The following is a 56,342-nucleotide window of genomic DNA, read 5'->3' as shown; positions in this document are numbered from 1 at the left end:
GCAATGCCCTGCCCTGCCGTCTGGTTCTTCATGACGGCGGTACTTTCACCGCCGCCGCCACAGGCTGCCAAAGCCATGCCGACGCCGACCATGGCGGCGGCGTTGATCAGAGTGCGCCCCAACTCCCTCATTTTCTTCTTCTCCACCGATCGTTTCCTGAGGAGGCACTCATAGTGCTTCCTAGAATAAAAAAACCCGCCGACACTCGCATATCAGGCGGGCAAACGGAAAACCAGATAATCCTTAACCTGATGTTGAGCATCATAGGAAGTCTGCTCCTCCTATTCCCCCTCGAACTGTCGAGGAATTGTCTGCAATTTGTAAGCTGGCGGAGCCAGTAGGAAGATTCCTAAGAAACCTTTGCTCCTATACAATGCTGCCAAGGAGATACTATGTGTTTGGCAGCGTTTCGTAACAAGCGGTTATGCAGGATGGGCACGTGAACCGGATATTCTTCCGTTTCTTCGTGCTGGTCATGCTGTCGATCACGGCGGCCACCTTCGTGATCTATTTCGCCTTCAGCCGGCTGTTCGGGGACCCGCTCGAGGACATCGCACGCCGCCAGGCGGCGGCCCAGATCTTCCTGCTGGAACAATACATCGACCAGGCCCCGGCCGACGAATGGCTGGCGCGCCTGAACAACGTGCGCATCGTATCAAGCGTGCGCTACGACCTGATTCCGCTGGCGCAGGCGCGCAGCGCCCTGCCCGCCGGCCGGCGCGCGCTGCTCGACCGCGGCGAACTGGTGCTCGATCCCGCCAATCGCAGCTTCTACCGCCGCGTCGACCTCGAGGGCGAACGCTACATCGGCAGCAACGAGGAAGTGCTGCACGCGCGGGAACTGCCGGTGGACATCGGGCAGGCGCTCAAGATGGAAGCGCTGCGCTACGTGATCGTGGCGATCGCGCTCCTGGTGCCGATCGCGCTGTGGTCGCGTTCGCACTGGCAGGGACTGCAGTCGCTGTCGCGCATGGCCGACGAATTCGGTAGCGGCAAGCTCAGCGCGCGTTCGCAGATGAAGCCCTCGGCCTCGATCTATCCGCTGGCCGAGCGCATCAACCACATGGCCGACCGCATCGAAGACTTGCTGGAAGCGCAGAAAAGCCTGCTGCACTCGGTGTCGCACGAACTGCGCACGCCGATCGCGCGGCTCGAATTCGGCCTGGAGTTGCTGGACGCGCGCGCCCGCGACCCCGACCTCGGCAAGCGCATCCGGGCGATGGAAGGCGACCTGCGCGAACTGAATTCCCTGGTCAATGAACTGCTCGACATGAGCAAGCTCGACAGCACACGCCAGCTCCAGCGCGCGCCGGTCCGGCTCGACACGGTACTGCGCGAATGCCTCGAAATGCTGCCGCCCTCGCCGCACACGCTCGACTGCCTGCTCGCCGAGGACCTGGGCGAGCTCGCGCTCGACCGCCGCCTGCTGGCGCGCGCCGTCTGCAACCTGTTGACCAATGCGCAGAAGTATGCGGCCAGCCGCATCCTGCTGTCGGCGGCGCGCAGCGGCGACGCCGTCGAGATCACGGTCGACGACGACGGGCCCGGCATTCCGCTCGATGAGCGCGACAAGATTTTCGACCCGTTCTACCGGCTCGACCGCAGTCGCGACCGCGCCACCGGCGGCTTCGGCCTCGGCCTGTCGATCGCGCGCAAGGCGGTGGCGCTGCACGGCGGCAGCCTGCGCGCGGACAGCGCGCCGCTTGGCGGGGCGCGCTTCGTGATTAGCCTGCCCGCTTGAACACGGGAACAGGAACAAGCGTGGAGAAGCCTTGATCCCGGCCGCCGCGCATGCCACCATGCCGCAAGGAGGTGTGAGATGACGATCGCTCTACGCTGCCGCTGCGGCAAGCTGCGCGGCCAGGTCGACGGCAAGCGCGTGGCCGCGCGCGCCGTCTGCTATTGCAAGGATTGCCAGGCCTTTGGCCGCTTCCTGGGGACGGGCGTGCTCGACCCGCTCGGCGGCACCGAGGTGGCCGCCACCCTGCCCGCCGCCGTGCGCTTCGACGCGGGCCTCGAGCACCTGGCCTGCATGTCGCTCGGCCCCCAGGGGCTGTACCGCTGGTATGCGGGTTGCTGCCGCACGCCGATCGGCAACACGCCGCGCGACCCGCGTACTTCCTACCTGGGCCTGGTGCGGGCCTGCCTGGACGCGCCGGATGCGGAACTCGACCGGCAACTGGGGCTGCTCCGCTGCCGGGTCGAGACGCGTTCGGCCGCGGGACCGGTGAAGACGAGCCCGCTTTCCACGGCCTGGGCGGTGTGCAGGATCGGAACCATGCTGTTGAAGGCGCGCCTGGGCGGCGCTTATCGGGACAATCCCTTCTTCCGGGCGGGCACGAGCGAGCCGCTCAAGCCGCCGCAGGTGCTGTCCCTGCAGGAGCGCAAGGCGCTGAGCCCCTAGGGTTCAGCGTTCGGTCGTGCGCCGGGGGGAATAACGCGGGGCGGGCTCGTCGTACTGTCCGCGCACGTGCGTGATCCCGACCCACAGGTGTTCCCACCAGTGGTCGCGCGAACGCACGGTCACGAGACAGGCCTTGTCGATGCCGCCCTTGAAGAGCGGATCGGGGCACTTGTTGGTCATCAGCGCGTAGCGCTGGTTCTCGGCATTGACGAGGGCAATGGCGAGCCAGACGGCGATGCCCGCGAAGAGCACCGCCAGCGCCCACGCAACATGGTTCACATGGCTGGTCTCAAACAGGTCGTCCTCGTTGGGCCTGGACCCATCGTACATCTTGAGGACTTCGCGTTCGACGTCTTTACTCATTTGGTCTTGGCTGCCCGTGCGACGAGGTTGTCCATGACCTGGGTGGTTGCCTGCATCAGCTGGCCGACGTCCTGGATCTTGTTGGCCTCACCCACCTGCCCCGGCGACACCACGTACTTGCCGTCGATGACGATGGTCGGAGTGCCGCTGACCTTGTAGGCGCTTGCGGTCTGCTGCAGGCGGCGCAGCTTGGTGGTCACGCCGAAGGAGTTCCAGGTTTCCATGAACTTGGCCTTGTCGAGGCCGTTCTTCACCGCCCACTCGATGATCTGGTCATCCTTCATCAGGCGCTGGCGCTGGACGTGCACGGCCTGGAACACGCGATCGTGGTACTGGTCGAGCTTGCCCATCGCTTCGAGGGTCAGGAACAGGCGTGCTTCCGGATCGGTCGCGCCCTGGAAAGGCAGCGGGATGCGGCGCATGACGATGTTGTCGCCCTGCTTCTTGACCCACTGCTTGAGGGTCGGTTCAATCATGTTGCAAGCCGGGCAGTGGTACGCGAAGAATTCGATGACCTCGACCTTCTTGCCCGTCGCCTGCACCGGTTGCGGCGCGGCCAGGGTCTGGTAGTCGACACCGTTCTTCGGGTCGGCTGGCGACGCGATCGCGGTGCTGGCGACCATGGTGGCGGCGATGAGGGCAAAACGCAGAGAACGCATAGGTTTCCTTCCACAATAGATTGAGCAAACGCCGGGAGATTACCACTTTTTCGGCCCGTCATTCTGAGGAAGGGCTGAATTTTGCATTTGCTTACCGAATTAACCTGGGCGATACGGAGAGATTATTACTTCGGCCGGCGCTGCCGGACCGCGTCCAGCGCCTCGCATAGCTGGGCGGCGCCGTCGATCACCCGCGGTCCCGGCCGGGTCAGCAGCTCGCCCTCCACGGTGAGCAGATTACCCCGCTTTACCGCCGTCATGCTCTTGTACGGCTCCCACAGCCTCAAGCCCGGGTTGGCGGGATCGTAACGCTTGCCCGCCATGATCGCCTCCGGATCGGCCTGCAGCACCGCTTCGATGCCCACTTCCGGCGCCACCGCCCTCAAGGAGCCGAACACGTTGCGCCCGCCGCAGAGCCGGATCGCGTCGCTGGCGATCTGGGTGTCGTTGAGGGTGTACAGCGGCTGGTCCCAGATCTGGTAGAACACCGTCACCGGCGAGCGCCGGGCGTAGCGCGCTTCCAGCCCTTTCAGCCTGGCGCGCAGGGCCGCGGCGGCGGCTTCGGCGGCCGGCCCGGTGCCCAGCAGCCGGCCCAGGCGCTCGACGTTGTCGGCTACCTGTTCGAGCGTGCGCGGCTCGCTGTGGAAGACCGGCACGCCCAGCGATTCGAGCTGGGCGATCTGGCGCGCCGTGTTCCCGCTGTGCCAGACCACGATCAGGTCAGGTCGCAAGGCCAGCACCCGCTCCATGTCGATCACGCTGTTGCTGCCCACCAGCGGGATCTTCTTCGCCGCTTCCGGATAATCGCTGTAGTTCATCGCCCCGACCACGCGCGCGCCGCCGCCGGCCGCGAACAGCAGCTCGGTGGCATGCGGCGCCATCGAGATGACGCGCCGCGCCGCTTGCTCCACGGTGACGCGGCGGCCGGCGTCGTCGACCACGCTCACCGCGGCCTGGGCGCCGGCCGCCGCCCAGAGCAGCAGCGCGGCGATCAAGAGTCGGGGCGCGCGCATCAGAAGTCGTAGCGCAGCGACAGCTTCAGCTGGCGGCCGTCGCTCGGGTAGATGCCCGAGCGGCAGCCGAAGGCATTGCTGTAGTACTGGCGGTCGGCCAGGTTGAGCGCGCTGACGGCCGCTTCCCAGCTGCCCATGCGGTAGGCGTAGCGCGCGTCGACGGTGGTATAGGACGGAATGCGGGCGCCGCAACCGTTGCTGAAGTCGCTGCCGTAGCGCTGGCTGTCGACCCACTGGGCGCCGACGTCGGCGCTGTGGCGGCTGAGCGCTCCTCCGGGAGTCCAGGCGGCGCGCACGGTGACGACGTTCTTCGGCACCAGGACCATCTCGCGGCCGGCGTTCGGGCCGCCGGTGAACTCGGCGTCCACGCGCTGCCACTTGGCGGAGAGGCGCAGGTCCCGGGGCAGGGCCTGCTGGCCCTCGAGCTCGAAGCCCTGGCGGCGGGTCGGGTCGAGATTGGTGTTGGCGCCCCAGCCGATGGTCGGGTCGTAGAAGATCTCGTCCTTCAGGCGGTGGCGGAACAGGCGCGCGGTCAGCTGGCGATCGGCGCCGCCGGCGGTCACGCCCAGCTCCAGGTCGCGCGAGGTCTGCGGCGCCAGCACCTCGAGGCCCGCGCGCTGGCTGTTCTCGTCGACGTTGGCGATCCGGTAGCTGCGGCCCAGCTTGGCGAATACGGTCACCTGCGGCATCGGATCGACGCTGCCTTCCAGCGACCAGGCATTGATCGACTGCCTGCGGTGCTCGTTCAGCACCGGCGGGAAGGCCAGCGGGTCCGAATAGTCCTTGGTGAAGCGTTCGTGGCGGGCGCCGATGGCAAGGCGGGCGTTGTGCAGCACGCCTTGCGCGGCGTTCCACAGCAGCTCGTTGCGCAGGTAGATGGCCTTCGAATCCTGTTCGGCGTCGCCTTGGGAGAAGCTGGACGTGGTCTGGCGTTCCCAGCGCGCCAGGTCGACGCCCACCACCAGTTCGTTGCGCTTGTCGCCCAGCGCGGCCGTGTGGCGCAGGCGCGGCGAGAACTGGGTCTGGCTGGCGTCATAGGCGACGCGGGTGACGCCGCCGGTATAGAAGTAACTGGCTGCGACCTCGCGCTCGCGGTGCGAGAGTTCGGCGGCCAGTTCGACGCTGCCGATGCGGTGCTCGACGAAGGCGCTGAAGCGGTCGGTATCGAGCGTGCCGAAGTCGTCCGGCGTGGACGCATGGCGCGGATCGGCCAGGTACTGCGCCTCGGTGAGCGACCCCGGGAAGCGCGCGTCCTGCTCCGAACGCTCGAAGCGCAGGCCGGCGCGGCCGGCGCCATAGGCGTACTGGACGCCGCCGCTGGCGGTCTTCTGCTTGAACCCGCTGTTGGCGCGGTAGTTGTCGGTGCCGCGGTCGGCCAGCGCCAGGTCGAAGGACAGCGGGCCGGCGCCGTGGGTCAGCGAGGCGCGCAGGTCGTGGGTGTCGAAGCGGCCTGTTTCGGCGAAGACCGAACCGTGGGTGCCGCTCCCGGCGGGGCGGCGCGTGATGATGTTGATCACGCCGCCGGTCGCGCCTTCGCCGTACAGCACGCTGCTGGCGCCGCGCTGGATCTCGATGCGCTCGACGGTATCGACCGGGATGCTCGACAGGACCGCATTGGTCAGCTCGTTCTCGTTCAGGCGCACGCCGTCGACCAGGATCACCAGGTTCTGGGCGCTGTTCGCGCCGAAGCCGCGCAGGTCGAGCGCGAAGTCGGGCGAGGCGTCCAGGCTCTGGCGCCCGTAGACGCCGCCGACCTTGCGGATCGCGGCGTTGACGTCGGCGGCGCCGGAACGGCGGATGTCCTCACGGGTGATCACGGTGGCGCCGATCGGCGCGCTGGCGGCCTGCGCCGGGAAGCGCGCGCCGGTGATGACGATCGAAGGCAGGGAATCCTGGGCAAGGGCGGCGCCGGCAAGGACGGACAGCGACAGGGCGCAAGCCAGCGCGAGCGGCTTCACGGCCGGCGCGCTGCGTGGTACGACAGCAGATTTCATGTTCGGATGTTCTCGGTAATGGCACCGGCCTGCGTCCCCGCACGCCGGAGTTCAACGGAAGCTGCCGCCATGCTGCTCGCATGCGGTCGCTTCCACCTGTCTGGCCGGTATCCGGGCTTGCAAGACCGACTGCCCCACCTTCCTATGCCTGTCGGCACAGTGGTTATTGAAGCAGCCTGCCACCCGCGCCTGACAGGCCCCGAGAGCAAGGCGCATTCGTCGAAGACAGTACGTGAGTACGGCGAGACGAATGCAACGCAGCTATCGGGGTTCTGTCAGGCGCGGGGGCGCTTGTTGACCGTTGCGGGGGCAGCACATCTTGGCGGGGGCGCGCTGCGCCTTTGCCTCGTGTTTCCCGTTTAACTGCGCATGAGCGGAAGCATGCGCGGGCACCAGAACGGCGAGATTATAACCTGACAAGCTTTCCGGCATTGCGTCGCTGTTTTTGAGCATCCATTCACCCGGCATGGCAAAGCGCCCGGGTTCTGGATATAGTCGCGCTCATATAAATACGACAACGAGGGAGCCCTGCATGCCAATCCAATCGAAGCGCACGCTCTGGCGCGCCCTGCTCGGCGCCGGCCTGCTGGCGCTGGGCGGCCTGGGAAGCTGGCTGGCCCAGGCCGACCCGCCCCCGCCCGCCGCCGCGCCGTCGCTCGACGGCATCGCGCTGGCCGCAGCCGATGCCGCCGCCGTCCAGGTGCCCAGCACAGCCCAAGCATGGGGCGGCATCCGCGACGGCGCGCACCCGACCCTGTCCGACCGGGTGGCCAACTACCGCATCGAGGCCACGCTCGACCCGGTCAAGCACGTGGTCACCGGCCGCCAGCAGCTCAGCTGGCGCAACCGCAGCGCGGTCCCGGTGCGCAGCGTCTACGTCCACCTCTACATGAACGCCTTCGAAGGCGAAGGCAGCACCTTCTTCACCGAGCAGCGCCTGCGCGGTGCGGCCTTTCGCAGCGGGGTCGAGATCGGCGACGGCGACTGGGGCCATATCGCCCTGCGCAGCGTGAGCCAGGGCGGCGCGGCGGTGCCGTGGCGCTTCGTCCAGCCGGACAATGGCCCCGCCACCGACCACACGGTCGCGCGCCTCGACCTGCCGCAAGCCGTCGCGCCGGGCGCCTCCACCACGCTCGACATGGCCTTCACCACCCAGCTGCCGCGGGTGATCGCGCGCACCGGCTACTACGGCAGCTTCCACATGGTGGCGCAGTGGTTCCCGAAGATCGCGGTGCTGGAATTGCCGGGCGAGCGCGGCGCGCTGGCGCCGCGCTGGAATGCCCACGAATTCCATGCGGAGTCCGAGTTCTATGCGGACTTCGGCAGCTACGACGTGAGCCTGACGGTCCCGAAGGGCTATACCGTCGGCGCCACCGGCGAGCTGCAGGGCAGGCCCGTCGAGAAGAACGGCATGCTCACGCATCGCTACGTGCAGCACGACGTGCACGACTTCGCCTGGACCGCCGACAATCGCAGCGCCCCCGCGCTGGTGGAAACCTGGACCGGCCCGGGCAGCCCGACCGTGACGGTGCGGGTGCTGTATCCGCCCGAATACGCGGCCAGCGCCAGGGCCGCGATGAAGGCCGCCAAGGACTCGCTCGGCTACTTCTCGCGCAAGCTCGGCCCCTACCCCTACCGCACGCTGACCGTGGTGATTCCGCCTTACGGCGCGGAGGAAGCCGGCGCCATGGAATACCCGACCTTGTTCACCGCTTCCGGCCATGCCAGCGTGGCGCCCAGGACCTATGCGGCGTACGAGCTCGACGCGGTGACGATCCACGAATTCGGCCATGGCTACTTCTACGGCATCCTGGCCAGCAACGAGTTCGAGGAACCGCTGCTCGACGAAGGCTTGAACAGCTACTGGGAGAACCGCATGATGCGCGAGCGCGGCCAACTGGTCTATCCGGCGCCCGGCTGGCTGAAGCGGATCGGCATCGACCCCGGTTTCGACAGCTTCGCCGCGAATCGCCTGTTCATGCCGCGCGAGCGCCCGCTCGATGCGCTCGGCCAGAACGCCTGGAACCGCCTGCAGGGCATCGGCCCGGTGTACAGCCGCGGCACGATCGTGATGCGCGACCTGGAGGCGCGCATCGGCCGCGCGGCGATGGAGCGCGGATTCCGCGAGTATTACCGGCGCTGGAAATTCCGCCACCCGAGCACCGCCGACCTGCGCGAGGCGCTGGCCGACGGCAGCGGCGAGCGTGCCGCCGTCGAAGAGGTGTTCGCGCAGCAGGTGTACGCAGCCGCGCGCGTCGACGACAAGGTGACCGAGCTGAGCACGGAGGAAGAGCTGCCGCTTGCCGGCACCCGCCTGGTGGACGGCAAGCGCGTCGAGGAGAGCCGTGCCGAGGTGGAAGCGCGCATCGCCAGGCTGCGTGCCGAGTGGCACAAGGCCAATCCGAATGCCAGGCCGGGCAGCGGTCCCTTCCCCTGGCGCACGCGCGTCACCGTACGCCGTGACGGCGCCCCCGTGCCGCAGACCCTGATGGTCCGTTTCGTGGACGGCAGCAGCGAGACGGTGGCCTGGAACGCCGCCTCGCCCGACGAGAAGTGGCGCAGCTTCACCTGGGTCAGGCCGGTGCGCGCGGTGTCGGCCGAGCTCGACCCGCGCCGCAGCCATTACCTCGACGTGAACAAGCTCGACGACAGCCGCACGAGCGTACCCAACCGCCGTGCATCGACCCGCTGGACCAGCGACGTCGCGCTGGTGTTCCAGCTCATCCTCTCCTTCATCGCCACCGTATGATGACCACCATCGCATCCCAGGCGCCGCAACGGGCGCCACACACCCTGGCTCCGGCAGGCCCTGCCGGCCTGCGCGGCTTCGCCGCCGCCCTGCGACCGGCCCTGCAATGGCGCCTGATGCTGCTGTGGCTGCTGGCCCTGCTGCTGCCGACCCTGGTCGCCACGCTGCCGGTCTGGACCATGTTGCGCGGCGCCCTCGACCGTTCGCTCTGGGCGGGGGCCATGGCCAGGCGCCTCGACCTGGTGGCGATCGCCGACCTGGCGGGCCTGCTCACCCAGCACGGCGCGGCGATCGCCGGTGGAGGCGGCGTCGCGCTCGTGATGACGCTGCTGCTGTCGCCGCTCCTGACCGGCGCCGCCATCAGCGCCGCGCGCGCCCCTGCGCCGCTCGGCTTCGCGGCCCTGGCCGCCGGCGGCGTGCGCGAATACGGGCGCCTGCTGCGCATGCTGCTGTGGGCCATCGTGCCGCTCGGTGGCGCGGCTTTCCTGGGCGGACTGGCAGCGGCCGTCGCCGAGCAGCCCGGCGCCGTGCTGGAGTCCAGCGTCAGCGATGCGGCCCTGGCCGCCGCGCTCGTCACCGCCCTGCTCCTGCTGCTGGCCCATGCGACGCTCGACACCGGGCGCGCGGTGCTGGCGCTGGACCGCCGCCGCAAATCGGCGGTGCTGGCCTGGTGCGACGGACTGGGAGTGATCGCGCGCCGGCCGTTCGCCGTGTTCGGCGTGTATGCGGGTATCAGCGCTCTCGGACTGCTTCTGGCGGGCGCGCTGGCGGTGGCGCGCCTGAACCTGCCGGCGCTGGGCCCGGGCAGCTTCCTCGGCGGGCTACTGCTGGCCCAGCTGGCGGTGCTGGCGCTGGCGTGGACGCGCTGCGCGCGCCTGTTCGGGCTGATGGAAGTGGCCAGGCACGCCGGGCGCCACCGGACCTGAGGTGTATCTCAGCGACTTCCCGTAAGGTGGTCGGCAAGACGACGAACCAAGTCAGATAGACCCTAGGTGCCGCGCTTGCCGCGCATCGCTTCTTCCGCCTTCAGCGCCGCATTTTCCTCGGCGATGCGGGCCTTCTCCGCCACTTCTTCCGCATGGCGCGCCAGCGCCGCGGCACGGGATTGCGGCGTCTCGAGGCTGATGCGTCCCAGCGCCCCGCTGCGGTAGTCGTGCAGCAGCACGTGCGCCGCCTTTTCGTAGTCGAACTCGCCGCCGCGCACGCGGAAACCGCGGCGCTGGGCCACGTGCTCGATCACGGCGATGCCGTCCAGCCCCTCGGTCTTGAAACCGTACCTGGCCGTGAGCAGCTGCGGATAGCGCTCGAGCAGCAGGTTGGCCAGGTATTCCGCGACCTCCTCCTCGATCAGCGCATTCGAGCCGACCGCGTGGCTGGCGGCCAGCATCATGCCGTCGCTCGCCATGGCGATCTTCGGCCACAGCATGCCCGGCGTGTCGACCAGCACGATGTGCTTGCCGAGGTAGAGCTTCTGCTGGGTCTTGGTGACGGCCGGTTCGTCGCCCACCTTGGCCACCCGCTTCTTGAGCAGCGCGTTCATCAGGGTCGACTTGCCGACGTTCGGAATGCCCATGATCATGATGCGCAGCGGCTTGGTCGGCACGCCGCGATGCGGCGCCAGCGACTGGCAGATGTCGGGGATGCGCGCCACCTCGTTCGGCCGCTTGGTCGTCATCGGGTAGGCGGTCACGCCCTCCTGCGCATCATAGAAGGCCTTCCAGGCCGCGGTCGCGACCGGATCGGCCAGGTCGGTCTTGTTCAAAATCTTGAGGCAGGGACGCTGGCGGAACTTGCGCAGCTCTTCCACCAGCGGATTGCAGCTCGCCTCGGGCAGGCGGGCGTCGAGGACTTCGATCACCAGGTCGGTGTTCTCCATCTGCTCGGCGGCTTCCTTCTTGGCCGCATTCATGTGCCCCGGGAACCATTGTATCGACATGCTCTACTTTCCAAATCTTCAGTCAGGACGCTATTTTACGCTGGCGGCCGGCTTGGGAAACAACAGCACACCTGAACGCACAATCCATTGATCACTAGCAATGCACCGCTTCGGGGCCGGCGCACACTCCAGGTTCCGCCCGCCGGGCCGCATTTCTGGAGAATCATCATGCGTCATGTGCCGAGGAATTCGCCGCCGCGCTGGGCCGCGGTCGAGCTTCCGCCGAAGAAATCGCTGGGTCGCTGGTGCGCCTTCGGCGTCCTGTGCGCCATGGTCGGCGCCGCCTGCCTGGTCGACCGCTTCCCCCTCCTGATGGGTTGATTCCACCGCTTTACCTGGCCGCCGGGACGCAGGCGCTCGGCGGCAGCGGCTGGCTTGGGTCGAAGGCCGCCAGCCGTTCGCGGGCGGCGTTGCGGTCCTTCGCGTACTCGAGCAGGTAGCGCGCGCGCTCCTCGCTCTGCCACTCGGCATCCGACACGCCGTTCATGTTCCGGGTGCGGCTGGCAAACACCTGCCCTTCCAGGCGCGGCACCAGGAGGCGGTCGGGGTCCACGTTCTCGCGCAGCAGGTAGCCGTCGACGTCGCGCAGCCGCAGCGGCAGCGCCGGGCGCTCGTCCGTCATCAGCTTGCCGAACACGGTCAGCTTCACTTCGCGCGTGCCGACGGCCAGCACCTCGTTGAAGGTGGCCAGGGCGAACGGCTGGCCGCGCGCATCGTCGACCCGGCCGGTGACGATGTAGCGCCCCGGCTGGCGCACCTCGAGGCCGAGGTAGAAGCTGAGCGAGCCGTTCTCGACCGCTTCGCGCACCTGGCCGGTCCAGCTGGCCGGCAGCACCGGCGTGTAGATCACGTCGAACAGGGCGAAGCCATTGCGTCCGCCCGCGTTGTAGCGGACCTCGGTGCGGATGGTGCCGTGAAAGCCCGCCAGGCCGGTCTGGCTCGGCGCCAGGACGGCGGCGTAGGCATTGTCGCCGGCCACCGGGTCGGCTCCGCCGCCGTCGTCGGCGAACGACAGGGCCACCTGCGGGGTCGGGCGGCTGCCGCCATAGGTCATGCCCTGGGCCAGCGCGCGCGTGATCACGATCGGCACGGTGGCGCCCTGCGCATCCACCGCGCGCAGCGAGAAGGCGGCGGCTTCGCCGGCGGCCAGGTAGACGCGCGACTGCGAGGTCTGCAGGAACACATTGGATTGGTTGCCGCCGCCCTCGAGTCGCATCGGGTGCATCTCGGTGACGGGCTGGTTCGGGTGCAGCTGGTCCGGATTCTGCGCGGCCGGGCGCGATTCCATTGGGTAGCGGCTGCCCTCCAGGTAGCTGCAATAGGTGTGGTCGGTCAGCTCGACCTGCTCGACCAGCTGGCGGCGCCGTTCGGCGCGCCCGCCGGGAATCGCCGGGCCGCTCTCCGGCACCGGGCTGAAGAAGCGCGGGCCGGTAGGCGGCGGGCTGGCGACGGCCCGCGGCGCGGCCTCCGGCTCGCCGCGCCCGAGCCACAGGCCGAGCGCGGCGGCCAGCGCCACGCCCAGTCCGATGAGCGCCTTGGCCGGCCTAGAGAGCACTGTTCACCACGGCGCTGCGCACGACGCCCACGATCCCGCCCCAGTTGCCATTGGCGTAGTGGTTGTAGGCTTCGCTGTCGTCACGGAAGACCACCGAGTGGTAGCTCCACTTGGCGCTGCCGCCCTCGTTGGCGGCGCTGCCGAGCGTCAGGTCGTTGCAGAACCAGTCGCTCGGGTTGCAGTAGGAGCCGCCGGAACTGCCGGCCACGCCGCCGGTGCTGTGGTAGGCGACGGCTTCGTCGTCCTGGCCCGGCAGGATGCCCGAGTAGGCGGTGCCCTTGGCGGCCGCATACATGTAGAACCACACGTTGCGGGTGGTGTTGTGGTTGTACATGGCGCGCGCGGTGGTGGTCTTGAGGTCCTGCACCAGGGGCTCCGAGGTGGTCCAGGAACCGGCGTCCGACAGTTCCGAGCCGCCGGCCGCGCCGGAGGCGGCGCGCACCCACTTGATGTTCCATCCGGTCTGCGACGTGCCGTCGCTGTTGCCGCACACGCCGTTGCTGGCAGGGCTGGCGTTCTTCTTCAGGCGCGCCGAGCCGCCGTAGTTGGCCAGCGTGTAACCCATCATCAGGTCGCCGGCGCTGTGGGTGACGATGTAGCACCAGTTGGTGCCGGTGCAGAAGCAGTCGAGCGCATTGCGCACCGTGCCGCTCTGGGAAGCGATGCTGCTGCGGCCGTCCCAGTTGACCGCCTTCTTGTTGACCCCGGCCGCGGTGGAGGACGGGCCCCAGTAGGTGAAGTCGTTGTAGTTGCCGATCGCCCCGCCGCCGGTGCGCCCGTTGATCCAGAGGGTGTAGTTCGCGGCGGTAGCCCAGCTCGTTACCAACATCAGGCACAGCGCGCACAACATGCGTATTTGTCTCACTGTCTTCTCCTTATGGTAGTTGTGACCGTAGGTTCTACGGTTGAGTTCGACAGTACGCTCGGCATACAGACGTGTCAATTTGCACGATTGAGATGTTGCGGACGCGTCGGGGCGCCAAGTTTTTTGCTGGAAATATGCGCGCGCGCAGGATCGATGCCGATGGCATGGGCCCGCGGCGCGCGCGGGCGCAAGACGCTACTGCGCCGTATTCACCACGCCCTCGCGCACGACGCCCGCGACGCCGCCCCAGTTGCCGCCCAGGTAATGGTTGTAGTCCTCGCCGTCGTCGCGGAACATCACCGAGTGGTAGCTCCACTTGGCGCTACCGCCCTGGTTGTTGGCGCTGCCGAGCGTGAGGTCGTTGCAGAACCAGTCGCCGGGATTGCACAGGGAGCGCCCGGAACTGCCGGCCACCCCGCCGCTGCTGTGATAGGCGACGACCTCGTCGTCCTGGCCCGGCAGCAGGCCCGAATAGAGCGTGCCCCTGGCGCCGGCATACATGTAGAACCAGATGTTGCGCGTGTCGTTGTGGTTGTACATGGCGCGCGCCGTGGCGGTCTTGAGGTCTTGCACCAGCGGCTCCGAGGTGGTCCAGGATCCGGCGTCGGACAGCTCGGAGCCGCCGGCCGCGCCGGCCGCGGCGCGCACCCACTTGATGTTCCAGCCGGTCTGGGCGCCGCCGGCGCTGTTGCCACCGCTGTTGCCACAGACTCCGCTCGCGTTCGGAACCGCGTTCTTCTTCAGCCGCGCCGTGCCGCCGTAGTTGGCCAGCGTATAGCCCAGCATCAGGTCGCCGGCGCTGTAGGTGACGATGTAGCACCAGTTGCCGCCGGTGCAGAAGCAGTCGAGCGCGTCGCGTACCCTGCCGCTCTGGGAAGCGATGCTGCTGCGGCCGTCCCAGTTGACCGCCTTCTTGTTGACGCCGGCCGGGGTGGAGGACGGTCCCCAGTAGCTGAAGTCCTCGTAGTTGCCGGCCGCGCCCACGGCGCCGCCGGCGCGGCCGTTGATCCAGAGCGTGTAGTTGGTGGCGGCCGCCAGGCCGGATGCCGAGAACAGGAACAGCGCGCAGCAGGTACGGATCGGTCTCATCTTCTTCTCCTTGTCGGTCGCTTCGCCGTGGTCGCGAAGTCGTGAAGGATTAGATGATGGGCCGCGGGCGACGTTCCGCGCCGGGCCCGCCAGCGCGGCGCTTGATCGGGCGTAGCGCTTAATCGAGCTCGGCGAGCACCTTCAGGTGCGCCACCACGCTGCGGCCCAGCGCCGACAGCGCATAGCCGCCCTCCAGGCAGCTGACGATGCGCCCGCGCGCGTACTGCTGCGCCACCTGCATGATCTGGCGCGTGATCCAGGCGTAATCGGCCTCCACCAGCCCGATGCCGCCCATGTCGTCCTCGCGGTGGCCGTCGAAGCCGGCCGAGACGAAGATCATCTGCGGCTGGAAGCGGTGCAGCGCCGGCAGCCAATGCTCCTGCACCAGCTTGCGCACCGTGTCGCCGTCGCTGAGCGCCGGCACCGGGATGTTGACGCTGGTGGCGGTGATCGGTTCCGGGTCGCAGTAGGGATAGAACGGGTGCTGGAACAGGCCCGCCATCAGCACCCGCGGGTCATTGCGGAAGGCCTCGGCGGTGCCGTTGCCGTGGTGGACGTCGAAGTCGACGATGGCCACCCGCTCCAGCCCGTGCACCTCGAGCGCGTGGCGCGCCGCGATGGCGACGTTATTGAAGAGGCAGAACCCCATCGGCTCGGTCGGCGTCGCATGGTGCCCCGGCGGGCGCACCGAGCAGAAGGCATTGTCCACCTCGCCCGCGATCACGGCATCGGTCGCGGCCACCGCGGCGCCGGCCGCGCGCAACGCCGCCCGGTAGCTGTGGTGGCACAGGATGGTGTCGCCGTCGAGCGGATAATGGTCGCCCTCGGCCGGCACGTTGTCGCGCACCAGCGCGACCGCGCCGGGCGTGTGGTTGCGCAGGACGTCGGACAGGTCGGCCAGCGGCGCGCTGCGCTGCTCGATCAGCCCGTCCAGGCGAGCCAGGATCAGCTGGTCGTCGATCGCCTGCAGCCGCGCCGGCGCCTCGGGGTGCCAGTCGCCCATGTCGTGCCGCAGGCAGTCGGGATGGCTGTAGATTGCTGTGCTCATTCTGCTCGTTCTCTGTCCCTGCTCATCCATGGCACACCTTCGCGGCCGTTCTCGCATAGAATCGACCCCAAGGCTTGTTGCCGATGGTGTATGAAGATTGCCAATGGCGCTAATCTACCATGGGACACTCCACCCGCACCGAACAGTTCACTGGAACCCAAGCATGTTCAATCAATTACACGTCGCCGCGCGCCAGGTCGGCCAGGTCGTGGTCGGCAAGGACCAGCAGGTGCGCCTGGCCCTGACCTGCCTGCTGGCCGGCGGCCACCTGCTGCTCGAAGACCTGCCCGGCGTGGGCAAGACCACGCTGGCGCATGCGCTGGCGATCTCGCTCGGCCTGAGGTTCAACCGGGTCCAGTTCACCAGCGACCTGCTGCCCGCCGACGTGGCCGGCATCTCGGTGTACGAACGCGAGAAGAACGATTTCGTGTTCCACCCCGGCCCGATCTTCACCCAGGTGCTGCTGGCCGACGAGATCAACCGCGCCACGCCCAAGACCCAGTCCGGCCTGCTCGAAGCCATGGAAGAGCGCCAGGTGAGCGCCGACGGCGTCACCCGGCCCCTGCCCGAGCCCTTCTTCGTGATCGCCACCCAGAACCCGGCCAACCAGGTCGGCACCTTCCCGCTGCCCGAATCCCAGCTCGACCGCTTCCTGATGTGCCTCTCGCTGGGCTATCCCGACGCGGCCGCCGAGCGCGCCCTCCTGATGGGCGAAGACCGGCGCGCCATGCTGCGCCAGCTAGCGCCGGCGATGCAGCCGGAGCAGCTGGCCCAGGCTCAGCGCGCCCTGAAGGAAATCCACGCCTCGCCCGCGCTGGTCACCTACGTGCAGGCGCTGGCCCAGGCCTCGCGCCAGAACGGCCTGTTCGCCGAGGGCCTGTCGCCGCGCGCCGCCATCGCCCTGCTGCAGGCCGGCCGTGCCTGGGCCGCGCTGGAAGGACGCGACCACGTGATCCCCGAAGACATCCAGGCCGTGCTGGTGCCGGTCTGCGCGCACCGCCTGCGCCCGCTCAAGGCGGCGCACGGCCAGGCGCTGGCCAGCCGCGACCTCGTGCTGCAGCTGCAGAAATCGGTCCCGGTGTAGATGGACGCGGCAGCAGGAGGCCTGCGCGGCTGGATGCGGCGCACCACCGGCAAGTGGCTGCCGCGCCGGGGCGCGCTGGACGCCGGCGAAGTCGTGCTGAGCCAGCGCCGCGTGTTCATCCTGCCGACCCGCGCCGGCATCGGCTTCGCCGTCCTGCTGCTGGTGCTCCTGATCGGCTCGATCAACTACAGCCTCGGCCTGGGCTTCGCGCTGACCTTCCTGGCGCTGTCCTGCGCGCTGGTGGACATGGTCTTCACCTACCGTAACCTGGCCCACCTGGCGCTGCAGCAGGGCCGGGCACCAAGCGTCTTCGCCGGCCAGGAAGCCCAGTTCGAGCTGCACGTCGCCAATCGCAGCGCGCTGGCGCGCTACGGCGTATGGATCGATTTTTACGATGCGTCCAAAAAAGGCGAGCCGCGCCACGTCGCCGACATCGCCGCACACGGCAGCGCCAGCGTGCTGCTGGGCGTGCCGACGACGACGCGCGGCTGGCTGCTGCCGGCGCGCGTGGTGCTGTCCACCCGCTTCCCGCTCGGCCTGTTCCGCGCCTGGAGCTATTGGCGCCCCGCCGCGCGCGCCCTGGTCTACCCGCGCCCGGAAGAAGGCGCGCCGCCGCTGCCGGTGAACGATCAGGCGGTCGACGGCGGCCGCGCCTCATTGTCGTCCACGCGCAATGACGATTTCGCGGGCGTGCGCAGCTACCAGGCCGGCGACTCGCCGCGCCAGCTGGCCTGGCGCCAGATCGCCCGCCTCGACCCGGCGCTCGGCGGCCAGCTCGTCACCAAGCACTTCGAAGGCGGCGTGGGCGACGAGCTCATGCTCGACTTCGCGCAGCTGCCCGCAGGGCTCGAGCTCGAGCTGCGCCTGTCGCGCATGACGCGCTGGGTGCTCGAAGCCGAGCAGCGCGCCCTGCCCTACGCCTTCCGGCTCGGCGCCGTCCACTACGACGCCGGCAACGGCGCCGCCCACCAGGCGGCCTGCCTGCGCGCGCTGGCGCTGTACGGCAGCGGGGAGGCGCCGTGAAGGCCTTGAACTCCCTTCCACGCCTGCCGAGAGACAAGGCCGACACCCTGCTGCTGCTCGGCAGCGCCCTCCTGGTGCTGGCGCCGCATGCGGCGCACCTGCCGCTGTGGGTGTCGCTGCTGTGCGCGGCCACGCTGGCCTGGCGCGGCGCGATCACGCTGCGCGGCAAGCGCATGCCCTCCACCCTGGTGCTCCTGCCCATCGCCGTGGGCGCGATGGCCGGCATCCAGTTCAGCTACAAGACCCTGCTCGGGCGCGACGCCGGCGTGGCCATGCTGGTGCTGCTGGTCGCCTTCAAGATGCTCGAGATGCACGCGCGCCGCGACCTGTACGTGGTGATCTTCCTGTGTTTCTTCCTGGTGCTGACCAACTTCTTCTACGCCCAGGGGATCGGCACCGCCCTGTTGATGGTGGCGGCGGTGCTGGCCCTGCTCACCACCCAGCTTTCGTTCCAGTTCACGGGAAAGGTACCGCCATTGCGCGCGCGCCTGGCGATGGGGGCGAAGATGCTGCTGTTCGCCGCGCCGATCGCGGTGCTGCTGTTCTTCGTGTTCCCGCGCCTGGGCGGCCCGCTGTGGAGCATGCCGGGCGGCGGCGGCAACGGCAGCGCCAAGTCCGGCCTGTCCGAACGCATGGCGCCGGGGCAGCTGTCGAACCTGGCGATGTCGGACGAACCGGCCTTCCGGGTGCGCTTCGAGGGCCCGGCGCCGCCCAAGGCCCAGCTGTACTGGCGCGGCCTGGTGCTGGACGCCTTCGACGGCACCGCCTGGACCCGCGGCGGCTCGATCGCGACCCGTTCCGGCACCTCGCTGCGGGTGCGCGGCCAGGCCCAGCGCTACGAGGTGACGCTGGAGCCGTCCGACACGCGCTGGCTGTTCACGCTCGAGATGGCCGGCCACATGCCGGAGGTGCCGGGCTACCAGATCCAGGTCTCGCACCAGCTCGAACTGAGCACGGACCGGCCGCTGGGCGAACGGGTGCGCTATCCGATGATCTCCTACCCCGACTATGCGCTCGATGGGCGCGAGGCGCTCGACGATCCCAACCAGTGGCTGCTGCTCCCCTACGGCTACAACCCGCGCGCGCTGGCCGCGGGCCTGGCGCTGCGCAAGATCGGCGAGCCGGCGCAGCGCATCGAGCAGGTGCTACGCCAGTTCCGCGAGCAGCCCTACAGCTACACGCTGGAGCCGCCGCTGCTGGGCCGCCATTCGGTGGACGAATTCCTGTACGGTACCCGCGCGGGTTTCTGCGAACACTATTCGGGCGCCTTCGTGTTCCTGATGCGCGCGGCCGGCATTCCGGCGCGCGTGGTCACCGGCTACCAGGGCGGCGAAGCCAATCCGATCGACGGCTACGTGACGGTGCGCCAGTCCGATGCCCACGCCTGGGCCGAGGTCTGGCTGCGCGGGCGCGGCTGGGTGCGGGTGGACCCGACCGCCGCGGTGGCGCCGGAACGGGTGCGGCGCAACCTCGCCGCCGCGGTCGAGCGGCCGGCGCCGTTCGGCATCGACGCGCTGCGCGGGCTGTCGATGTTCGGCGCAGACGGCGATTCGCTGCTGGGACGCCTGCGCAATGCGCTGGGCGCCGCCAACAACGGCTGGAACCAGTGGGTGCTGAACTACACGCCGGAACGCCAGCGCGGCTTCCTGCAGAGCGTGGGCGAGAGCCTGGCCGGCTGGCGCGTTGCCGGCTTGATCATGCTGGGAGCCGGAGTGTTGCTCTTGGGAAGAATTTTGTACCTCCGCAGGGAACACGATCCGATCGAGGCGGTATACTCTTCCCTATGCAAGCGCCTTGCCCACCTGGGCCTGGCACGTGCAGCGGACGAAGGGCCCACCGCCTACGCGGCCCGGATCGCGGCCTCGGAGCAGCTGGCGCCGCCATCACGAGACGCCGCCGCCGAATTCTTGCGCCGCTATAGCGCCTGGCGCTATGCGCCGCCCCAGCCCGCGCCGTCGCGCCAGCTGGCCGCTACCTTGAAGAGATTATTGTCGCAAGTTAGATGAAATCGATCGTTCCCCTGTTTGCCGCGCTGGCAATCGCCCTTGCCCCGGCCGGGCTGGCGCAAGCCGGCGCGAAGGATCCGCAGGCCCAGACCAAGACCGCCAAGGCCAAGGCCGCCAAAACCAATGCCAAGAGCAAGAAAGACAAGGCTGCCGGCAAGCGCGTCTCGCTGCGCTCCAGCAAGGTGCTGAAGGCCGCCCCGGCGGCGGCGGCGATCGACGTCGCCGGCGAGCGCCACAACTTCCTGGAATGGCAGGCGGTGCGCGAGTTCGTGGACGAGATGGCGAGCCAGCACGGCTTCGAGCGCGCCTACCTCGAATCGCTGTTCGGCCAGGCGCGCTTCATCGATTCGGCGGTACAGCTGGTCAAGCCCGCCCCGCCGGGCAAGCCGAAGAACTGGCAGGTCTACCGCGACCGCTTCATCGAGCCGATCCGCATCGCCGCCGGCGTGCGCTTCTGGAACGAGAACGCCGACACGCTGGCACGTGCGGAAGCGGCTTATGGCGTGCCGGCCGAGATCATCGTCGGCATCATCGGCATCGAGACCATCTACGGCCGCGACACCGGCAAGTTCCGCGTGCTCGACACCCTGGCCACGCTCGCTTTTGCCTATCCCGAAACGCCGAACCGGGCCGCGCGCATGGCCTTCTTCCGCAGCGAATTGGCCAACACCCTGATCTTCTCGCGCGAGCACGGCGTGGAACCCTTCTCGCTGCTGGGCTCGTTTGCCGGCGCGGTCGGCATGCCGCAGTTCATGCCGGGAAGTATCCTGAAGTACGGCGTCGATTTCAACAAGGACGGCCACATCGACCTGCGCCAATCGACCGAGGATGCGATCGGCAGCGTGGCCAACTTCCTGATCCAGCACGGCTGGAATCCGGAACACCGCGGCAGTCCGGTCACGCCGGCCGACGTGTCGCCGAACCATGCCTGGGAGCCCCTGCTCGAGCGCGGCCTGAAGGCGACCCTGCGCCCCGAAGAGCTGCGCGCCGCCGGCGTCACGCCGGCCAACGCACTACGTGCCGAGCGCCTGTACGGGCTGGTCGACCTGCAGAACGGCGCGGAGCCGACCGAGTACTGGGTGGCCGACGATAACTTCTTTGCCATCACCAAGTACAACCGCAGTTATTTCTATGCCATGTCGGTGATCGAACTCGGCCGCGCGGTGCGCGCTTCACGCGGCGGTTGAGCATTGCAAGGCGGGAAACTTTGTATCGATTTGTAACGACGCTCCCGCCTTTTCTTTCCTGATCGTCCATCTTCCTGCTCCCATACTCCCCGGGGGTATGCGCCCCTTTTCTTCAGATTCTCTGTAGAAACACCCTTGCCGGGGTCATACTCCCGCTTTTCTTAGCACTCTGTCAGTCATTTTCATACCGTGCGGCATCAAAGCCCGGTAGGCACTACACTCATGATTAACCAAAAAACAATTATTATTTCCGTGAGTTTGTGAGAGAATTGCATTGCGGCTATTGTTGCGGCAAGACAACAATACTGAATAAATCAATCTGATCGTTATTGCTACTGAGTATCAGATTAGAAATTAGTTGTACAATTGAATAGATAATTACGAAATAACGTCGCCTGGAGCCGAGCGCCGCATGGGGCTCCGTCCAACCCAAAATAGGATATTGAATCATGACAAACCAAGTCGGCATTGATATGAATAGCGATTCGGAGTCCGATGAGCTCCTGCAGTACAACCCGAACCGCCTGCTCGACACCCTGATCGAGAACCTGCGCCTGAAGAACGACGCCGCCCTGTCGCGCGCGCTCGAAGTCGCCCCACCGGTGATCTCGAAGATCCGCCACCACCGCCTGCCGGTCGGCGCTTCGCTCCTGATCCGCATGCATGAAGTGAGCGACCTGTCGATCCGCGACCTGCGCTACCTCATGGGCGACCGCCGCGCCAAGTTCCGCATCAGCGACAAGCAGTTCAAGCCGAAAGAAGGCGCCGCTCCGAAAGAGGCGTAAGCGCGCCGCGGCAGCGTGGCAGGCCTCGGCCTGCCCTGCGCCGCCCGTCCTTGCCGCTTGCTTGCGAACGCGGGACCGCCGCGGGCGAACCATCCGGACGTGCAGGAAGTTGCACAAAATAAAAAGCCATCCGTCAGGATGGCTTTTTTTCGTTATGCGGAACCGGACGCTTCAAGCCGGGAACACGCCCGTCGACAGGTAGCGATCGCCCCGGTCGCACACCACGAACACGATGGTCGCGTTCTCCACCGTCTGGGAAATGCGCAGCGCCACTTCGCAGGCGCCCGCCGCCGAGATGCCGCAGAAGATGCCCTCTTCCGCCGCCAACCGGCGCGCCATCTGCTCGGCCGCAGCCTGGCTCACGGGCTCCACCTGGTCCACGCGCGCCTTGTCGTAGATTTTCGGCAGGTAGGCTTCCGGCCACTTGCGGATGCCCGGGATCGACGAGCCTTCTTCCGGCTGGGCGCCGATGATGCGCACCGCCGGGTTCTGCTCCTTCAGGTAGCGCGACACGCCCATGATGGTGCCAGTGGTGCCCATGGCGCTGACGAAATGGGTGACGCGGCCTTCGGTGTCGCGCCAGATTTCCGGGCCGGTGCTCTCGTAATGGGCGCGCGGATTGTCCTGGTTGCCGAACTGGTCGAGGATGATGCCCTCGCCGTTCTTCTGCATCTGTTCGGCCATGTCGCGCGCGTATTCCATGCCGCCCGACTTCGGGGTGAGGATGATCCTGGCGCCGTAGGCGGCCATGCTCTGGCGCCGCTCGACCGACAGGTTGTCCGGCATCAGGAGCACCATCTTGTAGCCGCGGATGGCGGCGGCCATCGCCAGTGCGATGCCGGTGTTGCCGCTGGTCGCTTCGATCAGGGTGTCGCCCGGCTTGATTTGCCCGCGCTCTTCCGCGCCGCGCAGCATCGACATGGCGGCGCGGTCCTTCACCGAACCGGCCGGGTTGTTGCCTTCGAGCTTGCCGAGGATGATGTTGTTGCGCGCGGCGGCGTCGGCGCCGGGCAGGCGCACCAGCTGCACCAGCGGGGTGTTGCCGATCGTGTCTTCGATGGTCTTGTAAGCCATTCCTTGCTCTCTCGCGATTTCCTAAACCGCTATTTTAATCCGGACGGCAAGGTGGCGTATCGGGCCGCACCGGACCGGCCCCGCAGGGCCGGCCCAGTGCCGCGCTGCGCCGGATTAGCGCTGCGGCAGCGGATAGGTGGCGACGCTCACGTTGCCGTCCTTGTCGACCGCCTGCACGCCGAAGAACACATTGTCCTTCGACAGGTCGATCGTCGCTTCCAGCACGTTGCCGACCCACTTCGCGCCCTGCCAGTCGGCCGCGGTGGTGTCGCGCCAGACGATGCGGTAGCCCGCCACGTCCGGCTCGGCATTCGCCTGCCACACCAGGGTCGAATCGTTGGTCAGCTTGTCGGTGCGCAGCTTGACGTTCTGCGGCGCCGCCGGGGCCAGCGCCAGCGAGGCCAGCGTCGCGGCGTTCACCTTGGTCACCTTGGCGATGTAGTCGTAATCATTAAACTCGATCAGGTCGCCGTAGACCTTGCCGTTTTCGGTACGCAGGTCCTGGTGCTGGTGCGCGAAGTCCTCGGCCGGCTCGGTGAAACGCAGCGCGGCATAACCCTGCTCCAGGAAGGGCATGTGGTCGCCGCCACGCAGGTAGCGGTCGGCGCGGTGGATCACCGACACCTTGAAGCCCTTCACGTAGCGCTCGCCCATCTCCTTGGTGTGGCGGCCCAGCTGGCGCGAGAGCGAATCGCTGTCGCCGCCGGTGGCCACCAGCTGGCGCACGGTCTCGCTCATTTCCTTGGTGGCCGGGATGCTCTGCGAGAACAGGCGCACCTGCTTGTTGTCCACCTTGCCATTGTCGGCGCGCGAGCTGCCGATGATGTCGTTGGTGAACATGCCGGCGATGTTCAGGTTCTTCTGGCGCGCCTGGGTGGCCCAGTGGCGCGCGCCCAGCAGGCCCTGCTCCTCGGCGGCCACCGCCATGAACACGATGGTGGCGTCGAACTTGTGCCTGGCCATGACGCAGGCCAGTTCCATGGTGGCCGCGGTGCCGGAGGCGTCGTCGTTGGCGCCCGGGGCGTCGGCGGTGTAGTTCATCACGTCGCTGACGCGCGAATCATAGTGCCCGCTGACCACGTAGATGCGGTCCTTCGAGGCTTCCTGGGTGCCGGGCAGCGTGGCGACCACGTTGACGATCTCGGTCGGGCGCGAGATGCGCGGCCCGACCGGGGCGATGTGGCTGTCGAAAGCGACCTGCAGGGGCGTGCCGGCGCCGCAGCGCTCCAGCTCGGCCTTGATCCAGCGGCGCGCGGCGCCGATGCCGCGCGTGTCCGATTCGGTTTCCGACATCGTGTGGCGGGTGCCGAAGCTCACCAGCTTGGCGACATAGGCTTCCATGCGCTTGGCCGAGATCTCGGAGAGGATCTTGTTGATCTGGGGCTGCTGGCGCTTGACGTCGGGCGCTGCCGGGTTGGCCGGTGCGGCGGCGGCGGTGCCGGCGCCGATCGCGAGCAATGCGGCCAGCAGGGAGGAAGAGATGCGGGCGTGAGGCATGAATACCTTTCTGGTTTGTGGAGTGCGGTGACGGGCACATCTTCTCATGCGGTTCGATCGGTGTCAGTCAATACATGCGGCACGCGCGCAGCGCGGATCAACGGCGGGCGATCGCCAGCAGCGCCGGCCGCGTCCCGTCGTTCGCCGCCTCCAGGCGGAACACGCTCACCACCTGCGCCAGGCGCTCCGCCTCTTCTTCCAGCGCCGCCGCTGCGGCGGTGGCCTGCTGCACCAGCGCGGCGTTCTGGCGGGTGGCCTCGTCCATCTGGCCGATGGCCGCGTTGACCTGGCCGATGCCGGCGCTCTGCTCGGCGCTGGCGCGGGTGATCTCGGCCATGATGTCGGTAACGCGGCGCACCGAGGCGACGATGTCGTTCATCGTGCTGCCGGCCTCGTCCACCAGGCGGGCGCCGGCGTCGACCCGCTCGACCGAGCTGCCGATGAGAAGCTTGATCTCCCTGGCCGCGCTGGCCGAGCGCTGCGCCAGGCTGCGCACTTCGGTCGCCACCACGGCGAAGCCGCGCCCCTGCTCGCCGGCGCGCGCCGCTTCCACGGCCGCGTTCAGCGCCAGGATATTGGTCTGGAAGGCGATGCCGTCGATGACACCGATGATGTCGACGATCCGCTTCGACGATTCGTTGATCGAGGCCATGGTCTCGACCACCTGGGACACCACGGCGCCGCCGCGCAGGGCCACTTCGGACGCCGACTCCGCCAGCGCATTGGCCTGGCGCGCATGGTCGGCGTTCTGGCGCACGGTGGCGGTGAGCTGCTCGACCGAGGCGGTGGTGGCTTCCAGGGTGCCGGCCTGGCGTTCGGTACGCTGCGACAGGTCGCGGTTGCCGTCCGCGATCTCGGTCGAGACGCTGGCCATGTTCAGGGTGCCGTGGCGTACCTGCCCGACGATGTCGACCAGGCTGTCGCGCATGCCCTGCATGGCGTACAGCAGGCTGGCGCGGTCGCCGGGCACGGTCTCGATCTGCACGCCGAGGTCGCCGGCGGCGATGGCGCCGGCGATCGAGGCGGCGTAGTCCGGCTGGCCGCCGAGCTGGCGCAGCAGGCCGCGCGTGATGATCCAGGCGCCGGCCGCGCCGGCGGCGATCGCGCCCAGGCACAGCAGGGTCATCCAGCCGAAGAAGCCCGATGCCATCTGGCGCGCACCCAGGGCTTGTTCATTGTTCAATTTCTCCTGCATGTCGATGAAGGCGTTGATGCTGGCCAGCCAGTCCACGAAGGCCGGCGCCGCTCCCTGCGACAGCAGCGCGGCGGCTTGCTGGGCCTCGCCGGCGGCGTGCAGGGCGATCACGCGCTCGATCAGCGGCTCGGTACGGCGCTCCTGTTCCTTGATCGCGGCCAGCGCTTCCTTCTCGGCCGGGAGGGTGTCCGGCAGCTCCCGGAACAGCTTGTCCATGGGCTCGGCCGAGCGCGTATAGTTCTCGTCCAGGACCCGGATGAGCTTGATCGGAGCCCCGGCTGCGGCCGGATCGGCTGCCAGCACCACGTCGCGCAGCGCAATGGCGCGATCGTGCACGCTGCCGCGGAAATTAATCGCATAGCGCTGCTTGACGTTGTTGACCTCGTTGATATGGTTGAGGATGCTGTCGATGTGGCCGACGCGGCTGACGGCCAGGGCGGTCAGGATGATCATCAGGAAGAACACGGCGCCATAGCCGACTGCCAGGCGCATGCCGATGGTGAGGGACTTTTTTTTCATGGAATGATGCGATCTGAGAAACCTGCTGATTAAACAACGAATATTTCTGCGGGGAAATATAGCATGAGTGCTGCGTACACACTCAAATTCGTCAGTTAGTTCACGCAAACATGCGGGTCAAACCATGAACAAGCGCGAGTCAGGCCGGGCGGTCTCACGGCGTAGTCCGGCGCCCTGTAACATTCGATCACACAGTCGCAGCGGAACACCGGCCGGGCTCGTCTAGTATGGAGCCAGGCACACAAGGAGTTCCATCATGAAGAAAACCGCCACCTCACTGTTGTTGCTTGCGCTCGTATCGGTGTCGTCCGCCGCCATGGCGGATCCGTGGAAAGGCGGCCGTCACGGCCGCGAATACAAGCAGACCTACTGGGACGGACACTGCAAGGTCGAGCAGAAATGGAAGAAAGGCGAATACAAGGAAAAGCGCAAATGCAAGCGCCCCGACCGCTACCATGCGCGGCGCCATGACGATCGGCGCTACCGCGAGCGCTACGATGCGCGCCCGGTTGTCTATCAGGGCTATTACCCTGCTAACAGCAATTACTACCCGGACTACGGTCGGCGCGCCCCGCGGGTAGACATCGACATCCGCATTCGCCAGTAAGCCGGCGTTCGCGCCAGGATCGAAAAAAAACCCGCGTCGCCGCGGGTGTTCTGCTTCTTACATCGCCTTCTGCCCGGCCGGCTTGGCCTCGGCCTTGGCCGAGGTTTTCTCGGCCTTGGCCGGCTTGGCGGCACCAGCCTCCATCGGCTTGCCGTTGACGACCAGGCCCGCCTCGGACAGCTTCATCGCCTTCTTGTCGCCCACGCCCTTGACGCGCTGCTGGAAGTCGGCCCAGTCCTTGAATTCGCCCTTGGCGCGCTCGTCGAGGATCATCTTCGACATGCTTGGGCCCACGCCCTTGATGCCGTCCAGCGCGGCCGCATCGGCCTTGTTGACGTCGACCTGGGCAAAGGCGATGCCGGTCGAGGCGACCAGCGCGGCAATAGCGAATATCAGTTTCTTGATCATTGAATGTTCTCCGTAGATTGTCGGTCGATGGACGGCGACGCCATCCATCCACGCACTAACGGAGCTGCCGGGCAGCCGTTGACGCCCCCGGCTTGAGCGAACTCAAGCGCGCGACTCAGCCCGCGAAAAGTTCTTCGCGAGTAACGGTCGCCGTACCCAGCTTGCCGACCACGATGCCGCCGGCGCGGTTGGCGGTGGCCAACGCTTCGGCCAGCGGCGCGCCCGCGCCCAGCATCGCGGCGAGCGTCGCGATGACGGTGTCGCCGGCGCCCGAGACGTCGAACACTTCGCGCGCATCGGCATGTACGTGCAGCACCTCACCGGCCGTGTACAGGCTCATGCCCTCTTCCGAACGCGTCAGCAGCAGTGCGTCCAGCTCCAGCTCGGCGCGCAGGCGCTGCGCCTTCTCGGTCAATTGCTCTTCGGTCTTCCAGGTGCCGACCACGCGCTGCAGTTCCGAGCGGTTCGGCGTCAGCATGCTGGCGCCGCGGTAAGGGCTGAAGTCGTCGCCCTTCGGGTCGACCAGCACGATCTTGCCGGAGGCGCGGGCTTCCCTGACCATTTCGGCCACGTTCGCCAGCGCGCCCTTGTTGTAGTCGGACAGGATCACGACGTCGTAGTCGGGCAGCAGCGCACGGAACTGGTCGAGCTTCTCGACCAGCACGGTTTCGGTCGGCGCATCCTCGAAATCGATGCGCACCATCTGCTGCTGGCGGCCGATGACGCGCAGCTTGATGATGGTGGAGATCGCGTCGTCGCGCTTGAGGTAGCTATGGATGGACGCTTCGCGCAGCAGCTTTTCGACCTCGTCGCCGGCCTCGTCGTTGCCGGTCACGCCCAAGAGGCCCGTGTGCGCGCCCAGCGCGGCGGCGTTGCGCGCCACGTTGGCGGCGCCGCCCAGGCGCTCCTCGCGGCGCTCGATGCGCACCACCGGCACCGGGGCTTCCGGCGAGATGCGCGAGACGTCGCCGAACCAGTAGCGGTCGAGCATGACGTCGCCCACGACGAGCAGGCGCACGCGGGAAAGTTCGGGGGCCGCCTCGCGGCGGAAGCTGTCTGCCGCCAGCAGGCGGCTCGGAATCGGATCGGTCATGGGCGTGCTGCGTCAGTTCATCACATTGAGTTCTTCGGTACGGCGCGGCGGATAGGTTTCCCAGCGGCTGCAGCCCGGGCACTGCCAGTAGAACTGGCGCGCCTTGAAGCCGCAGTGGCTGCACTGGTAGCGCGCCAGCTTCTGGGTGTAGCGCTGCACCAGGTTCTTGACCATCGACAGCTCTTCCCATACTTCGGTGCGGGCATCCATCAGGTGCGCTTCCAGCAGCTTGTCCAGCCCCAGCAGGGTCGGGCTGCGGCGCAGCTCTTCGACCACCAGCTGTTTGGCCGCTTCCACGCCGTCGAGTTCGATCACGGCCTTGAACACCACCTCGATCAGGTCAATGGAAGACGCTTCCGCCAGGTAGGACCGCAGCAGGTTGACGCCTTCCTGCGGCCTGCCGACTTTGCGGTAGCCGTCCATCAGGCGTTGCGCCACCAGGGCCACGTGCGGCACGCTCTGCTGCTCGACGCGGCGCCAGGTGACCAGGGCCGCCTCGGTGTCGCCCTGGGCCAGCTGGGCGTCGCCGATCAGGATGGTGGCGCGCACGCTGGAGCGGTCGGCCTGCAAAGCCTTGTCGAGCAGCTGCATGGCGTCGCTCGGCTGCAGGTGCACCAGGGCGTCCTGGGCCAGCTCGCAGTAGAACTGCGCGATTTCCTTCTGGCGCGCACCGGCGCCAGACTCCTGCAGGCCGTTGGCCACGTCGATCGCGCGGCGCCATTCCTTTTCGCGCTGGTAAATTTCCAGAAGCGCGCGCCGCGCCTGCACCTCGAAGGGGGTGTCGACCAGCAGGTTGAAGGTTTCCTCGGCGCGGTCGAGCAGGCCGGCTTTCAGGTAGTCCATGCCGAGTTCGTACTGGGCGTGGGCCTTCTGCTCGCCGGGCAGGTCGGGACGCGCCAGCAGGTTCTGGTGGACGCGGATGGCGCGCTCGGTCTCGCCGCGGCGGCGGAACAGGTTACCGAGGGCAAAGTGCATGTCGGCCGATTCGGGGTCGAGCTTGACGATCTCGATGAAGGAATCGATGGCTTTGTCGGGCTGGTCGTTGAGCAGGTGGTTCAGGCCCTTGAAGTAGCCGCGCGGCAGGGTGCGCGATTCGAAGACCAGCGAGCTGATGTCGACGCGGGCGGCAATCCAGCCGAGGCCGAAGAAGAATGGGATGCCAAGCAGCATCCAGAGTTCGAATTCCATATGTTCTTGTTCTGTGTTGGCGCGCGGCGGCTTATTGGGCCAGCTTCTGCGCCGGGTTCACGGCATCCGGTGCCGGCTGCGCGTTGCCGGTGCCGGCGGCGCTTTGCAGGGCCTGGATGGTGTTCTTGTGCTGCGAGGTCTGGCGGCGCTGGCGGAACACGGTCGGTGTCAGCGCCAGGATGCCGAGTGCGGCGCCGGCAACGAAGAAGGCCAGCAGCATCAGCACGAGCGGGCCGCGCAGCTCGTAGTCGAGGAAGAAATGCAGGTCGACTTCCTGGGTGTTCTTCAGGGCGAAGCCGAAGAACAGGACGAACAGGATGAGGCCAACAATGGTCGAGACAAATTTCATCAGCAGTGTCCGCTGTTTGGGTGCGCAAAGGCGAAGTGTCGCATATCCGACATGATATTTCAAAAGGCGTCGGGGTGCTCGGCGGTACTTGGTACGAGGATGGGCTGACACTACACGGCGCATTGTGGGGACCGTTAGCTCAACACGAAAAAAAACGGCATCCCCGAAGGGACGCCGTTTTTGTCTGCCTGCGGCAGACTCCGTCCAGCTAGCAGACGACTCAGTCTTCCATGATCGGTTGCCCGACCATCGCGTCCACCCGCTCGCGCAACTGCTTGCCCGGCTTGAAGTGGGGCACCCGTTTTTCGGGCACCATCACCTTGTCGCCGGACTTCGGGTTGCGGCCGATGCGTGGCGGCCGGCTGTTCAGCGCAAAGCTGCCGAAACCACGGATCTCGATGCGCTGGCCGCTCGCGAGAGCATTCGTCATCGCATCGAGGATGGTCTTGACGGCAAACTCCGCATCTTTCGCCACCAGCTGAGAGTAGCGCTCAGCCAGGCGGTTGATCAGCTCGGACTTGGTCATCTGGTCGCCTCGGAAAGGAATTAACCTTTGTTGTCGAACTTGGCCTTCAGCAGTGCGCCCAGGCTGGTGGTGCCCGAAGCGGCGCTGTTGTCGGCTGCCAGCTTGCTCATTGCTTCCTGGGTCTCGACATTGTCTTTCGCCTTGATCGACAGCTGGATGCTGCGAGCCTTGCGATCGATGTTGATGACCAGGGCTTCGACCTTGTCGCCCACTTTCAGGTGGGTGCCGGCGTCTTCCACGCGGTCACGCGAGATTTCCGAAGCGCGCAGGTAGCCTTCGACTTCGTCGTTCAGCGCGATCACGGCGCCCTTCGGCTCAACCGATTTCACGGTGCCGGTGACCAGGGTGCCCTTGTCGTTCAGCGAAGCGAAGTTGTTGAACGGGTCGCCTTCCAGCTGCTTGACGCCCAGCGAGACACGCTCGCGCTCGACGTCGATTGCCAGCACGACTGCTTCCAGCTCGTCGCCCTTCTTGAACTTGCGCACGGCTTCTTCGCCGGCTTCGGTCCAGGACAGGTCCGACAGGTGCACCAGGCCGTCGATGTTGCCCGGCAGGCCGATGAACACGCCGAAGTCGGTGATCGACTTGATCGAACCCTTGACCTTGTCGCCCTTCTTGTGGGTCATGCCGAAGTCGTCCCATGGGTTCGCCTTGCACTGCTTCATGCCCAGCGAGATACGGCGACGCTCTTCGTCGATTTCCAGGACCATGACTTCGACTTCGTCGCCCAGCTGGACAACCTTGTTCGGAGCCACGTTCTTGTTGGTCCAGTCCATTTCCGAGACGTGCACCAGGCCTTCGATGCCCTGCTCGACTTCCACGAACGCGCCGTAGTCGGTCAGGTTGGTGACCTTGCCGAACAGACGGGTGCCCTGCGGGTAGCGACGCGACAGACCGGTCCACGGATCGTCGCCCAGCTGCTTGACGCCCAGCGAGACGCGGTTCTTTTCCTGGTCGTACTTGAGGACCTTGGCGGTGATTTCCTGGCCAACCGACAGCACTTCCGACGGGTGACGCACGCGACGCCATGCCAGGTCGGTGATGTGCAGCAGGCCGTCGATGCCGCCCAGGTCGACGAACGCACCGTAGTCGGTGATGTTCTTGACGACGCCGGTGACCACGGTGCCTTCTTTCAGGGTTTCCATCAGCTTCGCACGCTCTTCGCCCATCGATGCTTCGATGACGGCGCGACGCGACAGGACGACGTTGTTACGCTTGCGGTCCAGCTTGATGACCTTGAATTCCAGGGTCTTGCCTTCGAACGGGGTGGTGTCCTTGACCGGACGGGTGTCGACCAGCGAACCCGGCAGGAATGCGCGGATGCCGTTGGTCAGGACGGTCAGGCCGCCCTTGACTTTACCGTTGACGGTGCCGGTGACGATCTCGCCCGACTCCATTGCTTTTTCCAGAGCCAGCCACGATGCCAGGCGCTTGGCCTTGTCGCGCGACAGGATGGTATCGCCGAAACCGTTCTCCAGCGATTCGATGGCCACGGAAACGAAGTCGCCGATCTGGACTTCCAGTTCGCCCTGGTCATTCTTGAATTCTTCGACCGGAATGAAGGCTTCCGACTTCAGGCCGGCGTTGACGATCACGAAGTTGTGATCCAGGCGCACGACTTCAGCCGAGATGACTTCGCCCGAACGCATGTCCTGACGCGACAGCGATTCTTCGAACAGGGCGGCGAAGCTTTCCATGCCGGTATCTTGATTGGTTGCAGTAGACATAAAGGTTATTACTCGAGTTAGCCCAGCAGGCCGGCAATGGTGCGGACTGAACTGGGGTTAGGTTGACACACACCTGCGATGGCGGAATTGCCGCCGCAGGCACCAACAAGGACAACGCGCAGTGAAAATGTCATTCTGACCATTTCCCCCTGCACGTCGTCCTCGCGAAGGCGGGGACCCAATTTTCGCAGCGCAGTCGCCACGGCGATGACTCGAGCCAACGGCGACTCACCGAAATTGGATTCCGGCCTACGCCGGAATGACGGTCTTTCAGCTAGCCAAGCCAGCCTTGCCCCGTCATTTCAAACTTTGAAACTCACTTGTGCGCATACCACGCCAACACCCGTTCGACCGCTTCCGCGGCCGACATGTTCGAGGTATCGAGCAAGTGCGCATCCGCTGCCGGGACCAGGGGAGCGATGGCGCGCTTGGTGTCGCGCTCGTCCCGCTCGGTCAAATCCTTCAGCAGATCGTCCATATTAGCAGAAAATCCTTTGTCAATCAATTGCTTATACCGGCGTTGCGCACGCGCCTCGACGCTTGCGGTCAAGAACACTTTTAATTTCGCGCCGGGAAAGATCACCGTGCCCATATCGCGCCCGTCGGCCACCAGGCCGGGCGTCTCGCGAAAGCCCAGTTGCAGGCCGAACAGGGCCTGGCGCACGGTCGGCAGCGCGGCGATCTTCGATGCCATGTTGCCAACTTCTTCCGCCCGGATCGCTCCCGTGACGTTCTCGTTGTTGAGGAAGATGTCGCCGCCGACGAAGCGCGCCGGCAGGTGTTCGGCCAGCTTGGCGATGCCGTGTTCGTCGCGCAATTCAAGGCCGCGGCGGATCGCCTGCAGCGCCGTCAGGCGGTACAGGGCGCCCGAGTCGAGCAGGTGGAAGCCGAGGCGCTCGGCCACCTTGGCGGCGACGGTGCCCTTGCCGGAAGCGGTCGGGCCGTCGATGGCGATGACGGGAATGGGATTATTTGGCATGTGATGGTCGCGGGGGTAAAACGGTCCAGTTGTCTATTTTACTGGCTCCCCCGCGCGACCGTGTTCAAAACAGTTCGTTCTTCGCAATGCCGGCGAAGGCTTCGAAGTATTCCGGGAAGGTCTTGGCCACGCATTTCGGGTCGTTGATGCGCATCGCGTTGCCGCGCCGCGCCTTGCCGTCGAGCGAGGCCAGCGAGAAGCACATCGCCATCCGGTGGTCGTCGTAGGTGTCGATGGTGGCGGGCTTGAGCTGCTCCGGCGGGGTGATGCGGATGTAGTCCGGCCCCTCCTCCACCTCGGCGCCGACCTTGCGCAGTTCCGTCGCCATCGCGGCCAGGCGGTCGGTTTCCTTCACGCGCCAGCTGGCGATGTTGCGCAGGGTGCTCGGGCCGTCGGCGTACAGCGCGGCCACCGCGATGGTCATGGCGGCGTCGGGAATGTGGTTGAAGTCCGCATCGATCGCCCTCAAGACGCCGTTCGAGCGCGCTTCGATCCAGTTCTCGCCGCGCGTGACGATGGCGCCCATCCGTTCCAGCGCGTCGGCGAAGCGCACGTCGCCCTGGATGCTGTTCTCGCCCACGCCTTCGACGCGCACCGGGCCGCCCGCGATCGCGCCGGCCGCCAGGAAGTAGGAAGCCGAGGAAGCATCGCCCTCGACGTGGATGCTGCCGGGCGACTGGTAGCGCTGGCCCGGATGCACGGTGAACGAGGCCCAGCCGTTCTGCTCGACCGTGACGCCGAAGCGGCGCATCAGGTTCAGGGTGATTTCGATATAGGGCTTGGAGATCAGCTCGCCGACCACGTCGATCGACACCGCGTGACTTGTCGCCATCAGCGGCGCCGCCATCAGGAGCGCGGTCAGGAACTGGCTCGACACGTTGCCGCGCACCGACATGCGGTTGGCGTGGATATGGCCGCGGCGGATGCGCAGCGGCGGGAAGCCCTGCTCGCCCGTGTACTCGATCTGGGCGCCGACCTCATTGAGCGCGTCGACCAGGTCGCCGATCGGGCGCTCGTGCATGCGCGAGACGCCATGCAGGGTGTAGTCGCCGCCGATCACGGCCAGCGCGGCCGTCAGCGGACGGATCGCGGTGCCGGCATTGCCCATGAAGAGGTCGGCCTCGTGAATCGGCAGCACGCCGCCGTTGCCGTGCACGACCACGGTACGCTCGTCGACTTCATCCCACTTGATGCCCAGCGAGCGCAGCGCGCCCAGCATCACCATGGTGTCATCCGAGGCCAGCAGGTCGTGGATGGTGGTCGTTCCCTCCGACAGCGCGGCCAGCAGCAGCGTGCGGTTCGAGATGCTCTTGGAACCCGGCAGGCGCACCGCCCCTTCCACGTGGATCACGGGTTCGAGGTCGATGTGCTGCGGGTAGTGTTTAGACTGCGTCATTCTGTATCCTGGTTCTGCGGGGGCGGCGGCGAGCCGGCCTCGATGGCCTCGACCCATTCGCGCCGCGCACGCTGCGCGTTGGCGAATACGGTTTCAAGGCCGCGTCCGTCGGCGGCGGCGAGCGTCGCCCGCAATGAAGTCAATTGTGCCAGATATGCATCGAGCTCGGTGAGCAAGGCCTCGCGGTTGGCCAGGCTGATGTCACGCCACATTTCGGGCGAGGAACCGGCAATCCGGGTGAAGTCGCGGAAGCCACTGGCGGCGTATTGGAACAGCAGGCTGGCGTGCGGCTTGGCGGCGATGTCGTCCACCAGCGCGTAGGCCAGCAGGTGCGGCAGGTGGCTGACGGCGGCGAATACGCGGTCGTGGTCGTGGGGGCTCAGGGTATGGATGAGCGACCCGCAGTGGCGCCAGGCGGCGGCCACGCGCTCGACGTCGCCTGCCGAGTTTTCCGGCAGCGGGGTGAGCACGGTCTTCTTGCCACGGTAGAGCTCCGCACGGGCCGCATCCGGACCGTTGGACTCGCTGCCTGCAATCGGGTGGCCGGGCACGAACTGCCCGATGCGCTCGCCCAGCGCCGCACGCGCGCTGGCCACCACGTCGCACTTGGTGCTGCCGGCATCGGTCACGACGGTGTGCGGTTCCAGGTATGGCAGCAGCGCGGCGAGGATGGCCCCGGTCTGCCCGACCGGCGCAGCCAGCAGCACCAGGTCGGCGCCGCGCAACGCTTGCTGCGGAGTCTCGCAGACCTCGTCCACGATGCCCAGCGCGAGCGCACGCGCCATCGCTTCCGGCTCACGGCCCAAGCCAGCCACGGTGCGCACCACGCCGGCCTGCTTGAGGGCCAGCGCGAAGGAACCGCCGATCAGGCCGACGCCGACGACGACGAGCCGCTCGATTTTCAAGCCAGCACTCTCTTCAGCGCTGCGATGAAGGCGGCGTTCTCTTCCGGCAGGCCGATCGAGATGCGCAGCCACTGGTGCAGGCCGTAGTTGCCGACCGGGCGCACGATCACGCCCTGCTTGAGCAGCGCCAGGTTGACGCGGGCGCCGGCCTGGTCGTCGTCACCGACCTTCACCAGCACGAAGTTGCCGAACGATGGTACGTACTGCAGGCCGAGTTCATCAAAAGCGGCGGTCAGCTGCTTGTAGCCTTCCGCATTGTTCTGCGCGCCCTTCTCCAGGAAGCCCTTGTCGTTCAGCGCGGCGATCGCAGCGGCCTGCGCCAGCGAATTGACGTTGAAGGGCTGGCGGATGCGGTTCATCAGGTCGGTCACCGCCGGCTGGGCGATGGCGAAGCCCACGCGCAAGCCGGCCAGGCCGTAGGCCTTGGAGAAGGTGCGCGAGACGATCAGGTTCGGGTACTTGCGCACCCACTGGCTCGACTCGAACTGGTGCTCCGGCGCCAGGTATTCGTTATAGGCCTCGTCCAGCACCACGACCACGTTGGCCGGCACTTTCTGCAGGAAGGCTTCGATCTCGGCCGCCGGGATGAAGGTGCCGGTCGGGTTGTTCGGGTTGGCGATGAAGACCAGACGGGTATCAGGCTCGATGGCGGCCGCCATCGCGTCGAGGTCGTGGCCGTAGTCCTTGGCCGCGACCACGATCGCGCGCGCGCCCACGCCTTGGGTGGCCAGCGCGTACACGGCGAAGGAGTACTGCGCATACACCACGGATTCGCCCTTCTGCACGAAGGCGTGGGCGGCGATTTCCAGGATGTCGTTGCTGCCGTTGCCCAGGGTGATCCAGTCGGCCGGGACGTCGTAGCGTGCGGACAAGGCAGCCTTGAGCTCGAAGCCGTTGGCGTCCGGGTAGCGGCCGAGGTCGGCGGCGGCCTGCGCCATCGCGGCGCGGCTCGATTCCGGGATACCGAAGGGGTTCTCGTTGGAGGCGAGCTTGACGATCTTGGCTTCGTCGAGGCCGAACTCGCGGGCGACTTCAGCGATGGGTTTGCCGGCCTGGTAAGGGGCGATGGCGCGGACGTAATCTGGACCGAATTGCGACATGGGACTCTCGAATAAAAATGAAAATTAAAGACTTTGCGGGTAGGAGCCGAGCACCTTGAAGAAGGCGGCATTGTCCTTCAGTTCGTCGAGGGCGCGGGCTACGGCGGCATCGTGCACATGGCCCTCGATGTCGACGTAGAAGTAGTACTCCCAGGTGCCGATGCGCGCCGGGCGCGATTCGAAGCGCGTCATCGACACCGCGTGCTTGGCGAGCGGCGCCAGCAGGTTGTAGACGGCGCCGGCCTTGTTCGGCACGGCCAGCACGATGGAGGTATGGTCGCGGCCGGACGGGCCGGTTTCCAGGCTGCCGATCACGGCGAAGCGGGTGCGGTTGTGCGGGTCGTCCTGGATGTGGGCCTGCACCACGCCAAGGCTGTACCGCTCGCCCGCCATCTCGCTGGCGATCGCCGCCACGCTCGGGTCCTGGCTGGCCAGGATCGCCGCTTCCGCATTGGAGGCGACCGCGCGGCGCTCGATGTCCGGATGGTGCAGATTGAGCCACACCTGGCACTGGGCCAGCGCCTGCGAATGGGCGCACACGACGGTCACGCCCTCCATGCTGCCGGTTCTGGTCATCAGGCTATGGTGGACCGGGATCGAGATCTCGCCGCTGATGACGGTGGTGGTGGCCAGCATCAGGTCGAGGGTGCGATTGATTGCGCCCTCGGACGAGTTCTCGACCGGCACCACGCCGAAGTCGGCGGTGCCGGCCTCGGTGGCGCGGAACACCTCGTCGATCGACACGCAGGGCAGCGTCTCGATGGCGCTGCCGAACTGCTGGAACACGGCCTGCTCGCTGAAGGTGCCCGACGGCCCCAGGTAGGCGACCGTCACGCGCTTTTCCAGCGCGCGGCAGGAGGACATGATCTCGCGGAAGATGGTCTGGACGTCGCGGTCCTTCAGCGGGCCGGGATTGCGCTCGGCCACGCCGCGCAGCACCTGGGCTTCGCGTTCGGGACGGAACACCGGGGCGTTGGTCTCGGCCTTCACGTGGCCGACCTGCTGGGCGATCTGGCCGCGCCGGCTCAGGAGTTCCAGGATTTGCGCGTCGATCGCGTCGATCTGTTCGCGCAAGGGAGTGAGTTTGTCATTCATCGTAAGCTCGTATTATTCCGTAGGGTGGGCGGGGTAATTTCGGGCAATGCACGGAATTACGAACGCCCACGCGGTCAACGGACCGTGAACGAGACGCATATTTCGCGTATCACCGCGTGGGCGGCAAAGCCGCCCACCCTACGAACAGCGGGACTCTCTGATTACCGGCCCGCGAATTCGTTCAAATAATCGACGAGGGCCTGCACACCCTCGAGCGGCATCGCGTTGTAGATCGATGCCCGCATGCCGCCGACGGACTTGTGGCCCTTCAGTTGCAGCAGCCCGCGCTCCTTCGCGCCGGCCAGGAATTTGTCGTTCAGGGATTCGTCGCGCAGGAAGAACGGTACGTTCATGCGCGAGCGGTATTCGGGCGCGACGCGGTTCTGGTAGAAGTCGTCGGCGTCCAGCGCCTCGTACAGCAGGCGCGCTTTTTCAATATTACGCTGTTCCATCGCCTCCACGCCACCCTGGCGTTTGAGGTGGGCAAACACCAGGCCCGCGATGTAGATCGCGTAGGTGGGCGGCGTGTTGAACATGGAATCGTGCTCGGCCACGGTGCGCCAGTGGAAGGCCGAGGGGCAGATCGGCAACGCGTCGTCCAGCAGGTCGTCGCGCACGATCACCAGGGTCAGCCCGGCCGGGCCGATGTTCTTCTGGGCGCCGGCGAAGATCACGCCGTACTTCGACACGTCGATCTGGCGCGACAGGATGTGCGAGGACATGTCGGCCACGATCGGCACCTTCGGCCTGGAATCGGGCACGAAGTTGTATTCGACGCCGTCGATGGTCTCGTTGGTGCAGATGTGCAGGTAGGCCGCGTGCGAGGTGAGGTTCCAGGTGTCCTGCGGCGGCACGCCGGTGAAGCCGTCCGCCTCGCTCGAGGCGGCGACGTTGACGTGGGCGTAGCGCTTGGCTTCCTTGATCGATTTTCCCGACCACGAGCCGGTATGGATGAAATCGATCGTTGCCGGCTGCGGGCAGCAGCCGACCATGTTGAGCGGGATGATGGCGTTCTGGGCCAGTCCCCCGCCCTGCATGAACAGGATCTTGTAGTTGGCCGGCACCGCCAGCAGCTCGCGCAGGTCGCTTTCCGCCTGCCGGTAGATGGAAATGAATTCCGGACCGCGGTGGCTCATCTCCATCACCGACATGCCGCTGCCGTGCCAGTCGAGCATCTCGCTCGCCGCCTGCTGCAGCACTTCCTTCGGGAGGACGGCCGGGCCGGCCGAAAAATTGAATACCTGCGTGTGTTGCGCCATCCGGCGGTCCTTTCTATGCGCTTACGGTTTCTGTACGTCCTGGGCCATGTCCTGCATCAGCTTGGCGACGCGCGGCATCATCACGCGCTGCGCGGCTGCCATGCCCTCGGTCGCCAGCTTCGGCGTGAGCGTCATCATCTTGCGGCCCACCGGGCTCTGGTAGAACGCGGTCAGCTGCTTGATCTCGGCGACCGTGTAGTTGTTGGCGTACAGCGGCACCATTTCGTCGATCATCGCGTCGACCAGGGCCGGATCGTTGAAGATCTTCGCCAGCGACTGGGTCATGTGCGGCAGCGAGCGTTCGACCTTGGCCATGGCTTCCTGCTTCTGCTGCGCGTCGAGCTTGGGGTCGGCCTGGATCATGCCGCCCAGCTGCTGGCGCATCATGGCCGGCATGGCCTGCTGCATCTGCGCGTACATGGCGTTCATGTTCTTGCGCATTTCCATGGCATTGAACATGGCCTTGACGGCGGTGGCAGCCTGCGGGTCGACGCCTGGCGCGGCCAGCGCGAACGAAGGAAAGGCCGCGAAAGTGGCGGCGGCGGTCAGGGCAAGGACGAATTTTTTCATTGTTGTAGGTGTCTCGGGTTGCTGCGCCGGCCGGGCCGGCGCGAAAAAAAGGGCCGCGTCGACGCGGCCCTTCGGCTTATTCCGGCGCCTGTTCGAGCTCGACCTCTTCGAGGTCGGTTTCGACGACGCGCTGCAGGCCGGACAGCTTGGTGCCGTCCTCCACCGCGATCAGGGTCACGCCCTGGGTCGCGCGGCCCATCTCGCGGATCTCGGCCACGCGGGTACGGATCAGGACGCCGCCGGTGGTGATCAGCATGATCTCGTCGTTGGCGTCGACCAGGGTCGCCGCCACCACCTTGCCGTTGCGTTCGGACTGCTGGATCGCGATCATGCCCTTGGTGCCGCGGCCGTGGCGGGTGTACTCGGTGATGGGAGTACGCTTGCCATAGCCGTTCTCGGTGGCCGTGAGCACCGACTGCTGCTCGTTCTCGGCCACCAGCAGGGCGATCACGTTCTGGCCCTCTTCCAGGTTCATGCCGCGCACGCCGCGCGCGGTGCGGCCCATCGGACGCACGTCGTTCTCGTCGAAGCGCACGGCCTTGCCGCCGTCCGAGAACAGCATCACGTCGTGCTGGCCGTCGGTGAGCGCCGCGCCCACCAGAACGTCGCCGTCGTCGAGGTCGACCGCGATGATGCCGGCCTTGCGCGGGTTGCTGAAGTCCTTCAGCGGAGTCTTCTTGACGGTGCCCAGCGAGGTCGCCATGAACACGTAGTGGTCTTCCGGGAAGGTCCGGTTCTCGCCCGACAGCGGCAGGATCACGGTGATCTTCTCGCCGTCCTGCAGCGGGAACATGTTGACGATCGGTTTGCCGCGCGAGTTGCGCGAGCCCTGCGGCACTTCCCACACCTTCAGCCAGTACATCCGGCCGCGGTTCGAGAAGCACAGCATGTAGTCGTGGGTGTTGGCGATGAACAGCTGGTCGATCCAGTCCTCGTCCTTGGTCGCCATCGCCTGCTTGCCGCGGCCGCCGCGCTTCTGGGCGCGGTATTCGCCGATCGGCTGCGACTTCATGTAGCCCGTGTGCGAGAGCGTGACCACCATGTCCTGCGGGGTGATCAGGTCTTCGGTTTCCAGGTCGCTGGCGTTGTGTTCGATGGCCGAGCGGCGCTGGTCCTTGCCGTTTTCGGTGTAGTCCGACTTGATCTGCGCCATCTCGTCGCTGATGATGGTCGTGACGCGTTCCGGCTTGGCCAGGATGTCGAGCAGGTCGGCGATGTGGTCCATCACCTCCTTGTACTCGTTGATGATCTTGTCCTGCTCCAGGCCGGTCAGGCGCTGCAGGCGCATCTGCAGGATTTCCTGGGCCTGCTCGTCGGACAGCTTGTACAGGCCATCGAGCTGCATGCCGTAGTGCTTCGGCAGGTGCTCCGGACGGAAGGCCTCGATGCCGCCGGACGCCCCCATCTCGGTGCGGTTCAGCATTTCGCGCACCAGGGACGAATCCCAGGCGCGCTGCATCAGCTCGACCTTCGCGATCGGCGGCGTCGGCGCGGCCTTGATGATGGCGATGAAGTCGTCGATGTTGGCCAGCGCGACCGCCAGGCCTTCCAGCATGTGGCCGCGCTCGCGCGCCTTGCGCAGCTCGAACACGGTGCGGCGGGTGACCACTTCGCGGCGGTGCGACAGGAAGCACTCGAGCATCTGCTTGAGGTTCAGCAGCTTCGGCTGGCCGTTGACCAGCGCCACCATGTTCATGCCGAAGGTGTCCTGCAGCTGGGTCTGCTTGTACAGGTTGTTCAGCACCACTTCCGGCACTTCGCCGCGCTTCAGTTCGATGACCACGCGCATGCCCGACTTGTCGGACTCGTCGCGGATGTCGCTGATGCCTTCCAGCTTCTTGTCGCGCACGTTTTCGGCGATGCGCTCGAGCAGCGATTTCTTGTTTACCTGGTAGGGCAGCTCGTCGATGATGATCGCGACGCGGCCGCCGTCCTTGCCGTATTCCTCGAAGTGGGTCTTGGCGCGCATCACCACGCGGCCGCGGCCGGTGCGGTAACCGTCGCGCACGCCCGAGACGCCGTAGATGATGCCGGCGGTCGGGAAGTCCGGCGCCGGGATCAGCTCGATCAGTTCGTCGATGCTGCAGTCCGGGTTCTTCAGCAGGTGCTGGGCGCCGTTGATGACTTCCGACAGGTTGTGCGGCGGGATGTTGGTGGCCATGCCCACCGCGATGCCCGAGGAACCGTTGATGAGCAGGTTCGGGATCTTGGTCGGCAGGACGGTCGGCTCTTTTTCCTTGCCGTCGTAGTTCGGCTGGTAGTCGACGGTGTCCTTGTCGATGTCGGCCAGCAGTTCGCTGGCGATCTTGTCCAGGCGGCACTCGGTATAACGCATTGCGGCGGCGGAGTCGCCGTCGATCGAGCCGAAGTTGCCCTGGCCGTCGACCAGGGTGTAGCGCAGCGAGAAGTCCTGCGCCATGCGCACCAGCGTGTCGTAGATCGACGCGTCGCCGTGCGGGTGGTACTTACCCATGGTGTCGCCGACCACGCGCGCGCATTTCACGTACGGACGGTTGTGCGCGTAGTTACTCTCGTGCATCGAGTACAACACGCGGCGGTGCACCGGCTTGAGGCCGTCGCGCACGTCCGGCAGAGCACGGCCCACGATCACGCTCATCGCGTAATCGAGGTAGCTCTTGCGCATTTCTTCTTCTAAGGAAATGGGAACTGTTTCTTTTGCGAATTGATCCATTGGGCGGGTCGACTGCTTTCAGGCTAATGGTTATTGAGGGAATGTCGAGAAACCGTCGCGAGCGGCAGCAGCGTTGGCTGAGAAGCACAGCTGTACGAAAAGTACAGCGAGCATCGCAAGCCGACGATGCAACGCGTAGCGGGTTTATCGATGTTCCCTTGACTGCAACGGATGATTCTACCATGGGGCAGTTAGTGCTAGCACAATTCCGTTTTCCTGCCATGACAGTTCAACGATTGTCGAGGCCGGCCCAGCACGCTTGACCAAATGTTGCGCCCAAACAACGTTGATAAAAATATGCATCAAGTTTGATTTAGGTGCAGTCGTGCGTTTTTGGTGCATGTGGCAAAATGGACAGGAAATTAATTGATTGTTTCATAATGCGAAACTGGCTCCCTTCCCCGGACGTGTTAGTATCTTGACCATAACGCCCCGCTGAGTTTCGCAAGGCACTTATCCCCCGAAAGGAAAAAGAACATGAATAAACTGGCAACCCTCATGCTCGCTGCTTCGGCTGCGATCGCGGGCAATGTATACGCCCAAAGCGATGCACCGTATGCACCGCTGACCACGGACATCCAGGCGCGCACTCCCTACAGCGCCTATGTGCAGGACAGCCGCGGCGTGATCGCCCGCAATCCTTTCGGCCTGTGCTGGCGCACCGGTTACTGGACCCCGGCAGACGCGGTCCCGGGCTGCGACGCGCCGCTGTGCGTGCCGCCTGAAAAGCTGGAAAACGGCAAGTGCGTGGCCCCGCCGCCACCGCCGGTCGTCCAGGCTCCGGCGCCTGCCCCGGCACCGGCCCCGGCACCGGCTCCGGTCCCGACCTCGGAAAAAGTGTCCTACTCGGCTGACGCCTTCTTCGACTTCGACAAGGCCGTCCTGAAGCCAGCCGGCAAGGCGTCGCTCGACGAACTGGTCTCGAAACTGGGCGACATGAACCTGGAAGTCATCATCGCCGTCGGCCACACCGACTCGATCGGCACCGACGCCTACAACCAGAAGCTGTCGATCCGCCGTGCCGAAGCCGTCAAGGCCTACCTGAAGGGCAAGGGCGTGGAAGAGAACCGCATCTACACCGAAGGCAAGGGCGAGAAGCAGCCTGAAGCCGACAACAAGACCTCGAGCGGCCGCGCCAAGAACCGCCGCGTGGAAATCGAAGTCGTCGGTACCCGTACCGTCAACAAGTAATCCCTCGCGATTGCTTCAGGAAGACCCCGCCCTGGCGGGGTTTTTTTTCGTTTTTGGCGAATGCTAACGTTTGCGGCACACGACGAACCTGGATCCCCGCCTTCGCGGGGATGACGTCGCTTTAGAGTGCGAACACGAAACAGTAATCGAATCCTGCAACGCCAAGACCGTCGCACCCGCGCAGGCGGGTGCCCAATTTTTGCCGGCACACCCGTACATATTTTCCGTGCGGCAGCCCGTGAGCTTCATCATTTCCAGTATCATCCCGAGTATGAATACGAACGCAGACCCCTTAGAAATCCAGAAATTCAGCGAACTGGCCCACCGCTGGTGGGACCCGACGTCCGAATTCCGTCCGCTGCACGAAATCAATCCGCTGCGCCTCGAGTGGATCAATGCCCGCGCTCCGCTGCTGGGCAAGAAGGTGATCGACATCGGCTGCGGCGGCGGCGTGCTGTCCGAAGCCATGGCGCGCAAGGGCGCCAAGGTGACCGGCATCGACCTGTCGAAGAAGGCGCTGAAGGTCGCCGACCTGCACAGCCTCGAATCGGGCGTGGAAGTACGCTACAAGCACATCTCCGCCGAAGAAATGGCCGCTGAAGAAGCCGGCCAGTTCGACGTCGTCACCTGCATGGAAATGCTCGAGCACGTGCCGGATCCCGCCTCGATCGTGCAGGCGGCCGCCACCCTGGTGAAACCGGGCGGCCACGTGTTCTTCTCGACCCTCAACCGCAACCCCAAGTCCTACCTGTTCGCCGTCATCGGCGCGGAATACATCCTGCGCATGCTGCCGCGCGGCACCCACGACTACGCCAAGTTCATCACACCGGCCGAGCTGTCGCAGTTCGCACGGCTGGCAGGCCTGCAGGTCGACGGCCTGAAAGGCCTGACCTACAATCCGCTCACCAAGATCTACTCGCTCAACAACGACACCGATGTGAACTACATGGTGGCGTGCAGCAAGCCGCTCTGAACCTCGCCCTGATTTTTACATGACTCTCCCGACCATCCTGCCGGCACCGCGTGCCATCCTGTTCGACCTCGATGGCACGCTCGCCGACACCGCGCCCGACCTCGCGGCCGCCGTCAACTGGCTGCGCACCGAACGCGGCCTGCCGCCGACCCCGTACTCGGTGCTGCGCCCCACCGCGTCGGCCGGGGCGCGCGGCATGATCGGCGCCGCCTTCGGCCTGGCGCCGGGCGACGAGGGTTACGAGGAACTGCGCCTGCAATGGTTCGACCGCTACCAGGAAACCATGGCCGTGCACAGCTCGCTGTTCGGCGGCGTGACCGAACTGCTGGTCGGGATCGAGCAGGCCGGCATGGCCTGGGGCATCGTCACCAACAAGCCGGCGCGCTTCACCGATCCGCTCATCCCGCAGATCGGCCTGTCGCACGCCGGCTGCGTGGTCTCGGGCGACACCACCGGCTTCCCGAAGCCCCACCCTGCCCCGCTGCTCGAAGGCGCGCGCCGCCTGGGCGTGGATCCGGAGCACTGCTGGTACGTGGGCGACGACCAGCGCGACGTCGAGGCCGGCCGCGCCGCGGGCATGGTCACGGTGGCCTGCAACTGGGGCTATTGCGGCGCCATCGAACCCTCGACCTGGGGCGCCGACTACCTGCTCGACACCCCGACCGACCTGTTGCAGACCCTGCGCACCGTGGTCGAAGGCGCACGCGCGGCGGCGTCGGCCTGACGCCCCGTTCCCGAGCGGGCCGCCGGATCGCCGCAGCGGCTCGCTTACACATCTTTACGATTGATACAGGCTTCCGTCTAGTTCTGTGCCGGGCTCGCCGGTAATCTACTCCCATACGACAACACAACGTCTCAAACGGAGCAGAACATGGAAACCACCCGCCAGAATGTCATCACCTCGCGCATTCACCCCCTGATGGCCGCTGCCGCCGTGTCGGTCGTGATTGTCAGCCTGACCGGCGCCGCCGCGATCACCGGCCTGCTGCCGAACTCGAACAGCGCCCCCGACGTGCCCGCAAACCAGCTGGCAGCCGCTGCGCCATACGGCGCACAGGCGCCGATGCAGCAGAGCGCGCTTCAACAGCCGAACCTGGTGCCGGTGACCACCGCCCAGGGCCAGGTCGTGATGGTGCCGGCCGCCGCGGTCCAGGGCCAGGTCGCCGCCGCGCCGCTGTCGGCCACCCCGGTGACGCCGCAGCTGGCCAGCCAGCTGGCTGCCGGCCCCGCGCCGCAGATGGCCATGCCGGTCGCCGCAGCCCAGCCGGTCGCCTACCTGCAGCCGGCCGTCCAGCCGGCCCCGGCACCGGAGCGCGTCGTGGTCAAGGAAGTGATCCGCGAAAAGCCGGTAGTGAAGGTGGTCGAGAAGACCCGTGTGGTGCACGCCAAGCCGAGCGAGCCGCGCTACTACCCGCAGCCGGCACCGGCACCGGCGCCTGCCCAACCCAACTACGTGGGCATCGGCACCGGCGCCGTGATCGGCGGCCTGATCGGCAACCAGATCGGCGGCGGCAACGGCAAGAAGCTGGCTACCGTGGCCGGCATCATCGGCGGCGGCATGATCGGCAACGAGATCGCCAACCGCAACCGTTAAGCAAGCTCCAGGGCGGCCTCCTCGGGACGCCGCCCTGCTCTAGAGGGCCGCAGGTATTCAGCCTGCGGTTTTCTTTTGAAACATGCAGATGGCGATGCCACTTGACGTTAAGCGGGCTCTAAGCTATCAGGCTGCACGTAGTGACGAATTGGAGTACAATCGAAGTTCTTTCGTTGGGGGCGACCTGGTTTCGACGTGGGTTGCAAAGCAGCGCAGGGCATACCGAGGACTGGTTACCTCGTAAATACATCCAGAAATCAATAACTGCAAACGATAACTCGTACGCACTCGCAGCTTAATTGCTGCTAGGTCCACAACACCTCGCCCCTGGGGTGTGTCGCAAGACTCGTGGACTCATTTACAGGGGCTCGCAGTAGGCCGGGTCACTTGGTCGACTGTTAAACAATAGGTGACTCGCCTGTCCAAAGGGTGCACATCCCCGTTGTCCAGGTTAAATTAATTGATAGTGCTAAGTATGTAGAACTGTCTGTAGAGTGCTTGCGGACGCGGGTTCGATTCCCGCCGCCTCCACCAACCTCTTCCAAAAAGCCGCTGATTCGTCAGCGGCTTTTTCTTTTCCGCTCTCGCTTGATCACAAGCCGAAATAACGGCTGCGGGCTACCCCATCCGCAGTAAATTCCTCACCACGCACCTCACTGGTTCTACACCCTTTGTGCGTGTGCGAGCCACGCCGCAGTGACCACTGCTGAGTTGCCCGAACAAATGCTTATTACGCTAAGTCATCCGTATTACTTCGATACCGGACCACAATGATCAATTCCATGTCGATCCGGAGGGTAGATGAAGGCGTATCGGTTACTTGACATCTTGCGGTGGGGTTATCAGGTTGATTCGGCTGTGATTTGCATTCTCTTCCTTATGGCTGGGCTCTACCCAGCCCGTGCAATGGCAGCCGAATCGAAACCTATCGCGTTACACGCTACTGAAGAATCGTTTCAGCAATTTATCGCTTCTCTCCGGGTCGCCGCTCAGAAGAAGAACGCGCAAGCCGTGTATGTACTACTGGCTCCTAATTATTACATCGCCCGAGACTTCGGCGGATCGTTCGACCCAGCGGCGTCGCCCATCCAGAATTTCAGCACCAGCTTCCAATTTGACAACGCTAGACTGCGAGAGGAATACAAGGACCACGGTTGGAAAGAATTCCGGGAAATGGTCTCTGGACGGAATTTCGAGAGAAAGCGCGACGGTCAGCTTTGCACTCCACACGGGGCGCTGGACAAGAAACCGTTTCCGCACTCGCAGCTGTGCTTTCGCAAGTTTAGTAAGGGCTGGAGAATTCAAGGACACATCAACGGCGGGGATTGAGCGTTGACGGCTCGTTCGATCGAAACGCCTGCATTGCAGGCGTCTGCCTGTCTCGCCCATGGACGGGTCAGGCCGCTGCCCTGCCCCGCCCACGCTACAGCGCCCTACTGTGAATAATCAAGCGGCAAGTAAATACATCATCACTGCTGCAGACTCCTACTACGACGTCGGTCCCGGATCCATCCCCGCCTGCTGAATCACCATCAACTCCTTCATCAGCGCCTCATTGAACGCCGGAATATCATCCGGCTTGCGGCTCGTGATCAGCTTGCCGTCCACCACCACCTCGTCGTCCGTCCACTCCGCCCCCGCCGCTTTCAGGTCGTCCTGGATGGCCGGATAGCTGGTCAGGTGCTTGGACTCCGCAATCCCCGCCTCGATCAGCGGCCACGGCCCGTGGCAGATCGCCGCGATCGTCTTGTCCGCGTCATCGAAGGCCTTGATGAAGGCGATCGCCTCCGGTATCTGGCGCAGCTTCTTCGGATTCTCTTCCCCGCCCGGCAGCAGCAGCGCATCGAAGTCCGCTTCCCTGGCCTGCGACAGGCTCAGTTCCACCTTGAACCTGTCGCCCGGCTGGTCGTGGTTCATGCCCTGCACTTCCTCGCCCGCGCCCTTGGGCGACACGAGCGTCACGCGCACGCCCTTCTGCTCCAGGAAACGGCGCGGCTCCGTGTACTCGACCTGCTCGACGCCATCGGTCATCAGGACCGCCACGCGCCTGCCGACCAGGTCCTCCTCGCTCACCAGGTCCAGGTGATCGCCCGCATTCACAATATTTTCCATATATACCCTCCTGTCTGCTTGGTTCGCTAGTCAAGCCGATTGTAGGACGGCCCCCTGGCAAACGTCGCGCGGATGACCGGCACCTGCACCTCGCTCTGTGCAACTGCATGAGTTCGGCAAGCGGTGGAACTTGGGCACCGGCCTGCGCCGGTGCGACGGTCTCATGGCCAGCGAACAAGCATGTGTCAGGTGCTAGGGCAGCAGGTAGCAGACGTCCGCGCGGTCGCGCCGGTCCGGGCGCGTGCACAGGAAACCGTCCAGCCCGAGCCGGACCGTGCCGTCCAGGCTGGCGCCGTCGACCTCCTCGCCGCGCAGGATCACCTGCAGCTCGCGATACGGTACGTCGATGGCGAAGCGGTCGAGCAGCGCGGCCAGCGCCCGGGCCCCGCCCGCGCCCGGCAGGAAGCGTTCGAACATGCGCGAAGACAGCGGCCCCACCTTGATGCGGATGCCGAGCTCCGGCCGCAGCAGGCGCTCGCCCAGGGTGGCGCCGAAGCCGACGTCGCAGTTGTTTTCCCCCAGGCGGCTGCGCTCGCCCGTGCCGAGCGGATCCCACTTGCCGGCGAACTGCTCGACCGTGACCGGCACCTGCAGGTACTCGGACAGCACGCCGGCGATCAGGTGCCCCGGCACCACCCGGCTGCGCAGCTGGGCGGCGAAGTAGGCCAGGCTTTCGAATGCCAGGCCGCCTCCGGGCTGGCCCGGCCCCGGCCCCTGCCACCCCGCGCCCGCCAGCGCCACCAGCTGGGCCAGGAAGCGATCACGGTTGTGCTCGTCCGCCCCGCCGCGCACCCGGTACTTGCGCCAGGCGCGGTAGAACAGCGCCACCTGGCGGCTGGAAAAGGCGTCGTAGAAGGCGCGCGGGCCTTCGTCGCGAGTCGCATGCTCCCAGGCGGCGATGCGCTCGGTGTAGTGCAGCGGCAGCGCGCCGTTCAGGCCGAGCAGGCCCATCACCGCCGTGCGCACGTGCAGGCGCATCGTGCCCGCGCCGCCCGGGCCCTGCCCCTGCTCGAGCTGCAGCGCATCGATGTCGCTCGCCGGGAAGGCCAGCGACAGGCTGTTCTCGAAGCGGATCGCGGTCTCCGGCGCCACGCCGTAGCGGCGCAGCCAGCGCGACAGCAGGCGGATGGCCTGGAAGAATTCGTAGCGCCAGGGCTCGGCCAGCAACTCGGTGATCACGGCGCGATCACACCAGCGTCAGGTTGCCGTTGCGCGGTTCGCAACGCAGGAGCTCGCGGTCGGTCTGCGCCGAGCGCAGCACCAGCCGCGTGAAACTGTTGATGTGGACGTACAGGCCGAAGAAGCGGTTCACCACTTCCGCGAACACATACAGGCTGCTGCCGGCGAAGGCTTCCTCGTCCACCGTCATGCGCACTTCCAGCCCGTGGACCAGCGTGGCCCCGCCCGGGTTGCGCAGCCAGGCCGTGGACGGCAGGGTCTCCATGGCCGTGATGCCGGCGATCTGGCGCTGCGTCGCCGCCGAGCGCGACACGTCGTACAGGGTCAGCACTTCGCGGAAGGCGTCGAGGTCGCCCAGCGAGCGGTGGTTGAGCGCGAGCTGGGCCACCAGGCGCCAGTGCGCGCCGCCCGACGAGGGAAAACGATGCGGCAGCGTCGGCCGGCGCAGCAGGTGGATCGGCAGTCCGCCGGTCGCGGTTTCGCTGGTCAGGTCGCCGTCCGGTGCTCCGAATCCGGTAGTGGCCGCATGCATGCCGTTGGTGCAGGTCAGGTCGATCGAGGCCACGCATTGCTCGTCCGGCGCCAGGGTGAAACCGGCATCGGTGAAGCCGATCTTCATGCGCTGCCGGTGCATGCCGCGGTCGTCGCGGCGGGCGAACCAGTAGCGCTCGCGCAGCTCGCCGCCCTCGCCGTGCCGCAGCCCATAATAGGGCCGGTAGGAGATCGACTGCACCCTGCCCTCCGCCGTGCGCAGCACGTTGACGCTGTCGATGCTGTAGACCTCCACGTCTTCTTCGTGGCGTCCCGGCACCACGTCGTACATGGCGGTGCGGTGCGTGATCCGCACCGGCATCGCGGCCTGGTGGAACAGGTTGACCACTGGCGCGCAGCCGGGCACCAGGTGCGCCGCCTCCAGCGTCCCGAGCAGGCGGACGGCGCCGCTGTCGCCGTGCAGGCCGTTCACGATCAGGTGCAGGGTGAAGCGGTGCGCGGCGGCCGGCAGCATCGGCGCCAGCTTGCCCAAGTCGATGTCGATGAACTGGAATTTGTCGGGGAAGGCGAAGTATTCGCTCAACAGGCGGTAGGCGGCGTGCTCGCTCGGGCGCAGCGGCACCAGCGCATCGTCGTCGCCGAAGCCGCCCAGGGCCAGCGGCATGCGCTCGATCTGGCGCCACGGTCCGCCGTCGCCGATCTCGAGATAGCTGGCGCCGACGTGCATGAACAGCGTGTCGATCAGGCTTGCCGCCAGCAGCGGATCGGCATCGACGTACAGGCGCAGGCGCGGCAGGCCGAGCTGGCGCAGCAGGCGCGCCGGCACGGCGCTCTCGATCGTGAGCGCCACCTGCCCGGTGGCGCGCGCCGGCAGCCGCACGTGGGCCGGCGCGTGCACCACCGGCTTGTAGCGTGCCCGCGCGACGCCGACCGGCGCCAGCATCAGGGAACCGGCGGTACGGAAGCGGCACACCGTGCCCTTGGCGTGCAGCGCGCTCATCTCGGTTCCGCGCGGCACCGTCTCTACCCGCTCGAGCTTGCCGGATACCTGTACCCCGGATCCGTTGCCGATGCGCGCGATCGAGCACGAAGGAATTCCCTGCAGGAAGTAGGGATAGAGGCTGCCCAGCAGCGCCTCGGTGAACTCGGGATAGTCGTCGTCGAGCTTGCGGGCGGTGCGCGCATTGAGCAGGGCGCAGGCCTGGATCAGGCGGCGGATGTGCGGATCCTCGAGGCCCTCGGCGCCCAGGCCGAGCTCGCTCGCCAGACGGGGATACTGGTGCGCCAGCTCGCGCCCGACCGTGTTCAGGTAGACCAGTTCACGCTCGTAGTACGGCAACAGTTCTTCCATCGCACTCTCCTCTCGAAGAGCTAAAGGTCATGCAGTTTTGCGCACTAGACCTTGCGGCGGCGCAAGAACAGATGAGCAACTACACGGGAAGCGGCAGGCTAGTCCTTTCGACAGTAGAATGGCGGGCTTTCCAGCATCGCCAGATCGACCATGACCAGTACCGCTTCCCCGTCCAGCACCACCTCCCCGGTCCGCACCGAGGTCTCCACACTGTGGCGCCTGTCCTGGCCGATGCTGGTCGGCCAGCTGGCCACCGTGGGCATGGGCGTGGCCGACGTGGCGATGACCGGCCACGTCAGCGCCGAGGAGCTGGCCGCGGTCTCGCTCGGCACCTCGGTGTGGTCGATCGTGCTGGTCACCGTGATGGGCACCATGATGGCGATCAACACCGTCGTCGCCCACGAGATCGGCGCGGCGCGCTACGACCAGGTGCCGCATTCGGTGCGCCAGGCGCTGTGGAAGGGCTTGCTGGTCGGCCTGGTCGCCATGCTGTTTGCCAACCTGTGTACCTTGCTGTTCGATCATGTCGGGCTCGAACAGCACGTTGCGGACCGCGCTGCCATGTACTTGCACGTCGTCAGTATCGGCATGCCCGCCTTCGCCTGTTTCCGTGCCCTGTACGGCTACAGCACCAGCATCAACCAGACCAAGCCGATCATGTGGATCGCCATCATTGGTTTCGTCTTCAACGTCTTCGGTAACTGGGTACTGGTGTATGGCAAGCTGGGCTTCCCTCAGCTTGGAGCGGTCGGCTGCGCGGTTGCGACCGCCGCCGGCATCTGGTTGATGCTGGGCGCCATGGTCCTCTGGATCAAGCATGCCCCGGCGTATCGCATGACGTATCCGTTTACCGGCTGGGAAGGCCCGGACTGGCAAGCCATCGGTTCCATGCTGCGCCTCGGCCTGCCGATCGGCGTCACCTATTTCGCCGAGGTCAGCGCTTTCGGCCTGATCAGCCTGCTGGTGGCGCGCTTCGGCGTGGTGGCGGTGTCCGCGCACCAGGTGGCGCTGAATTTCTCCTCGCTGGTGTTCATGGTGCCGCTGAGCTTCGCGATCGGCATGATGACCCGGGTCGGCCAGGCCATGGGCGAAGGCAATCCGGAGCGGGCGCGTTTCGTGGGCTGGGTCGGGGTCGGCATGTCGGTGGCGTTCGGCGCCCTGTCGGCGCTGTTCATCGCCGTCTTCCGCTGGGAAATCGCGGCCGCCTATACCTCCGACCCGGCGGTGCAAGCCGCCTGCGCCAACCTGCTGCTGTTCGCGGCGCTGTTCCAGCTGTCCGATGCGACCCAGGTCGCCACCGCCTCGGCGATCCGCGGCTACCAGGTGACGCGCCGGCCGATGATCATTCAGCTGCTGGCCTTCTGGGGCGTGTCGCTGCCGCTCGGCTGCATCCTGGGCCTGGCGCCAGGGTGGTTCCCGTGGACGCCTGCCGCGCCGATGTCGACCACCGGTTTCTGGATCGGCCTGGTGGTGGCGCTGACGGTGGCGGCGGTGCTGCTGACCTGGTCCTTCGAGAAGCTGGCGCGCCAGCGCATCCGCGATGGTGCGGCAGACCGCCGCGCGAACCAGCCGCTGGCAGCGACGTAATTACAGCTTTTGAGGGCCGACTCTGGTATCGTTCCGCAGTTGTCGCAAATTAACTTATACCAGAGACATTTCAATGCGCCCTCTCCTGCTCCTTATGGCCGCCCTGGCGGCCGCTCCCGCTTCGGCCGAACGCCTGACGCTGGACCGCATCTACGGCGATCCGGCCCTGGCCGGCGCCAGCGTGAAGACCCTGCGCGTCTCGCCGGACGGCGAACGCGTGACCTTCCTGCGCGGCCGTGCCGACAACCAGTACCAGCAGGACCTGTGGGAATACAACATGAAGACCAAGAGCACCCAGCGCCTGGTCGATTCCAAGCGCCTGGTGCCGAACGAGGAGCTCTCGCTCGAGGAAAAGGCGCGCCGCGAGCGCGCCCGTACCGCCGGCCTGTCGGGCATCATCAATTATTACTGGTCGCCGGACGGCAAGCAGCTGCTGGTGCCGATCGGCGGCGACCTGTTCCTGATCGACGCCGCCAAGCCTGACGCGCCGCGCAAGGTCGCCTCGGGCAACGTGACCGATCCGAAGATTTCGCCGAAGGGCCGCTACGTCTCCTTCGTGCGCGACCAGAACCTGGTCGTGATCGACCTGCAAACCGGCGCCGAGCGCCAGCTGACCACCGATGGCAAGGGCACCATCCACAATGGCGAGGCCGAGTTCGTCGCGCAGGAAGAGATGGACCAGCACACCGGCTACTACTGGGCGCCGGACGATTCCGCGATCGCCTACCGCCGCTACGACGAAGCGCCGGTGCCGGTGGCGCGCCGCTTCGAGATCTTCGCCGACCGCACCGAAGTGATCGACCAGCACTACCCGGCCGCGGGCGATCCGAACGTGCTGATCGAGCTGATGATCGTCAATCCGGCCACCGGCCAGCAGCGCAAGGTGGACCTGGGCGCCGAGAAAGACATCTACCTGGTGCGCGCCGACTTCAGCGCCGACGCCAAGACCCTGGTCTACCAGCGCCAGTCGCGCGACCAGAAGCGCCTCGACCTGATCGCCGTCGACGTCGACACCCTGGCCCAGCGCCCGCTGCTCACCGAAACCTCGAAAACCTGGGTCGAGATCCACAACGACCTGCGCTTCCTGAAGAACAAGAAGGCCTTCATCTGGGCGTCCGAGCGCAGCGGCCGCAAGCACCTCTACCTGTATGGCCTGGACGGCAAGCTGCAGTATCCGCTGTCGAAGGGCGAATGGGGCGTGGACAGCGTCCTGGCGGTGGATGAGGCCGGCGGGCGCGTCTACATCTCGTCGAGCAAGGACGCGATGATCGACAAGCAGACCTACGCGCTCAAGCTGGACGGCAGCAATGCCGCCAACCCGGTGCGCATCACGGCCGGCGACGGCTGGCATGAGGCGGCGTTCGCAGGCAACGGCAAGATTTTCGTGGACACCTACTCGAACCCGACCACGCCGCCGCAGGTGTCGATCCGCCGCGCCGACGGCACGATGGTGGAATGGCTGGAGAAGAACGAGCTGAACGCCAACCACCCGTACGCCAAGTACCTGCCGGACCACCTGCCGACCGAGTACGGCACGATGAAGGCCAAGGATGGCCAGACGCTGCACTACTCGATCATCAAACCGGCCAATTTCGACCCGGCCAAGCGCTACCCGGTGTTCCTGTTCACCTACGGTGGCCCGCACTCGCAGCGTGTGACCCGCGCCTGGGGCAACTACTTTGACCAGTACATGGCGCAGCAGGGCTTCGTCGTGTTCCGCCTCGACAACCGCGGCTCGGGCCGCCGCGAGCGCGTCTTCACCGACGCCCTCTACGGCAACCTCGGTTCGGTCGAAGTCGAAGACCAGATCACCGGCATCGACTGGCTGGCCCAGCAGAGTTTCGTCGATCCGAAGCGCATCGGCGTGTTCGGCTGGAGCTACGGCGGCTTCATGACCCTGCGCCTGCTGTCGGCGGCGTCGGACAAGATCGCGATGGGCGTGTCGGTGGCTCCGGTGACGGACTGGGCGCTGTACGACACCCACTACACCGAGCGCTACGTGGGCGGCACGCCGAAGTCGGATCCGAAGGCCTACGAGCGCAGCGGCGTGTTCGCGCACCTGGACGGCATGAAGTCGCCCCTGCTCCTGATCCACGGCATGGCCGACGACAACGTGCTGTTCACCAACACCACGCGCCTGATCGACAAGCTGGTCAAGCGTAACGTGCAGTTCGACCTGATGACCTATCCGGGCGCCAAGCACGGCATCTCGGGCAAGGTCAACCAGCGTCACGTGTATGGGATGATCGAGGCCTTCTTCAAGAAGAACCTGGGTGGGACGGCGGCGAAGTAAACCGGTTTCCGTCTTGTGACATCAGCCGCCTGAGGGCGGCTGTTTCATGTCAGCGCCTCAGAACGACAACAGCCGCACACGGGCGGCTGTTTGTGAACGTGAAAGCTGATTAGTGCGGGCGGCGTGCGACGTCGTCCAGCTTCTCTTCCACTTTTTCCTGTGCATCGCCCATCGTCTTCTGGGTCTTGCCTTCGACCTTGGTTGCCTTGCCCTTGGCTTCCTGCGTCGGGCTGTCGATCGCATCACCGAATTCTTCCTGGATCTTGCCGCCGATTTCTTTCAGTTTACCTTCAACTTGGTTTTTGTTGATCATGGTCTTCTCCTTGAGTTGACATGTCCGGATGGCCATGCATGGGTCCAGAATACGGCAGCGTCGGCAGTGCTTCTGTTCGTGTGCGCACATTGCACAAATGTCAGCATTTGCGCGACATCGTAACATTGACAATGCTAATCTTTTGTCAACACGACCATGCCGCTCGAAAGGCTGATGCCATGACCGAACAACACCAGGAACATGCTTCCGACCCGCCGCAAACACAGCGCCGCCTCGCCAAGCGCGTGACGATCATCAATGGCCTGGCCATCCTGTTCATCGCGCTCGCGGCCGCCGTCGTACTGGCCGCCGATGCCCTGCTGCTGGTCTTTGCCTGCATCCTGTGCGCCATCCTGCTCTACAAGCTCAGCGAGATCATGGCGCGGCGCTTGCACATCGAGCGCAAATGGGCGCTGACCATCGTGGTGCTGGTGCTGGCGGCCATCGTCGGCCTCGGCAGCTGGGCCATGGCGCCGCAGATCTCCGAGCAGTCGAGCAAGCTGGCAAAAGAAATCCCGGCCGCCGTCGAGCGGTTGCAAACTGCGGTGCAGCAGCATCCGCTGCTCAAGCGTGTCGCCAGCGAACTGCCGCCGCCGGAACAGATCGTCAAGCAGATGGGCAATATGGTGCCCAACGCCGGGCTGTTCTTCGGCGGCGTGCTGGGCGCCATCGGCAACGTGGTCATCATCATTTTCGTCGGCATCTACTTTGCCGCATCGCCGCAGCTGTACACGAATGGCGCCATCCGTCTCGTGCCGCAAAGCAAACGTCCGCGTGCCCGCGAAGTGCAGCAGGAGCTCGGGAACACGCTGGCAAGCTGGCTGCTGGGCAAGGCCGCTTCGATGCTGATCGTCGGCATCGCGACCTCGATCGGCCTGTCCATGCTGGGCGTGCCGCTGGCGCTGATCCTGGGCATCATCGCCGGCCTGCTCGACTTCATCCCCTACCTGGGCCCCATCATGGCCGGCATACCGGCGGTACTGCTTGCGCTGTCGATCAGCCCGGAGCTGGCGCTGTACACGGTGCTGCTGTTCGTCGGCATCCAGCTGGTCGAAGGCTATGTGCTGCAGCCGCTGATCGAAGCCCGGGCGGTGGACTTGCCACCGGCCCTGGTCGTGGTGATGCAACTGGTCTTCGGCACCCTGTTCGGCTTCGCCGGGGTGGCGCTGGCGACGCCGCTGGCGGCCGGGCTGGCGGTGCTGGTCAAGATGCTCTACGTCGAAGACGTGCTGGGCGACCGCCCGGCGCAAAAGCGAAGTTGAAAACACCAGGGGTCAGGTCTGACATTCGGACACGAACTCGAGCATTAGTATTGCTC

50 protein-coding genes, 1 other RNA gene and 1 riboswitch (1 of these 52 cut by a window edge) are annotated in these 56,342 nt (G+C 66.1%); of the genes, 20 read left to right on the top strand and 31 right to left on the bottom strand.

The window, feature by feature from the left end; translation table 11 throughout:
- Positions 1–131: the start of a hypothetical protein gene (locus tag ACK4S9_RS07395; RefSeq protein ID WP_409723576.1), read on the bottom strand. The gene continues 1,102 nt to the left of window position 1, outside the view; 131 of the gene's 1,233 nt are visible here — the first part of the coding sequence; its start codon is at positions 129–131; the stop codon falls past the left edge of the window.
- Positions 132–439: 308 nt separating this feature from the next.
- Between ACK4S9_RS07395 and ACK4S9_RS07390 the strand changes: the two genes are divergently transcribed.
- Both ACK4S9_RS07390 and ACK4S9_RS07385 read left to right on the top strand, forming a co-directional pair.
- On the top strand, positions 440–1,741 hold the full coding sequence (locus ACK4S9_RS07390; protein WP_409723574.1) for an ATP-binding protein: 1,302 nt from the start codon (positions 440–442) through the stop codon (positions 1,739–1,741).
- A 78-nt stretch (positions 1,742–1,819) separates the two neighbouring features.
- Positions 1,820–2,404 (top strand): DUF6151 family protein, encoded by a 585-nt coding sequence (locus ACK4S9_RS07385; RefSeq protein ID WP_409723571.1) that lies wholly within the window; start codon positions 1,820–1,822, stop codon positions 2,402–2,404.
- A gap of 3 nt (positions 2,405–2,407) precedes the next feature.
- Here ACK4S9_RS07385 and ACK4S9_RS07380 read toward each other — a convergent pair whose 3' ends face one another.
- From ACK4S9_RS07380 to ACK4S9_RS07365, 4 genes are all read right to left on the bottom strand, one after another.
- Positions 2,408–2,767 (bottom strand): hypothetical protein, encoded by a 360-nt coding sequence (locus ACK4S9_RS07380; RefSeq protein WP_409723569.1) that lies wholly within the window; start codon positions 2,765–2,767, stop codon positions 2,408–2,410.
- A complete protein-coding gene (locus ACK4S9_RS07375; RefSeq protein ID WP_409723566.1) occupies positions 2,764–3,426 on the bottom strand; it encodes a thiol:disulfide interchange protein DsbA/DsbL in 663 nt (220 codons plus the stop codon). Before ACK4S9_RS07375 ends, ACK4S9_RS07380 begins: the two co-directional genes overlap by 4 nt.
- 125 nt (positions 3,427–3,551) lie before the next feature.
- Positions 3,552–4,439, bottom strand: coding sequence for a cobalamin-binding protein (locus ACK4S9_RS07370; RefSeq protein ID WP_409723563.1), 888 nt, complete (start codon positions 4,437–4,439; stop codon positions 3,552–3,554).
- Complete coding sequence (locus tag ACK4S9_RS07365; protein WP_409723560.1) at positions 4,439–6,433, bottom strand: TonB-dependent receptor family protein; 1,995 nt, start codon at positions 6,431–6,433, stop codon at positions 4,439–4,441. The genes ACK4S9_RS07370 and ACK4S9_RS07365 overlap by 1 nt, the downstream gene beginning before the upstream one ends.
- An 84-nt stretch (positions 6,434–6,517) precedes the next feature.
- Positions 6,518–6,845, bottom strand: a riboswitch (cobalamin riboswitch).
- 120 nt (positions 6,846–6,965) lie between these two features.
- Between ACK4S9_RS07365 and ACK4S9_RS07360 the strand changes: the two genes are divergently transcribed.
- Together ACK4S9_RS07360 and ACK4S9_RS07355 are read left to right on the top strand one after the other, a co-directional pair.
- On the top strand, positions 6,966–9,182 hold the full coding sequence (locus tag ACK4S9_RS07360; RefSeq protein ID WP_409723557.1) for a M1 family metallopeptidase: 2,217 nt from the start codon (positions 6,966–6,968) through the stop codon (positions 9,180–9,182).
- The gene (locus tag ACK4S9_RS07355; protein ID WP_409723554.1) at positions 9,179–10,108 is read left to right on the top strand and encodes a hypothetical protein; all 930 of its coding nucleotides are present in this window, start codon (positions 9,179–9,181) and stop codon (positions 10,106–10,108) included. The genes ACK4S9_RS07360 and ACK4S9_RS07355 overlap by 4 nt, the downstream gene beginning before the upstream one ends.
- 62 nt (positions 10,109–10,170) lie before the next feature.
- On the opposite strand, the gene ylqF is transcribed toward ACK4S9_RS07355, so the two are convergent.
- Entirely contained in the window at positions 10,171–11,118 is a 948-nt protein-coding gene (gene ylqF, locus ACK4S9_RS07350) for a ribosome biogenesis GTPase YlqF (protein ID WP_409723552.1), read from the bottom strand.
- Positions 11,119–11,286: 168 nt separating this feature from the next.
- On the opposite strand from ylqF, the gene ACK4S9_RS07345 reads away from it, so the two are divergent.
- A complete protein-coding gene (locus ACK4S9_RS07345) occupies positions 11,287–11,439 on the top strand; it encodes a hypothetical protein (RefSeq protein WP_409723549.1) in 153 nt (50 codons plus the stop codon).
- Between the two features lie 10 nt (positions 11,440–11,449).
- Here ACK4S9_RS07345 and ACK4S9_RS07340 read toward each other — a convergent pair whose 3' ends face one another.
- The 4 genes from ACK4S9_RS07340 to ACK4S9_RS07325 all read right to left on the bottom strand — a co-directional run bounded on the left by ACK4S9_RS07340 (position 11,450) and on the right by ACK4S9_RS07325 (position 15,675).
- The gene (locus ACK4S9_RS07340) at positions 11,450–12,673 is read right to left on the bottom strand and encodes a hypothetical protein (RefSeq protein WP_409723547.1); all 1,224 of its coding nucleotides are present in this window, start codon (positions 12,671–12,673) and stop codon (positions 11,450–11,452) included.
- The gene (locus tag ACK4S9_RS07335; protein WP_409723544.1) at positions 12,663–13,538 is read right to left on the bottom strand and encodes a hypothetical protein; all 876 of its coding nucleotides are present in this window, start codon (positions 13,536–13,538) and stop codon (positions 12,663–12,665) included. The genes ACK4S9_RS07340 and ACK4S9_RS07335 overlap by 11 nt, the downstream gene beginning before the upstream one ends.
- Positions 13,539–13,733: 195 nt before the next feature.
- Complete coding sequence (locus ACK4S9_RS07330; protein ID WP_409723542.1) at positions 13,734–14,627, bottom strand: hypothetical protein; 894 nt, start codon at positions 14,625–14,627, stop codon at positions 13,734–13,736.
- Between the two features lie 118 nt (positions 14,628–14,745).
- Positions 14,746–15,675 carry a histone deacetylase family protein gene (locus ACK4S9_RS07325; protein WP_409723539.1) on the bottom strand — a complete coding sequence of 310 codons (930 nt, stop codon included), beginning with the start codon at positions 15,673–15,675 and terminating at the stop codon, positions 14,746–14,748.
- A gap of 163 nt (positions 15,676–15,838) precedes the next feature.
- On the opposite strand from ACK4S9_RS07325, the gene ACK4S9_RS07320 reads away from it, so the two are divergent.
- The 5 genes from ACK4S9_RS07320 to ACK4S9_RS07300 all read left to right on the top strand — a co-directional run bounded on the left by ACK4S9_RS07320 (position 15,839) and on the right by ACK4S9_RS07300 (position 21,760).
- A complete protein-coding gene (locus ACK4S9_RS07320) occupies positions 15,839–16,759 on the top strand; it encodes an AAA family ATPase (protein WP_409723537.1) in 921 nt (306 codons plus the stop codon).
- Entirely contained in the window at positions 16,760–17,782 is a 1,023-nt protein-coding gene (locus tag ACK4S9_RS07315) for a DUF58 domain-containing protein (RefSeq protein WP_409723534.1), read from the top strand.
- Positions 17,779–19,788: a DUF3488 and DUF4129 domain-containing transglutaminase family protein gene (locus tag ACK4S9_RS07310; RefSeq protein WP_409723531.1), complete on the top strand. Its 2,010-nt coding sequence runs from the start codon at positions 17,779–17,781 to the stop codon at positions 19,786–19,788. The genes ACK4S9_RS07315 and ACK4S9_RS07310 overlap by 4 nt, the downstream gene beginning before the upstream one ends.
- Entirely contained in the window at positions 19,785–20,975 is a 1,191-nt protein-coding gene (gene mltB, locus ACK4S9_RS07305; RefSeq protein ID WP_409723528.1) for a lytic murein transglycosylase B, read from the top strand. Before ACK4S9_RS07310 ends, mltB begins: the two co-directional genes overlap by 4 nt.
- 449 nt (positions 20,976–21,424) lie before the next feature.
- A complete protein-coding gene (locus tag ACK4S9_RS07300; RefSeq protein ID WP_036216124.1) occupies positions 21,425–21,760 on the top strand; it encodes a hypothetical protein in 336 nt (111 codons plus the stop codon).
- Positions 21,761–21,931: 171 nt separating this feature from the next.
- Here the strand turns inward: ACK4S9_RS07300 and cysM are convergent, their stop codons facing one another.
- The 3 genes from cysM to ACK4S9_RS07285 all read right to left on the bottom strand — a co-directional run bounded on the left by cysM (position 21,932) and on the right by ACK4S9_RS07285 (position 26,045).
- Positions 21,932–22,834 carry a cysteine synthase CysM gene (gene cysM / locus ACK4S9_RS07295; protein ID WP_409723526.1) on the bottom strand — a complete coding sequence of 301 codons (903 nt, stop codon included), beginning with the start codon at positions 22,832–22,834 and terminating at the stop codon, positions 21,932–21,934.
- A 114-nt stretch (positions 22,835–22,948) separates the two neighbouring features.
- The gene (locus tag ACK4S9_RS07290) at positions 22,949–24,331 is read right to left on the bottom strand and encodes a M20/M25/M40 family metallo-hydrolase (protein WP_409723523.1); all 1,383 of its coding nucleotides are present in this window, start codon (positions 24,329–24,331) and stop codon (positions 22,949–22,951) included.
- 97 nt (positions 24,332–24,428) lie between these two features.
- On the bottom strand, positions 24,429–26,045 hold the full coding sequence (locus ACK4S9_RS07285; RefSeq protein WP_409723520.1) for a methyl-accepting chemotaxis protein: 1,617 nt from the start codon (positions 26,043–26,045) through the stop codon (positions 24,429–24,431).
- A 256-nt stretch (positions 26,046–26,301) separates the two neighbouring features.
- Between ACK4S9_RS07285 and ACK4S9_RS07280 the strand changes: the two genes are divergently transcribed.
- Positions 26,302–26,652 carry a hypothetical protein gene (locus ACK4S9_RS07280; RefSeq protein WP_409723518.1) on the top strand — a complete coding sequence of 117 codons (351 nt, stop codon included), beginning with the start codon at positions 26,302–26,304 and terminating at the stop codon, positions 26,650–26,652.
- Positions 26,653–26,709: 57 nt separating this feature from the next.
- Here ACK4S9_RS07280 and ACK4S9_RS07275 read toward each other — a convergent pair whose 3' ends face one another.
- From ACK4S9_RS07275 to gyrA, 14 genes are all read right to left on the bottom strand, one after another.
- Entirely contained in the window at positions 26,710–27,060 is a 351-nt protein-coding gene (locus ACK4S9_RS07275; RefSeq protein WP_409723515.1) for a ComEA family DNA-binding protein, read from the bottom strand.
- Positions 27,061–27,175: 115 nt separating this feature from the next.
- Positions 27,176–28,153: a D-glycero-beta-D-manno-heptose-7-phosphate kinase gene (gene rfaE1, locus ACK4S9_RS07270; protein ID WP_409723512.1), complete on the bottom strand. Its 978-nt coding sequence runs from the start codon at positions 28,151–28,153 to the stop codon at positions 27,176–27,178.
- A gap of 12 nt (positions 28,154–28,165) precedes the next feature.
- Positions 28,166–29,341, bottom strand: a complete 1,176-nt coding sequence (gene lapB, locus ACK4S9_RS07265; RefSeq protein WP_409723510.1) for a lipopolysaccharide assembly protein LapB — start codon at positions 29,339–29,341, stop codon at positions 28,166–28,168.
- Positions 29,342–29,372: 31 nt separating this feature from the next.
- Positions 29,373–29,690 (bottom strand): lipopolysaccharide assembly LapA domain-containing protein, encoded by a 318-nt coding sequence (locus ACK4S9_RS07260; protein ID WP_409723507.1) that lies wholly within the window; start codon positions 29,688–29,690, stop codon positions 29,373–29,375.
- Between the two features lie 220 nt (positions 29,691–29,910).
- Positions 29,911–30,216, bottom strand: coding sequence for an integration host factor subunit beta (locus ACK4S9_RS07255; protein WP_409723504.1), 306 nt, complete (start codon positions 30,214–30,216; stop codon positions 29,911–29,913).
- 20 nt (positions 30,217–30,236) lie between these two features.
- The gene (rpsA, locus tag ACK4S9_RS07250) at positions 30,237–31,943 is read right to left on the bottom strand and encodes a 30S ribosomal protein S1 (protein ID WP_081926127.1); all 1,707 of its coding nucleotides are present in this window, start codon (positions 31,941–31,943) and stop codon (positions 30,237–30,239) included.
- A 316-nt stretch (positions 31,944–32,259) separates the two neighbouring features.
- Positions 32,260–32,922, bottom strand: coding sequence for a (d)CMP kinase (cmk, locus tag ACK4S9_RS07245; protein WP_409723501.1), 663 nt, complete (start codon positions 32,920–32,922; stop codon positions 32,260–32,262).
- Positions 32,923–32,986: 64 nt separating this feature from the next.
- Positions 32,987–34,318, bottom strand: coding sequence for a 3-phosphoshikimate 1-carboxyvinyltransferase (gene aroA, locus ACK4S9_RS07240; RefSeq protein ID WP_409723498.1), 1,332 nt, complete (start codon positions 34,316–34,318; stop codon positions 32,987–32,989).
- A complete protein-coding gene (locus tag ACK4S9_RS07235; protein ID WP_409723496.1) occupies positions 34,315–35,223 on the bottom strand; it encodes a prephenate dehydrogenase in 909 nt (302 codons plus the stop codon). The genes aroA and ACK4S9_RS07235 overlap by 4 nt, the downstream gene beginning before the upstream one ends.
- Positions 35,220–36,323 (bottom strand): histidinol-phosphate transaminase, encoded by a 1,104-nt coding sequence (hisC, locus tag ACK4S9_RS07230; RefSeq protein WP_409723493.1) that lies wholly within the window; start codon positions 36,321–36,323, stop codon positions 35,220–35,222. Before hisC ends, ACK4S9_RS07235 begins: the two co-directional genes overlap by 4 nt.
- Positions 36,324–36,347: 24 nt before the next feature.
- Positions 36,348–37,418: a prephenate dehydratase gene (pheA, locus tag ACK4S9_RS07225; protein WP_409723490.1), complete on the bottom strand. Its 1,071-nt coding sequence runs from the start codon at positions 37,416–37,418 to the stop codon at positions 36,348–36,350.
- Positions 37,419–37,579: 161 nt separating this feature from the next.
- Entirely contained in the window at positions 37,580–38,677 is a 1,098-nt protein-coding gene (serC, locus tag ACK4S9_RS07220; protein ID WP_409723487.1) for a 3-phosphoserine/phosphohydroxythreonine transaminase, read from the bottom strand.
- 21 nt (positions 38,678–38,698) lie between these two features.
- Entirely contained in the window at positions 38,699–39,247 is a 549-nt protein-coding gene (locus tag ACK4S9_RS07215) for a DUF2059 domain-containing protein (RefSeq protein WP_409723484.1), read from the bottom strand.
- A gap of 76 nt (positions 39,248–39,323) precedes the next feature.
- Positions 39,324–41,939 carry a DNA gyrase subunit A gene (gene gyrA, locus ACK4S9_RS07210; RefSeq protein ID WP_409723481.1) on the bottom strand — a complete coding sequence of 872 codons (2,616 nt, stop codon included), beginning with the start codon at positions 41,937–41,939 and terminating at the stop codon, positions 39,324–39,326.
- Positions 41,940–42,416: 477 nt separating this feature from the next.
- On the opposite strand from gyrA, the gene ompA reads away from it, so the two are divergent.
- The 6 genes from ompA (at position 42,417) to ACK4S9_RS07180 (ending at position 47,026) form a co-directional block, all read left to right on the top strand.
- Positions 42,417–43,130 (top strand): outer membrane protein OmpA, encoded by a 714-nt coding sequence (gene ompA / locus ACK4S9_RS07205; RefSeq protein ID WP_409723478.1) that lies wholly within the window; start codon positions 42,417–42,419, stop codon positions 43,128–43,130.
- Positions 43,131–43,401: 271 nt separating this feature from the next.
- The gene (gene ubiG, locus ACK4S9_RS07200) at positions 43,402–44,103 is read left to right on the top strand and encodes a bifunctional 2-polyprenyl-6-hydroxyphenol methylase/3-demethylubiquinol 3-O-methyltransferase UbiG (RefSeq protein ID WP_281913467.1); all 702 of its coding nucleotides are present in this window, start codon (positions 43,402–43,404) and stop codon (positions 44,101–44,103) included.
- A 19-nt stretch (positions 44,104–44,122) separates the two neighbouring features.
- Positions 44,123–44,827 carry an HAD family hydrolase gene (locus ACK4S9_RS07195; RefSeq protein WP_409723475.1) on the top strand — a complete coding sequence of 235 codons (705 nt, stop codon included), beginning with the start codon at positions 44,123–44,125 and terminating at the stop codon, positions 44,825–44,827.
- A gap of 147 nt (positions 44,828–44,974) precedes the next feature.
- A complete protein-coding gene (locus ACK4S9_RS07190) occupies positions 44,975–45,697 on the top strand; it encodes a hypothetical protein (protein WP_409723472.1) in 723 nt (240 codons plus the stop codon).
- A gap of 175 nt (positions 45,698–45,872) precedes the next feature.
- Positions 45,873–46,231: a transfer-messenger RNA gene (gene ssrA / locus ACK4S9_RS07185) on the top strand.
- Positions 46,232–46,603: 372 nt separating this feature from the next.
- Positions 46,604–47,026, top strand: coding sequence for a hypothetical protein (locus ACK4S9_RS07180; RefSeq protein ID WP_409723469.1), 423 nt, complete (start codon positions 46,604–46,606; stop codon positions 47,024–47,026).
- Positions 47,027–47,185: 159 nt separating this feature from the next.
- Here ACK4S9_RS07180 and ACK4S9_RS07175 read toward each other — a convergent pair whose 3' ends face one another.
- The 3 genes from ACK4S9_RS07175 to tssF all read right to left on the bottom strand — a co-directional run bounded on the left by ACK4S9_RS07175 (position 47,186) and on the right by tssF (position 50,831).
- A complete protein-coding gene (locus ACK4S9_RS07175) occupies positions 47,186–47,809 on the bottom strand; it encodes a type 1 glutamine amidotransferase domain-containing protein (RefSeq protein WP_409723466.1) in 624 nt (207 codons plus the stop codon).
- A gap of 192 nt (positions 47,810–48,001) precedes the next feature.
- The gene (gene tssG, locus ACK4S9_RS07170) at positions 48,002–48,988 is read right to left on the bottom strand and encodes a type VI secretion system baseplate subunit TssG (RefSeq protein ID WP_409723463.1); all 987 of its coding nucleotides are present in this window, start codon (positions 48,986–48,988) and stop codon (positions 48,002–48,004) included.
- 7 nt (positions 48,989–48,995) lie between these two features.
- Positions 48,996–50,831: a type VI secretion system baseplate subunit TssF gene (gene tssF / locus ACK4S9_RS07165; protein WP_409723460.1), complete on the bottom strand. Its 1,836-nt coding sequence runs from the start codon at positions 50,829–50,831 to the stop codon at positions 48,996–48,998.
- Between the two features lie 150 nt (positions 50,832–50,981).
- Between tssF and ACK4S9_RS07160 the strand changes: the two genes are divergently transcribed.
- Both ACK4S9_RS07160 and ACK4S9_RS07155 read left to right on the top strand, forming a co-directional pair.
- Positions 50,982–52,418, top strand: a complete 1,437-nt coding sequence (locus tag ACK4S9_RS07160; protein ID WP_409723457.1) for an MATE family efflux transporter — start codon at positions 50,982–50,984, stop codon at positions 52,416–52,418.
- Positions 52,419–52,491: 73 nt separating this feature from the next.
- On the top strand, positions 52,492–54,711 hold the full coding sequence (locus ACK4S9_RS07155) for an alpha/beta fold hydrolase (protein WP_409723454.1): 2,220 nt from the start codon (positions 52,492–52,494) through the stop codon (positions 54,709–54,711).
- Positions 54,712–54,820: 109 nt separating this feature from the next.
- Here ACK4S9_RS07155 and ACK4S9_RS07150 read toward each other — a convergent pair whose 3' ends face one another.
- The gene (locus ACK4S9_RS07150) at positions 54,821–55,024 is read right to left on the bottom strand and encodes a CsbD family protein (protein ID WP_409723451.1); all 204 of its coding nucleotides are present in this window, start codon (positions 55,022–55,024) and stop codon (positions 54,821–54,823) included.
- A gap of 179 nt (positions 55,025–55,203) precedes the next feature.
- On the opposite strand from ACK4S9_RS07150, the gene ACK4S9_RS07145 reads away from it, so the two are divergent.
- Positions 55,204–56,286, top strand: a complete 1,083-nt coding sequence (locus ACK4S9_RS07145) for an AI-2E family transporter (RefSeq protein ID WP_409723448.1) — start codon at positions 55,204–55,206, stop codon at positions 56,284–56,286.
- The last annotated feature ends 56 nt before the right edge of the window (positions 56,287–56,342 follow it).

The sequence above is a fragment of the Massilia sp. genome, assembly GCF_046293535.1.
Taxonomy (GTDB): Bacteria; Pseudomonadota; Gammaproteobacteria; order Burkholderiales; family Burkholderiaceae_D; genus Telluria.
The sequence above is the reverse complement of the archived record's forward strand: the minus strand, read 5'-3'. Positions and strand labels throughout refer to the sequence as shown.

Coding starts and splice junctions, on each gene's coding strand:
- ACK4S9_RS07385 (WP_409723571.1), top strand. CDS start 1,820: ATGACGATCGCTCTACGCTGCCGCTGCGGCAAGCTGCGCGGCCAGGTC.
- ACK4S9_RS07380 (WP_409723569.1), bottom strand. CDS start 2,767: ATGAGTAAAGACGTCGAACGCGAAGTCCTCAAGATGTACGATGGGTCC.
- ACK4S9_RS07375 (WP_409723566.1), bottom strand. CDS start 3,426: ATGCGTTCTCTGCGTTTTGCCCTCATCGCCGCCACCATGGTCGCCAGC.
- ACK4S9_RS07370 (WP_409723563.1), bottom strand. CDS start 4,439: ATGCGCGCGCCCCGACTCTTGATCGCCGCGCTGCTGCTCTGGGCGGCG.
- ACK4S9_RS07365 (WP_409723560.1), bottom strand. CDS start 6,433: ATGAAATCTGCTGTCGTACCACGCAGCGCGCCGGCCGTGAAGCCGCTC.
- ACK4S9_RS07360 (WP_409723557.1), top strand. CDS start 6,966: ATGCCAATCCAATCGAAGCGCACGCTCTGGCGCGCCCTGCTCGGCGCC.
- ACK4S9_RS07355 (WP_409723554.1), top strand. CDS start 9,179: ATGATGACCACCATCGCATCCCAGGCGCCGCAACGGGCGCCACACACC.
- ylqF (WP_409723552.1), bottom strand. CDS start 11,118: ATGTCGATACAATGGTTCCCGGGGCACATGAATGCGGCCAAGAAGGAA.
- ACK4S9_RS07345 (WP_409723549.1), top strand. CDS start 11,287: ATGCGTCATGTGCCGAGGAATTCGCCGCCGCGCTGGGCCGCGGTCGAG.
- ACK4S9_RS07330 (WP_409723542.1), bottom strand. CDS start 14,627: ATGAGACCGATCCGTACCTGCTGCGCGCTGTTCCTGTTCTCGGCATCC.
- ACK4S9_RS07325 (WP_409723539.1), bottom strand. CDS start 15,675: ATGAGCACAGCAATCTACAGCCATCCCGACTGCCTGCGGCACGACATG.
- ACK4S9_RS07320 (WP_409723537.1), top strand. CDS start 15,839: ATGTTCAATCAATTACACGTCGCCGCGCGCCAGGTCGGCCAGGTCGTG.
- ACK4S9_RS07315 (WP_409723534.1), top strand. CDS start 16,760: ATGGACGCGGCAGCAGGAGGCCTGCGCGGCTGGATGCGGCGCACCACC.
- mltB (WP_409723528.1), top strand. CDS start 19,785: ATGAAATCGATCGTTCCCCTGTTTGCCGCGCTGGCAATCGCCCTTGCC.
- ACK4S9_RS07300 (WP_036216124.1), top strand. CDS start 21,425: ATGACAAACCAAGTCGGCATTGATATGAATAGCGATTCGGAGTCCGAT.
- cysM (WP_409723526.1), bottom strand. CDS start 22,834: ATGGCTTACAAGACCATCGAAGACACGATCGGCAACACCCCGCTGGTG.
- ACK4S9_RS07290 (WP_409723523.1), bottom strand. CDS start 24,331: ATGCCTCACGCCCGCATCTCTTCCTCCCTGCTGGCCGCATTGCTCGCG.
- ACK4S9_RS07285 (WP_409723520.1), bottom strand. CDS start 26,045: ATGAAAAAAAAGTCCCTCACCATCGGCATGCGCCTGGCAGTCGGCTAT.
- ACK4S9_RS07280 (WP_409723518.1), top strand. CDS start 26,302: ATGAAGAAAACCGCCACCTCACTGTTGTTGCTTGCGCTCGTATCGGTG.
- ACK4S9_RS07275 (WP_409723515.1), bottom strand. CDS start 27,060: ATGATCAAGAAACTGATATTCGCTATTGCCGCGCTGGTCGCCTCGACC.
- rfaE1 (WP_409723512.1), bottom strand. CDS start 28,153: ATGACCGATCCGATTCCGAGCCGCCTGCTGGCGGCAGACAGCTTCCGC.
- lapB (WP_409723510.1), bottom strand. CDS start 29,341: ATGGAATTCGAACTCTGGATGCTGCTTGGCATCCCATTCTTCTTCGGC.
- ACK4S9_RS07260 (WP_409723507.1), bottom strand. CDS start 29,690: ATGAAATTTGTCTCGACCATTGTTGGCCTCATCCTGTTCGTCCTGTTC.
- ACK4S9_RS07255 (WP_409723504.1), bottom strand. CDS start 30,216: ATGACCAAGTCCGAGCTGATCAACCGCCTGGCTGAGCGCTACTCTCAG.
- rpsA (WP_081926127.1), bottom strand. CDS start 31,943: ATGTCTACTGCAACCAATCAAGATACCGGCATGGAAAGCTTCGCCGCC.
- cmk (WP_409723501.1), bottom strand. CDS start 32,922: ATGCCAAATAATCCCATTCCCGTCATCGCCATCGACGGCCCGACCGCT.
- aroA (WP_409723498.1), bottom strand. CDS start 34,318: ATGACGCAGTCTAAACACTACCCGCAGCACATCGACCTCGAACCCGTG.
- hisC (WP_409723493.1), bottom strand. CDS start 36,323: ATGTCGCAATTCGGTCCAGATTACGTCCGCGCCATCGCCCCTTACCAG.
- pheA (WP_409723490.1), bottom strand. CDS start 37,418: ATGAATGACAAACTCACTCCCTTGCGCGAACAGATCGACGCGATCGAC.
- serC (WP_409723487.1), bottom strand. CDS start 38,677: ATGGCGCAACACACGCAGGTATTCAATTTTTCGGCCGGCCCGGCCGTC.
- ACK4S9_RS07215 (WP_409723484.1), bottom strand. CDS start 39,247: ATGAAAAAATTCGTCCTTGCCCTGACCGCCGCCGCCACTTTCGCGGCC.
- gyrA (WP_409723481.1), bottom strand. CDS start 41,939: ATGGATCAATTCGCAAAAGAAACAGTTCCCATTTCCTTAGAAGAAGAA.
- ompA (WP_409723478.1), top strand. CDS start 42,417: ATGAATAAACTGGCAACCCTCATGCTCGCTGCTTCGGCTGCGATCGCG.
- ubiG (WP_281913467.1), top strand. CDS start 43,402: ATGAATACGAACGCAGACCCCTTAGAAATCCAGAAATTCAGCGAACTG.
- ACK4S9_RS07195 (WP_409723475.1), top strand. CDS start 44,123: ATGACTCTCCCGACCATCCTGCCGGCACCGCGTGCCATCCTGTTCGAC.
- ACK4S9_RS07190 (WP_409723472.1), top strand. CDS start 44,975: ATGGAAACCACCCGCCAGAATGTCATCACCTCGCGCATTCACCCCCTG.
- ACK4S9_RS07180 (WP_409723469.1), top strand. CDS start 46,604: ATGGCAGCCGAATCGAAACCTATCGCGTTACACGCTACTGAAGAATCG.
- ACK4S9_RS07175 (WP_409723466.1), bottom strand. CDS start 47,809: ATGGAAAATATTGTGAATGCGGGCGATCACCTGGACCTGGTGAGCGAG.
- tssF (WP_409723460.1), bottom strand. CDS start 50,831: ATGGAAGAACTGTTGCCGTACTACGAGCGTGAACTGGTCTACCTGAAC.
- ACK4S9_RS07160 (WP_409723457.1), top strand. CDS start 50,982: ATGACCAGTACCGCTTCCCCGTCCAGCACCACCTCCCCGGTCCGCACC.
- ACK4S9_RS07155 (WP_409723454.1), top strand. CDS start 52,492: ATGCGCCCTCTCCTGCTCCTTATGGCCGCCCTGGCGGCCGCTCCCGCT.
- ACK4S9_RS07150 (WP_409723451.1), bottom strand. CDS start 55,024: ATGATCAACAAAAACCAAGTTGAAGGTAAACTGAAAGAAATCGGCGGC.
- ACK4S9_RS07145 (WP_409723448.1), top strand. CDS start 55,204: ATGACCGAACAACACCAGGAACATGCTTCCGACCCGCCGCAAACACAG.